51 protein-coding genes and 1 other annotated feature (2 of these 52 only partly in view) are annotated in these 57,671 nt (G+C 52.3%); of the genes, 3 read left to right on the plus strand and 48 right to left on the minus strand.

The window, feature by feature from the left end:
• The 7 genes from K0T92_RS02505 to K0T92_RS02535 all read right to left on the minus strand — a co-directional run.
• Positions 1–573, minus strand: partial view of an ABC transporter permease gene (locus K0T92_RS02505; RefSeq protein ID WP_219870827.1) — the 5' portion only. It extends 2,292 nt beyond the left edge of the window; only the first 573 of its 2,865 coding nucleotides appear in the window; it begins with the start codon at positions 571–573; its stop codon lies beyond the left edge, outside the window.
• A 3-nt stretch (positions 574–576) separates the two neighbouring features.
• Positions 577–1,647, minus strand: coding sequence for an efflux RND transporter periplasmic adaptor subunit (locus tag K0T92_RS02510; RefSeq protein WP_219870828.1), 1,071 nt, complete (start codon positions 1,645–1,647; stop codon positions 577–579).
• Positions 1,613–2,401 carry an ABC transporter ATP-binding protein gene (locus K0T92_RS02515; protein ID WP_219870829.1) on the minus strand — a complete coding sequence of 263 codons (789 nt, stop codon included), beginning with the start codon at positions 2,399–2,401 and terminating at the stop codon, positions 1,613–1,615. The genes K0T92_RS02510 and K0T92_RS02515 overlap by 35 nt, the downstream gene beginning before the upstream one ends.
• A 181-nt stretch (positions 2,402–2,582) precedes the next feature.
• Complete coding sequence (locus K0T92_RS02520) at positions 2,583–4,325, minus strand: methyl-accepting chemotaxis protein (protein WP_219870830.1); 1,743 nt, start codon at positions 4,323–4,325, stop codon at positions 2,583–2,585.
• A gap of 822 nt (positions 4,326–5,147) precedes the next feature.
• Entirely contained in the window at positions 5,148–6,266 is a 1,119-nt protein-coding gene (locus K0T92_RS02525; protein ID WP_219870831.1) for an ABC transporter permease, read from the minus strand.
• Positions 6,266–7,210, minus strand: coding sequence for an ABC transporter ATP-binding protein (locus K0T92_RS02530; RefSeq protein WP_219870832.1), 945 nt, complete (start codon positions 7,208–7,210; stop codon positions 6,266–6,268). The genes K0T92_RS02525 and K0T92_RS02530 overlap by 1 nt, the downstream gene beginning before the upstream one ends.
• A 128-nt stretch (positions 7,211–7,338) precedes the next feature.
• Positions 7,339–7,581, minus strand: a complete 243-nt coding sequence (locus K0T92_RS02535) for a hypothetical protein (RefSeq protein WP_219870833.1) — start codon at positions 7,579–7,581, stop codon at positions 7,339–7,341.
• Positions 7,582–7,970: 389 nt separating this feature from the next.
• Between K0T92_RS02535 and K0T92_RS02540 the strand changes: the two genes are divergently transcribed.
• Positions 7,971–8,798: an NAD(P)-dependent oxidoreductase gene (locus K0T92_RS02540; RefSeq protein ID WP_219870834.1), complete on the plus strand. Its 828-nt coding sequence runs from the start codon at positions 7,971–7,973 to the stop codon at positions 8,796–8,798.
• A gap of 88 nt (positions 8,799–8,886) precedes the next feature.
• On the opposite strand, the gene pyrE is transcribed toward K0T92_RS02540, so the two are convergent.
• The 10 genes from pyrE to lspA form a co-directional block, all read right to left on the minus strand.
• Positions 8,887–9,534 (minus strand): orotate phosphoribosyltransferase, encoded by a 648-nt coding sequence (pyrE, locus tag K0T92_RS02545; protein WP_281423090.1) that lies wholly within the window; start codon positions 9,532–9,534, stop codon positions 8,887–8,889.
• Position 9,535: 1 nt separating this feature from the next.
• Entirely contained in the window at positions 9,536–10,270 is a 735-nt protein-coding gene (pyrF, locus tag K0T92_RS02550; RefSeq protein WP_219870835.1) for an orotidine-5'-phosphate decarboxylase, read from the minus strand.
• A gap of 122 nt (positions 10,271–10,392) precedes the next feature.
• Positions 10,393–13,611: a carbamoyl-phosphate synthase large subunit gene (carB, locus tag K0T92_RS02555; protein ID WP_219870836.1), complete on the minus strand. Its 3,219-nt coding sequence runs from the start codon at positions 13,609–13,611 to the stop codon at positions 10,393–10,395.
• Positions 13,598–14,743 (minus strand): carbamoyl phosphate synthase small subunit, encoded by a 1,146-nt coding sequence (locus K0T92_RS02560; RefSeq protein WP_219870837.1) that lies wholly within the window; start codon positions 14,741–14,743, stop codon positions 13,598–13,600. The genes carB and K0T92_RS02560 overlap by 14 nt, the downstream gene beginning before the upstream one ends.
• A gap of 99 nt (positions 14,744–14,842) precedes the next feature.
• The gene (locus K0T92_RS02565) at positions 14,843–16,132 is read right to left on the minus strand and encodes a dihydroorotase (RefSeq protein ID WP_219870838.1); all 1,290 of its coding nucleotides are present in this window, start codon (positions 16,130–16,132) and stop codon (positions 14,843–14,845) included.
• A gap of 43 nt (positions 16,133–16,175) precedes the next feature.
• Positions 16,176–17,075: an aspartate carbamoyltransferase catalytic subunit gene (locus tag K0T92_RS02570; RefSeq protein ID WP_219870839.1), complete on the minus strand. Its 900-nt coding sequence runs from the start codon at positions 17,073–17,075 to the stop codon at positions 16,176–16,178.
• Positions 17,072–17,650, minus strand: a complete 579-nt coding sequence (gene pyrR / locus K0T92_RS02575) for a bifunctional pyr operon transcriptional regulator/uracil phosphoribosyltransferase PyrR (RefSeq protein WP_219870840.1) — start codon at positions 17,648–17,650, stop codon at positions 17,072–17,074. The genes K0T92_RS02570 and pyrR overlap by 4 nt, the downstream gene beginning before the upstream one ends.
• Before the next feature lie 311 nt (positions 17,651–17,961).
• Complete coding sequence (locus K0T92_RS02580; protein WP_219870841.1) at positions 17,962–19,197, minus strand: LL-diaminopimelate aminotransferase; 1,236 nt, start codon at positions 19,195–19,197, stop codon at positions 17,962–17,964.
• A gap of 434 nt (positions 19,198–19,631) precedes the next feature.
• Entirely contained in the window at positions 19,632–20,612 is a 981-nt protein-coding gene (locus K0T92_RS02585; RefSeq protein WP_219870842.1) for an RluA family pseudouridine synthase, read from the minus strand.
• Complete coding sequence (gene lspA, locus K0T92_RS02590; RefSeq protein WP_343223614.1) at positions 20,554–21,084, minus strand: signal peptidase II; 531 nt, start codon at positions 21,082–21,084, stop codon at positions 20,554–20,556. Before lspA ends, K0T92_RS02585 begins: the two co-directional genes overlap by 59 nt.
• A 170-nt stretch (positions 21,085–21,254) precedes the next feature.
• Between lspA and K0T92_RS02595 the strand changes: the two genes are divergently transcribed.
• Positions 21,255–21,968, plus strand: coding sequence for a TraR/DksA C4-type zinc finger protein (locus K0T92_RS02595; protein ID WP_219870844.1), 714 nt, complete (start codon positions 21,255–21,257; stop codon positions 21,966–21,968).
• A 24-nt stretch (positions 21,969–21,992) separates the two neighbouring features.
• On the opposite strand, the gene K0T92_RS02600 is transcribed toward K0T92_RS02595, so the two are convergent.
• The 28 genes from K0T92_RS02600 to mraZ all read right to left on the minus strand — a co-directional run bounded on the left by K0T92_RS02600 (position 21,993) and on the right by mraZ (position 53,130).
• Positions 21,993–22,289: a DUF5665 domain-containing protein gene (locus K0T92_RS02600; protein WP_246627863.1), complete on the minus strand. Its 297-nt coding sequence runs from the start codon at positions 22,287–22,289 to the stop codon at positions 21,993–21,995.
• 175 nt (positions 22,290–22,464) lie between these two features.
• Complete coding sequence (gene ileS, locus K0T92_RS02605; RefSeq protein ID WP_219870846.1) at positions 22,465–25,560, minus strand: isoleucine--tRNA ligase; 3,096 nt, start codon at positions 25,558–25,560, stop codon at positions 22,465–22,467.
• A 59-nt stretch (positions 25,561–25,619) separates the two neighbouring features.
• Positions 25,620–25,939, minus strand: a binding site (T-box leader).
• A gap of 72 nt (positions 25,940–26,011) precedes the next feature.
• Positions 26,012–26,512, minus strand: coding sequence for a DivIVA domain-containing protein (locus tag K0T92_RS02610; RefSeq protein WP_219870847.1), 501 nt, complete (start codon positions 26,510–26,512; stop codon positions 26,012–26,014).
• 153 nt (positions 26,513–26,665) lie between these two features.
• Entirely contained in the window at positions 26,666–27,448 is a 783-nt protein-coding gene (locus K0T92_RS02615) for a YlmH family RNA-binding protein (RefSeq protein WP_219870848.1), read from the minus strand.
• Positions 27,448–27,714: a YggT family protein gene (locus tag K0T92_RS02620; protein WP_219870849.1), complete on the minus strand. Its 267-nt coding sequence runs from the start codon at positions 27,712–27,714 to the stop codon at positions 27,448–27,450. The genes K0T92_RS02615 and K0T92_RS02620 overlap by 1 nt, the downstream gene beginning before the upstream one ends.
• Positions 27,715–27,721: 7 nt before the next feature.
• A complete protein-coding gene (locus tag K0T92_RS02625; RefSeq protein ID WP_219870850.1) occupies positions 27,722–28,174 on the minus strand; it encodes a cell division protein SepF in 453 nt (150 codons plus the stop codon).
• Positions 28,171–28,899 carry a YggS family pyridoxal phosphate-dependent enzyme gene (locus tag K0T92_RS02630; protein WP_219870851.1) on the minus strand — a complete coding sequence of 243 codons (729 nt, stop codon included), beginning with the start codon at positions 28,897–28,899 and terminating at the stop codon, positions 28,171–28,173. The genes K0T92_RS02625 and K0T92_RS02630 overlap by 4 nt, the downstream gene beginning before the upstream one ends.
• Entirely contained in the window at positions 28,896–29,771 is an 876-nt protein-coding gene (pgeF, locus tag K0T92_RS02635; RefSeq protein ID WP_219870852.1) for a peptidoglycan editing factor PgeF, read from the minus strand. Before pgeF ends, K0T92_RS02630 begins: the two co-directional genes overlap by 4 nt.
• 97 nt (positions 29,772–29,868) lie before the next feature.
• Positions 29,869–30,147 (minus strand): PRC-barrel domain-containing protein, encoded by a 279-nt coding sequence (locus K0T92_RS02640; protein WP_219870853.1) that lies wholly within the window; start codon positions 30,145–30,147, stop codon positions 29,869–29,871.
• 204 nt (positions 30,148–30,351) lie between these two features.
• Positions 30,352–31,134 carry an RNA polymerase sporulation sigma factor SigG gene (gene sigG / locus K0T92_RS02645; RefSeq protein WP_219870854.1) on the minus strand — a complete coding sequence of 261 codons (783 nt, stop codon included), beginning with the start codon at positions 31,132–31,134 and terminating at the stop codon, positions 30,352–30,354.
• A 181-nt stretch (positions 31,135–31,315) separates the two neighbouring features.
• Positions 31,316–32,038, minus strand: a complete 723-nt coding sequence (gene sigE, locus K0T92_RS02650) for an RNA polymerase sporulation sigma factor SigE (RefSeq protein WP_219870855.1) — start codon at positions 32,036–32,038, stop codon at positions 31,316–31,318.
• Positions 32,017–33,015 carry a sigma-E processing peptidase SpoIIGA gene (gene spoIIGA / locus K0T92_RS02655; protein ID WP_281423098.1) on the minus strand — a complete coding sequence of 333 codons (999 nt, stop codon included), beginning with the start codon at positions 33,013–33,015 and terminating at the stop codon, positions 32,017–32,019. Before spoIIGA ends, sigE begins: the two co-directional genes overlap by 22 nt.
• Positions 33,016–33,243: 228 nt before the next feature.
• Positions 33,244–34,377 carry a cell division protein FtsZ gene (ftsZ, locus tag K0T92_RS02660; RefSeq protein ID WP_219870856.1) on the minus strand — a complete coding sequence of 378 codons (1,134 nt, stop codon included), beginning with the start codon at positions 34,375–34,377 and terminating at the stop codon, positions 33,244–33,246.
• 17 nt (positions 34,378–34,394) lie between these two features.
• Positions 34,395–35,636: a cell division protein FtsA gene (ftsA, locus tag K0T92_RS02665; RefSeq protein ID WP_219870857.1), complete on the minus strand. Its 1,242-nt coding sequence runs from the start codon at positions 35,634–35,636 to the stop codon at positions 34,395–34,397.
• Positions 35,637–35,874: 238 nt separating this feature from the next.
• Positions 35,875–36,645, minus strand: a complete 771-nt coding sequence (locus tag K0T92_RS02670) for a cell division protein FtsQ/DivIB (protein WP_219870858.1) — start codon at positions 36,643–36,645, stop codon at positions 35,875–35,877.
• 90 nt (positions 36,646–36,735) lie between these two features.
• Positions 36,736–38,016, minus strand: coding sequence for a UDP-N-acetylglucosamine 1-carboxyvinyltransferase (gene murA, locus K0T92_RS02675; protein ID WP_219870859.1), 1,281 nt, complete (start codon positions 38,014–38,016; stop codon positions 36,736–36,738).
• A 15-nt stretch (positions 38,017–38,031) separates the two neighbouring features.
• Positions 38,032–38,937, minus strand: a complete 906-nt coding sequence (murB, locus tag K0T92_RS02680; RefSeq protein WP_219870860.1) for a UDP-N-acetylmuramate dehydrogenase — start codon at positions 38,935–38,937, stop codon at positions 38,032–38,034.
• Between the two features lie 180 nt (positions 38,938–39,117).
• Positions 39,118–40,227: an undecaprenyldiphospho-muramoylpentapeptide beta-N-acetylglucosaminyltransferase gene (gene murG / locus K0T92_RS02685; protein ID WP_219870861.1), complete on the minus strand. Its 1,110-nt coding sequence runs from the start codon at positions 40,225–40,227 to the stop codon at positions 39,118–39,120.
• A gap of 6 nt (positions 40,228–40,233) precedes the next feature.
• Complete coding sequence (gene spoVE / locus K0T92_RS02690) at positions 40,234–41,331, minus strand: stage V sporulation protein E (protein ID WP_219870862.1); 1,098 nt, start codon at positions 41,329–41,331, stop codon at positions 40,234–40,236.
• 45 nt (positions 41,332–41,376) lie between these two features.
• Complete coding sequence (murD, locus tag K0T92_RS02695; RefSeq protein ID WP_219870863.1) at positions 41,377–42,813, minus strand: UDP-N-acetylmuramoyl-L-alanine--D-glutamate ligase; 1,437 nt, start codon at positions 42,811–42,813, stop codon at positions 41,377–41,379.
• A 175-nt stretch (positions 42,814–42,988) separates the two neighbouring features.
• Positions 42,989–43,945: a phospho-N-acetylmuramoyl-pentapeptide-transferase gene (mraY, locus tag K0T92_RS02700; RefSeq protein WP_219870864.1), complete on the minus strand. Its 957-nt coding sequence runs from the start codon at positions 43,943–43,945 to the stop codon at positions 42,989–42,991.
• A 14-nt stretch (positions 43,946–43,959) separates the two neighbouring features.
• Positions 43,960–45,402 carry a UDP-N-acetylmuramoyl-tripeptide--D-alanyl-D-alanine ligase gene (locus tag K0T92_RS02705; RefSeq protein ID WP_219870865.1) on the minus strand — a complete coding sequence of 481 codons (1,443 nt, stop codon included), beginning with the start codon at positions 45,400–45,402 and terminating at the stop codon, positions 43,960–43,962.
• On the minus strand, positions 45,399–46,886 hold the full coding sequence (locus K0T92_RS02710) for a UDP-N-acetylmuramoyl-L-alanyl-D-glutamate--2,6-diaminopimelate ligase (RefSeq protein WP_219870866.1): 1,488 nt from the start codon (positions 46,884–46,886) through the stop codon (positions 45,399–45,401). The genes K0T92_RS02705 and K0T92_RS02710 overlap by 4 nt, the downstream gene beginning before the upstream one ends.
• Before the next feature lie 96 nt (positions 46,887–46,982).
• The gene (locus K0T92_RS02715; RefSeq protein ID WP_219870867.1) at positions 46,983–48,923 is read right to left on the minus strand and encodes a stage V sporulation protein D; all 1,941 of its coding nucleotides are present in this window, start codon (positions 48,921–48,923) and stop codon (positions 46,983–46,985) included.
• Positions 48,924–49,042: 119 nt separating this feature from the next.
• Positions 49,043–51,238, minus strand: coding sequence for a penicillin-binding transpeptidase domain-containing protein (locus K0T92_RS02720; protein ID WP_219870868.1), 2,196 nt, complete (start codon positions 51,236–51,238; stop codon positions 49,043–49,045).
• Positions 51,239–51,249: 11 nt separating this feature from the next.
• Positions 51,250–51,651 carry a cell division protein FtsL gene (ftsL, locus tag K0T92_RS02725; protein ID WP_219870869.1) on the minus strand — a complete coding sequence of 134 codons (402 nt, stop codon included), beginning with the start codon at positions 51,649–51,651 and terminating at the stop codon, positions 51,250–51,252.
• Between the two features lie 60 nt (positions 51,652–51,711).
• Positions 51,712–52,644: a 16S rRNA (cytosine(1402)-N(4))-methyltransferase RsmH gene (rsmH, locus tag K0T92_RS02730; RefSeq protein WP_219870870.1), complete on the minus strand. Its 933-nt coding sequence runs from the start codon at positions 52,642–52,644 to the stop codon at positions 51,712–51,714.
• A 48-nt stretch (positions 52,645–52,692) separates the two neighbouring features.
• Positions 52,693–53,130: a division/cell wall cluster transcriptional repressor MraZ gene (mraZ, locus tag K0T92_RS02735; RefSeq protein ID WP_219870871.1), complete on the minus strand. Its 438-nt coding sequence runs from the start codon at positions 53,128–53,130 to the stop codon at positions 52,693–52,695.
• Positions 53,131–53,418: 288 nt separating this feature from the next.
• Between mraZ and K0T92_RS02740 the strand changes: the two genes are divergently transcribed.
• Positions 53,419–53,664: a hypothetical protein gene (locus K0T92_RS02740; protein ID WP_219870872.1), complete on the plus strand. Its 246-nt coding sequence runs from the start codon at positions 53,419–53,421 to the stop codon at positions 53,662–53,664.
• A 130-nt stretch (positions 53,665–53,794) separates the two neighbouring features.
• Here the strand turns inward: K0T92_RS02740 and K0T92_RS02745 are convergent, their stop codons facing one another.
• From K0T92_RS02745 to bshC, 3 genes are all read right to left on the minus strand, one after another.
• The gene (locus K0T92_RS02745; RefSeq protein ID WP_246627799.1) at positions 53,795–54,931 is read right to left on the minus strand and encodes a DUF4349 domain-containing protein; all 1,137 of its coding nucleotides are present in this window, start codon (positions 54,929–54,931) and stop codon (positions 53,795–53,797) included.
• Between the two features lie 153 nt (positions 54,932–55,084).
• Complete coding sequence (locus tag K0T92_RS02750; RefSeq protein ID WP_219870873.1) at positions 55,085–56,353, minus strand: adenosylhomocysteinase; 1,269 nt, start codon at positions 56,351–56,353, stop codon at positions 55,085–55,087.
• A 15-nt stretch (positions 56,354–56,368) separates the two neighbouring features.
• Positions 56,369–57,671, minus strand: the 3' portion of a protein-coding gene (gene bshC / locus K0T92_RS02755) for a bacillithiol biosynthesis cysteine-adding enzyme BshC (RefSeq protein WP_219870874.1). It continues 359 nt past the right edge of the window; only the last 1,303 of its 1,662 coding nucleotides appear in the window; its start codon lies off the right edge, out of view; its stop codon occupies positions 56,369–56,371.

The following is a 57,671-nucleotide window of genomic DNA, read 5'->3' on the forward strand; positions in this document are numbered from 1 at the left end:
CGTTATGTCCAAGCCTCCATAGATCGGATATTCGAACACATCGCCGATGTGAACATCACTGCGGTACATCGCCTCTTCCATCAATACAACCTCGACGAGACCATCGGCGCCAACCTCATCACTGAACCAGCGGCCCTGTGTCAGCTCGACCTTCTTATCAAGTCCTGACAGCGTGTTGATCGACATCTGACGAACGCGGCTGGCATCTACCTTGGTGGGATCCTCAGGAGTGATCTCGGTACTGCGAATTCCCATATTCCGCACAAACGTACTGAAGGGAAACCCGATATCTTGAGGCACATCTTCCTTGATATAGCGGGAAACCTCTGCCAAAGCCGCAAAGTCCGTCTTGTTGCTCGTCGATTGGTAACGCATAAGCAGTGATCCGGCCGGCAATCCGCTGCTCTCATCCTTGAGCGTCTCTGCAACGACCCGTTTGAGCGCGCCGTCCGCATACATCGGGATGCTTGTCGCGAACGCTACGGCAATGATCAAGCCTGCAAGCGAACTGAGCGTCATCCATCGCGTGTTCCACATTTTGCGGAACAGAAAGCGAAATAGCGGCATCCCCATCGATTATCGACCTACAACTTTCTGTCCTGGCGTCAATCCTTTGAGGATTTCAATTTCAGTGGACGTCTGCTCTCCTACCTCTACGTCAACCTCGCGTTTGCCATCCTTATCGGTAACCTGCACATAAGTACGTGATCCGATTGTGCGCAGCGCAGATGGCGGGATTACGATCGCATTTTCTTTGCGCTTCAGAATGATATTAATGGATAGCGGCGTTCCTCTAGTAATGCCTTTAGGCATCTTCTCCAGCTCCACAATCAGAAAATCTTCCGGTCGTTCCGGACGCTGATTGCCGCCGCCGGGATTGCCGCCGTTATTTCCTTCATCCTCTTGCGGAATAGGGAGCTGCTTTATAGTGCCGTTAACTTTGCCAATATTGTTAATATCGACGACTACAGGCATACCGACCGATATCCCTTTCAGTTCGTCCTTCGTCATCTTGGCAGCAGGTGTCAGCCTGCTCGTATCCGCAATGATGCAGATCGGATCATAGGCATTGATCTGATCGCCCTTCACCACGCTGACGGACACAATCGTTCCAGAGAAAGGCGCTTTGATTGTCGCTTTATCAATCTCCTCCTGCTGGTCAACCAGCGCTTGCCGTCCTTCTTCGAATGTAATCATCGCTTCTTCAAAATCAAGAGGCGTCATTTCATCGCGCTTGCGGAGCGTTTCCTTCATCTCCGCTTCCTTGCGCTTGAAGGAAATTCGCGCAGAACGCAAATCCTTAATCTCCTTATCCATATCCAGAACAGCCAATACCTGGCCGGCCGTCACCTTCTGGCCTACCTTCACGTCCAGTTCCTTCAATCGTTTGCCCGCCAGTGTGAAGAAAAGCGTCTCTTCCTCAAGCGATATCGTCTTGCCAATAGCCGTTTTTTTCGTTTCCAGCGTCGTCGTTGTTACCTCATACTCCGGCTTTTGCGATATTTGAGGAGGTGCGATGCTCGGCAGCACCTCCTCATTCTCTTCATCCGGCAGCAGGGAGCAGCCGCTAGTAAAAATTAACGAAGCGCCCAGAACTGCAGCCGCTGTCCGTTTAAATGAATTTCCCGTCAACCATTTCGTAAACATGATCGGCAACCTCCAAAATCGTAGGATCGTGCGTTGTCATACAAATCGTAACGTGTTCAGTGCTAATAATATTTTGAAAGACCGACATAATTTGCGCCGACATCTGCGAATCCAGCTCTGCAGTCGGTTCATCCGCCAGCAGCAGACGCGGCCTGTGGGCAATCGCCTTGGCGATTGCAACCCGCTGCTGCTCTCCGCCTGACAGCTCGAACGGGCGGTGATGCATACGCTTGCCCAGTCCTACCAAATCCATGCAATGAATGATGCGCTCCTTCCACTCGCCCCCCGGAATTCCGGCCATACGAAGCGACAGCTCAACATTCTCATAGGCAGACAGCAATGGCATAAGTGCAAACGCCTGAAAAATAAACCCCATCTGCTTGCGGCGGACCATCGTCCGTTGATCATCGCTCATCTTGTGGAAAGGCATATCCTGAAAAAAAATCTGGCCTTTGGATGGCTGATCCAGCCCTCCAATCAGGTTAAGCAGCGTTGTCTTGCCGGATCCTGAGCGTCCGCGCAGCATAACAAGCTGGCCGGTCCTCAGCTCCATATTAATACTCTTGAGAACATGCAGTGGCTGGCCGCCAACCTGAAAAGTCCGTTCGACCGATTCCACAGTCAGAAGCGTCTTCCCGATATCTGAAGGCGCCTCTCTCTGCACAGTCTTAAGAGCGGTTGCATTCCCGGCTTCCTCCACTGATTCGACCTGAACCGCCTGCGTTTCTCCTTGTTTTCGTCTCCACAGTGCCATAGATAGTAGACCATACCCCCCATCCCTACGTAAATCAATTATCTCAGTATACCGTATAGACGGCACAGAGGGACAAAAAGTTACGAATTTTATGGATAGAAAACTTAAATATTTGTTAAAAAAGCTCTTGCCTGCGCTTTTGTGATATTTCCCACAGCGCATCCAAGAGCTTCCAAATGAATTATCGAATTTTAAAGGTTGCAACCGAACGCTCAAGCTCGTCCACAATGCCTCTCAAGTGGTCGGAGGAATGAGCAATTTCTTCCATAACCGCCAACTGCTCCTGCGTTGCCGAAGCAACATTCTGCGTATTGCTCATATTCGTCCGGGCAGCGCTGGCAGATTGCTCCATCGTTGCGCTAACCTGCTGCGAGCTGGCAGACATCTGTTCCGTAATCGCTGAGTTATCGTGAATCTGTGAGGCAATGCTCTGTATTTCCTCACGAATATGCGTAAAGCTGTCGTTCACCTGCATCATTAATTGGCTGCCGACGGCAACCTCGCTCAGCGTCGAGGACATTACATTCGAAGCGTTCGCCATCTCTCCCTGGGTTGCCGTTACGAGCTGATTAATAACATCTGCGGAATGAAGGGATTGTGCCGCCAGCTTGCGGATCTCACCAGCTACGACGGAGAAGCCCCGGCCATGCTCGCCAGCCCGTGCGGCTTCAATAGATGCGTTAAGCGACAAAATATTCGTCTGGTTGGAGAATGTCGTAATATTCTCTGCAATAAGGCCGATTTCATTGGATCGTTCATTCAGCTTGGCAATGATGCCGGATAGCTGCTCAATGACGGTTTTGATACCCTTCATCTGATTATCGAGCTGCTCAAGCTGCGTTTGGCCGCGCTCTGCATCATCAGAAGTTTTCAAGGAAGCTTCGGATATAAGGGATGTATTCTCAGCGATCTTGCCGATCCCGACAGCCATTTCATCAATCGCGCGTGAAGTCTCCTCCGCTCCCCTTGCTTGAACCTCCATCCCTTCGTTCACTTCTTGAATCTCCTCCGCAACATGTGCGGCTGCAGTCGCCGACTGTTTGGCAGAAGCATTCATTTGCTCAGAGGCGGAGCTTACTTGCATCGCATTGTCAGATATCGTTACAACGAGGCCTCGCACTTTGCTGATCATGCCTTCAAGCGCATAAGCGATAGCGCCAATCTCATCTCCGCTATGCTTGATGGAGGGTTGATCTCTCAGATCTCCTTCTGATACCGCACTGGTCAATTTATTAACATATCTGATCATTCTTGCAATATTGCGGATTATAGCAAATCCCACTGCGAAAATGAGGAGCAGACAGATGACAAGACTGATCCCGCTCACATTCTTCATTTGCGCAGTCTCTTCGTTTATCTTCTTTATTTGATTTGTTGCATTTTCGTCCAAAATTTCACCGATGATATTGATGCCTTCCCTTGTCTCATCGAATATGACCATCAGCTCCGGATTGAATACCTTGCTTCGTCCATCCATTGCTGCGTTCTCGGCATCCTTGTACCATTTTGGATAATTGGCATGGAAAGCGTCCGCTATCATCCGAATCGATAAATCGCCATCCTGTTTCTTCAAATCAAGCATTCCATTCGATTCAAGAATGCCGAATGCCTCATCTATTCTCTCTTGCGCCTGCTCCGCATTGGCAACGAAATCCTCCTGCATTTGCTTGGCTTTCGTCGGATCGGACAGATTGGACTCTAACACTTGAAGCGCCGCAAGAGATTGATAAAAGTCACGGTCTGCATTCAGCACCAGCGTATTTACCTTATTCGTAGTCTCAAAAAGAGATTGCGTCAGATCATTCATATCCGTCTCATAACGCTCCATCCAATAAACGGTACTCACAATATAGAGCACAATTGGAAAAGCAGCCAGTAATACAAGTTTCACTCGCAAAGACAAGGAAAATCGGCCTTGTTTCATTCAATTATTCATCCCCTTTGATGTATAAGCTCGAATTATAAAATTATATATATTGCACTATATCGACATTTTGTTTAGCGGATATAAGAAAAGATTTAACTATGTATTTTATTAAACAAATCAATGCCGCAACCTGTTAAATCCCTTAACAAAAGGGCGTTGGGATGGTATTGTGGACGCTCCGTCTGGTCGGTTCCAGCTGCGCAGAAAGCCTGCGAATAGGCTGGCTTTTTATCCTTTCTGTTTGATAAAGACCGAATACCTGCCAAAGCGCAGGCTTTTCGCCATGTTTGCCCTCTGGTACCCCGATCGGCCATATATCCCTGCGCAATCGCAGGCATTCTGCCTATTATGGCTACTTTTAGATGAAATTCCTGCACTTTGGCAGGCTTCCCTCTCATCACCAACCGAATGTGTTGCAGTCACTCACTCTCATACGCTTAGAAGCTTAGCAAACGGAAGCGCTCCAACAAACTTTCTTAACAGCCTGGGTAAATGCAGGAATTTCGTTTAGAAGTACCCCTGAGAGGTGAAATGCCTGCGTTAGTGCAGCAATAGGAGGCAGAATAGTCCGACTGGAGGCAAACTACGGAGATTTCATACGCGCTGGCAGGCATATCATCATAAGCAGGCGGAAATGTGAGAAAGCCTGCGTTTGCGCAGGCATGTTCGCTGTCTATAGAATTGCGCCCACAGAAAAGAAGCCTCCAGCTCTGAAGTGCGCCTCCAATTGTCGGACTTTTACCAACAATTGGGTGGCACTTCACACCACTTTGCTCGTGGTTTTGAAGGCTTCTTCGAAAAGGTCTTTTCAATCCTGCACTATCTAGCTTCTTTCCACTTGTAGAATTTGGCGCCAATGAGCACCGTAGTGACTCCCCACAGGAGCAGCATGCCGACATTGAGCCAGAATGCATCATTCATGATGCCGAGCCCATAGACCATTCCGTCCCGGATGCCGTCGGCAAAATAAGTAAGCGGGAGAAAATGAGCAAGCGGTTTGATGTATTCAGGCAATGCATTCACATCGAAGAAGATTCCGCTTATGAACATCATAATGAAGCTGAACAAGTTCGCCATGCCAAAATAGCTTTCCATCGACTTGCTGAATGCCGCTATCATAAAGCCGATTCCAGCGAAGGATAAGGTTCCTACAAGGAAAATAATCAGAAATGCGCCGATATTAATATTCAGATGCGCGCCAAAGGCCAACACACCGATCAGCGACAGGAGCACAATCTGAATGCCGCTAAGAATAAACCGAACGACAATACCGCCCAGACCGAACAATCCCATGCTCGCCGGGGTCATAATGAGCCGTTTCAGCAGCCCGTTGCGCCGCATCTCCACCAGATCAATCATGCCGAACATGCCCGCCTGCGCAATGGACAGGGCAATAAGGCCCGTCAGCAGAAAATCCGTATATTCCAGCTTCTCGCTGCCAGCCGAAATATAGTCCGTTTGCAGCGAGAGGCCAGGTTCTGCCTTCACGCCCGCCATATTGCCCTGCAGCACGAGATTATTGAGAATACTTGCGATCGCCTGAGAGGTAGAGGAGTTCTGCTTCTCCTTATTCAGCAGCAGCTTTATGTAACCGTCCCCCTCCGACTCCGGAAGGATGACAATCGCATCCACCTCGAGATCCTTCAGCGATTGCTCTGCATCCTCGCGCTTCACCGGGTTCTCTGATTGAAATTCAAACACATCAATTTCCTGCAAGCTATGAAGAAGCTGCTGGGACACCGCATTTTTGTCCGGTTCCACGAGCGCGAGCTTCGCTGAGAAGCTGTCTGAAGAGCTGCCAAAAATCATAATAAAGACAGAAAGCAGCAGCACGGGGTAGAAAATAGACCAGAACCATACTGATTTATCCCGAAACATCATTTTGAGATGAGCGCCGAAGAGCTTCTTGAACTGATTCCATTGGTTCACTCGCATCATCAGTCCCTCCACTCTTTCCCGGTATACGCAATAAATACGTCTTCCAGGCTCATTTCACGAATGGAGACTTGTTCCACTTGGATGCTGCGTTCAGTAGTGAAGCCAAACAGACCGTACAAGGTCTCTTCCGGCTTAATGGACCAGACAATGAGATGGTCACCCTCCCGCTTCACCCGGGTTACAGCGGGATTGCCAAGGGCGATAGACTCCGCCTCGGCAGCAGGGATGTCGCCTTCTGTGAACGTCAAATGAATCTCGCGTTCACGCGTCAATTGGCCGATCAGCGCCTTGGGCGTATCCAAAGCGACAATCCGCCCCTGATCGACAATACAGACCCGATCGCTAAGCTTATCCGCCTCTTCCATGTAATGCGTGGTTAGTATCGTCGTCTTGCCGAGTGATCTCAGCTTGAGCACGATATCCCAAATGTTGCGGCGGGCTTGCGGATCAAGTCCGGTCGTAGGCTCGTCAAGGAAAATCAAATCAGGATCATTAATCATGGCCAGGCCGATGGCCAGCCGCTGCTTCTGTCCGCCGGATAATACCTTTACTCTTTTGCCCCGGTGATCGGCCAGATTGATGTAATCCAGAATTTCTTCAACCTGGCGCTTGCGGTCATAGAATGAGGCGAACGTTTCCAGGTTCTCCTCCACCGTCAACAAATCAAACAATGCGCTTGTTTGGGGCTGGACACCGATGCGCATTTTGATCGCGTTTCGGCTTCTGTCCCATTTCATCCCCAGAATCGTAATCTCGCCCGCGTCAGGCTGCTGCAGACCTTCAATCATCTCCAGCGTCGTTGTTTTCCCGGCGCCGTTAGGCCCGATAATGGTGAAAATTTCTCCGCCCCGCACCTCGAAGCTGATCCCGTCAACCGCCGTTACAGCACCGAAAGTCTTGCGCAGCCCTTGTACAGCAAGCACGCTCTCCCGTACAACCGTCATCGCATTTCCTCCATTCTTAAAGTCATCTAACCAGCCATTCTGCTGCTATTATGACTATAACGAATGAGGAAAAGGATGATAACAGGCTGGAGGAGGTTTATGATCTACATCTTTGGGATGAGAATAAATCATGCCGTGTAGAGCAGATCCTCCATCATCGTAATAAGCCGCGTCTTCATCTGCTGGAGCTTCATAATGGCGCGTTCCCTGAGCAGGTCGCTGTCTTTTACCCAAGCAGTCCGGGCGATTAAACGATAGGTGTCATCCATAAGCGCAATTTCCTCACGGTTGATGGATTCACGGTCATAACGGCGGATACGCCGGATCAAATCGCCTGTCGTGTGCAATAGTTGGTTGAAATGCTGGTTCATCTGAATCTCCCTCTCAATCTATTATTCTTTTTGTTAAGCTGTCTAAGTTGAACAAATGAAACGAACAAAGGGACCGCCGGGCAGTGGAATGTTCTTACGATCGCTGTTGTTCTTTCTCTCATTCCACTTATTTAGTTATAGTAGAATATGCAATTAGATTGTTTTTCATTACCCAATATGCTGGTCTTGAAACCAAATAGGGGGATAAAGACCGAGCGATAGCCGGATATGAACGGTATTCATAGATGATTCTGGTAAAATAAGAAGTATCCTAACCTCCATAAGAAAGGAATTACATACCTATGCTGCAAGACAAACCACTCTGTCTCATTGATGCAACGATATCACTACCCTCTGCTGAGCTGCTCCTGTTGGAGCCGCATTGTAAGGTGAAATTCATCACCCCAACTGACAATATTAATGAATCCTTACTGAGCCAATGCCGGGTATTATTAGCGCACAGCCGTATTCCAGTCCATATCCTGTCCGCTCTCATACACTGTCAATATATCGGAATTCGCGCCCATAATCTGGACTATATAGACCGCCAAGCATTGCCCGGCACGCCATTAATCGAGGGAATACCGGCCCTTGCGGGACAAGCTGTGGCTGAGCATGTGCTGGCCATGATATTCTACTTGACGAAGCAACTGGGGCGAGCACGGAGCAGCATGCTGGAGGGCATCTGGAGGGACAAGCTGGGACCAAATATAGAGCTTTACGGAAAAAATCTCGGAATTGTCGGCAACGGTGAGATCGGCCAGTCTGTCGCAGCACTTGGGCGAGCGCTCGGGATGAATATTCTTATAAGTGACAAGCAGGGAGTTCAAACGGATACCGGCTTTCCGATTGAAGAGGTTCTGAATCAATCCGACATCGTTACACTGCATCTCCCGGCAACACCTGACAATACGGCCTTCTTTAATCGGGAACGCATCTATGCGATGAAGAGAGGCGCTCTCTTAATCAATACTTCCCGGGGGTCAATTCTGGATTACAGTATCCTTGAAGAAGCGCTGGCATCCGGCCAATTAGGGGGGCTTGGCCTTGATGTATACCCCGATGAGCCTGTCAGGGAGCCTCTTCCCTCTTACTTAACGCTGTCCAATGTCATTTGCACGCCGCATCATGCTTATTATGCGGATAACACGATCGCGAGGATGAACCATCATCTCATACATAATGCGCTCCGATTCTTGCAGCAGCAACAATCCTGAAGTGAACATCCTGTCTGGACAAAAAAAAAGAGCAGGGCATCGGGCTGGCTGCCCCTGCTCTGCTCTATTTATATTGCTATATATGCTGCTACACTCCGAACGATTGCGGGTTGTCGCGCCATGCTTGCAGCACAGCTATGTCGCTGCTTTGCACGGAGCCCTTCTCGACGGCTACTTCAATTAATGCTGAGTAATTCGATAGTGTATGAAGCGGAATATTCTCAGCGGCAAAAGCTTCTATTGCATGCGCGAACTGATAGGTGAAGATCGCAACAACACCCTGTACCTCGCAGCCGGCTTCACGAACAGCTACTGCTGCTTTGAGAGAGCTTCCGCCTGTGGAAATCAGGTCTTCAATGAGAACGACCTTTTGCCCCGCCTTAAAATGGCCTTCGATCTGATTCGTCTTGCCATGTCCCTTCGCTTTATCACGGACGTACAGCATCGGCAGGTTCAGCTTCTGGGCTACCCATGCCGCATGCGGAATACCGCCTGTCGCTATGCCTGCAACCGCCTCGCAATCCGGGTAACGGTCGCTAATAATCGCGGCGAAGCCTTCCGCAATGGAATCACGAATCGCCGGATAGGACATGGTCAGCCGATTATCGCAATAGATCGGCGATTTCATGCCAGAGGTCCAGGTGAAAGGATCATTCGGACGAAGGGCAACCGCATTAATTTCCAGCAGTCCTTTGGCAATCTCATAGGGCAGTTGTTCCAGCAATTGTTTACTCATCTCAAACCAGCTCCTCAATAATAGATTCAATGGCTGCACGGGGATCAGCAGCTCCTGTAATCGGCCTTCCGATTACCATAAAGTCCGTTCCTTGCGCCAGCGCTTCGCCAGGAGTCATAATGCGGGTTTGATCATTCAGCGCAGCTCCTGCCGGACGAATGCCCGGCGTTACAGTCTTGAATTCCGCGCCGCATTCAGCTTTGATCGTCTTCACTTCCTGCGGTGAAGCAACGACGCCGTTCAAGCCCGCCGCCTGGGCAAGCTTGGCGTAGCGAATAACGGCATCCTCAACGGAGCCCGCTATACCAATCTCATCATTCAGCACCGCTTGGCTTGTGCTTGTCAGCTGAGTGACCGCAATGACAATGGGGCGTTGCAGGCCGGAGCCTCCTGACGTTGCTGCCTCCACGCCTTCCATAGCCGCCTCCATCATCCCTTGGCCGCCCGCGCCATGCACGTTGAACATATCAACGCCAAGCCTCGTAATACTGCTGGCGCCGCCCTTAACGGTGTTGGGAATATCGTGCATCTTGAGATCGAGGAATACACGGTAGCCTCTATCCTTCAACCCCGAGATGAATCCCGGCCCTGCGGAATAGAACAGCTGCATGCCAACCTTGATATAGCATGGAATCCCTTCCAGGTTCCGCAACAGCGTCTCCGCAGCTCCCGCTTCCGGATAATCAAGCGCCACCATAATGCGTCCGGCTGCTTCTTCACGCGTCAAACCTGCCATCGTAATCCCTTCCTCTCACGCTGTCTATTATGGACAGACAAGACGGCCTTCCATCCGCACCGTGATGAGGCCGCCATGACAGCTTCATCACGGCCGATGTTGGCCGCTTCTTATCTGTAACCTTATTTCTTCTGCAGCACCGGCATTGGGCGCGAGGAGAAGTTAATCGTTTCGAGCATCGTAAGCAGCGCTTGTACCGTATCCAGCGAGGTCATGCAGACGACGCCGTTCTCAACCGCTTCACGGCGGATACGGAATCCGTCACGCTCAGGAGTTTTGCCCTTCGTTAATGTGTTCACAACAAAGTGCGCTTGTCCATCACGGATCAGATCAAGAATGTTAGGCGAGCCTTCGCTCAGCTTGTTCACATGTCTGACACGCAGCCCTGCCTCTTCCAGAGCTGTCGCTGTTCCGCCTGTTGCGATGATGTTGTAGCCCAGCTCGTAGAAGCCGCGCAGAATCTCAATCGCTTCCGGCTTGTCCTTGTCAGCAACTGTCGCAATAATCGCGCCTGTAGGCGGAATGCGCATTCCAGCGCCGATCAGACCCTTGTACAAGGCTTTGGCATACTGCTGGTCGCGTCCCATTACTTCACCCGTTGACTTCATCTCCGGCGTCAGTGTCGGATCTACCCGGCGAAGCTTCGCGAAGGAGAATACTGGAACTTTAACCGATACATAGTCATCCTCAGGCCACAAGCCTTCGGAATAGCCCAGGCTGGCAAGCTTCGTGCCGAGAATCGCTTTGGTCGCCAGATTCGCCATCGGCACATTCGTCACTTTGCTCAGGAACGGCACCGTACGCGAGGAGCGCGGGTTAACCTCGATCACATACACTTGATCCTGGAAAATAACGAACTGAATGTTTACAAGTCCGATTACTTTAAGCTCTTTGGCAATTTTGATCGTAATATCGATCATTTGCTGCTTCAGCTCATCCGACAAGGATTGCGGCGGGTAGACCGCGATGGAGTCGCCGGAGTGAACGCCTGCACGCTCAACATGCTCCATAATACCAGGGATCAGAACTGTCTCGCCGTCGCAGATCGCGTCTACTTCTGTTTCTTTGCCAAGCATATAACGGTCAATCAATACAGGATGCTCCGGATTGATCTTAACCGCTTGCTCCATGTAAGTAAGCAGTTCTTGATCGGAGTATACGATTTCCATCGCGCGCCCGCCAAGGACATAAGAAGGTCTTACAAGCACCGGATAACCGAGTCCTTGCGCCGCTTCGACCGCTTCGCCAACCGATACGACTGTCTTGCCTTCCGGTTGAGCGATATCCAGCTTGCGAAGCAAGGCTTCGAATTTTTTGCGGTCTTCCGCATTGTCGATGCTCTCCAGGCTGGAGCCCAGAATACGAACGCCCGCTTTGGTAAGTGGTGCAGCAAGATTGATTGCCGTTTGTCCGCCGAACTGAACGATAACGCCAATCGGCTTCTCCTGCTCGATAACGTTCATAACATCCTCGAAGAAAAGCGGCTCGAAGTACAGGCGGTCAGATGTGCTGAAGTCTGTAGATACAGTCTCCGGATTGTTATTAATGATAACCGCTTCATAGCCTGCATCCTGGATGGCCCAGACCGCATGAACGGTTGAGTAGTCAAACTCGATGCCTTGGCCGATGCGGATCGGGCCAGAGCCCAGAACAAGCACCTTCTCCTTGCTCGTTTCGATCACTTCATTCTCGGTTTCATAGGTTGAGTAGTAGTATGGTGTTGTCGCTTCGAACTCGGCCGCACAGGTATCAACCATTTTGTAGACCGGTCTGAAGCCTTCTTTAAGGCGCAGCTCGCGTACTTCCTGCTCCGTTGTCAGCGACTTGTGGCCGCCCTCGCTGCGGATCTCTGCGATGGAACGATCCGTAAAGCCTTTGCGCTTCGCTGTGTACAGCAGCTCGGAAGTGAGCTGGGACGCGCTGCGAAGCTCATTCTCGAAACGAACGATTCCTTCGAGCTTGTCCAGGAACCACCAGTCGATGTTCGTAATGTTCTGAACGTCCTGCAGCTCATAGCCGCGGCGGAAAGCTTCGGCAACAAGGAACATCCGCTCATCGTCCGGCTTGTTCAGACGGAGGCGAAGCGTTTCATCGCTCAGCTCCGATGCTTCCTTCAGGTGAATGCGGTGTACGCCGATCTCTAGCGACCGGACCGCTTTATGAATCGATTCCTCGAAGGTGCGGCCAATGGCCATTACTTCGCCGGTTGCTTTCATCTGCGTACCCAGCTTGCGGTTCGCCGAGATGAATTTATCGAACGGCCAGCGCGGAATTTTGGAAACGATGTAATCCAGCGTTGGCTCGAAGCATGCATAGGTTTGGCCCGTTACCGGGTTGACAATCTCGTCAAGCGTATAGCCGATTGCAATCTTGGCCGCCATCTTCGCGATCGGGTAACCCGTTGCTTTGGATGCCAGCGCAGAGGAACGGCTTACACGCGGATTTACTTCGATAACATAGTACTGATAGCTGAAAGGATCAAGCGCGAACTGGACGTTACAGCCGCCCTCAATGTTCAGCGCACGAATGATCTTGAGCGATGCCGAGCGAAGCATTTGGTACTCGCGGTCGGACAGTGTCTGGCTTGGCGCTACGACGATACTGTCTCCGGTATGAACGCCAACGGGATCAAAGTTCTCCATGTTGCACACTACGATACAGTTGTCGTTGGCGTCACGCATAACCTCATATTCGACTTCTTTCATGCCGGCGATCGATTTCTCGATCAAGCATTGGCTGATTGGGCTGTAGCGAATACCCGATGCCACAATCTCCAGCAGCTCTTCTTCGCTGGAGCAAATTCCGCCGCCTGTTCCGCCAAGCGTGTAAGCCGGGCGAACGATGATAGGATAGCCGATCTCATTAGCAAAATCTACTGCTTCCTCTACCGTCGTAACGATTACGCTCTCCGGAACCGGCTGCTCCAGCTCGCGCATCAGATCGCGGAACAAGTCGCGGTCCTCCGCCTTCTCGATAGCTGTCAGCTGCGTTCCCAGCAGCTGCACGTTCTCTCGCTCCAGCACGCCTGCGCGTGCCAGCTCTACCGCCATGTTAAGGCCTGTTTGGCCGCCAAGCGTAGGCAGCAAGCCGTCAGGACGCTCTTGACGGATAATTTGCGTGACGAATTCCAGCGTTATCGGCTCGATGTAAACTTTGTCCGCCATATTCGTGTCGGTCATAATTGTTGCAGGGTTGCTGTTTATGAGAACAACCTCGTAGCCTTCTTCCTTCAAAGCCTGGCAAGCTTGAGTTCCGGCATAATCGAATTCAGCCGCTTGACCGATAACGATTGGGCCGGAGCCGATGACAAGTATCTTTTTGAGTTCATTATTTTTGGGCATACTGCAGCTCTCCTCTCAATGATTCCGCAAGCTGGGCTTGGCGCGGTTTCTTCGGGTTAGTTCTTTTATGTTCGCGGATCATCTCCAGGAATTCATCAAACAGGTAGCTTGAATCGTATGGACCCGGGGCAGCTTCAGGGTGATATTGAACCGTGAATGCCGGATACTCGGTATGCTTCAAGCCTTCGATGGTGCGGTCGTTATTGTTGATATGGGTAACGGCAAGCTTCGTATTCTTAACGGAATCCTCAAGAACTGTATAGCCATGATTCTGCGATGTGATGTAGCAGCGATTCGTCGACAGCTCTTTTACCGGATGATTGCCGCCGCGATGTCCGAACTTCAGCTTCGCTGTGTCAGCTCCGCAGGCCAGTGCGAACAGTTGATGACCCAAGCAAATGCCGAAGATCGGGTATTCGCCAAGCAGCTCATTGATCATCTTGACCGCTTGAGGCACATCCTTAGGATCCCCAGGGCCATTGGAGAGCTGGATGCCATCGGGATTCAGGCGGCGAATTTGATCCGCTGTCGTATCGTGAGGCACGACAACAACATCGCAGCCGCGCTTGGTCAGCTCGCGCAGAATGCCGCTCTTCGCGCCGAAGTCTACCAGCACGATGCGCTCGCGGTCGCCAGGGCTTGAGAAGATGCTCTTCGTAGATGTGCGCGCAACTTGATCCGTCATTAGCGGCGTGGAGCCAAGACGCTCCTGAAGCTCTTCGACGCGCTCCGCGCCTGTCGTCAGAATGCCTTTCATTGTGCCGTGATGGCGAAGGATGCGAGTGAGCATTCTCGTATCAATATCGCTGATGCCGATGATGCCGTATTCCTTGAGCAGTCGATCCAGCGTATATTCAGCGCGCCAGTTGCTTGGCACCGGTTCATGGCGGCGTACAACAAAGCCGTGAATGAACGGCGAGACACATTCGAAGTCATCGCGCGTAATGCCGTAGTTGCCGACAAGCGGGTAAGTCATCGTTACGATTTGTCCACAGTAGGACGGATCGGAGATAACCTCTTGATATCCTGTAATTCCGGTATTAAATACAACTTCGCCGGATGATTGGCCTTCAGCGCCGAATCCCAGACCTGTGAACAATGTTCCGTCTTCCAATAACAATCTTGCTTGCATCCGTATCACTCCTTCAAAGTTTTCTGCGATCCCCCTGCAATATGCGAGCAGAAAACTCGCCTCGGAAGCATTCGCTTATTCTAAGTTGATTCGTCCTGCTTACAGCTCCGACCATACGACAGCGCCACCCACCATCGTCAGCACCGGCCAGCCATTTAATTTCCAACCGCCAAACGGCGTGTTTTTTCCTTTAGAAACGAAGGTCTGCGGGTCAACCTCGCGCTCGCCCTCCAGATCCACAATTGTTACATCCGCAGGCGCGCCGACCGTCAATGAGCCTGTCGGCAGCCCGAATACGCGGGCAGGGTCTGTCGTCATACGTTTGAGCAAGAAGCCTAGCGGCCATTTGCCGTTCTTCACGAACTTCGTATACATCAGCGGGAAGGCTGTCTCAAAGCCTGTAATTCCGAATGGAGCCAGCTGCATGCCGCGCGCTTTCTCTTCCGCGCTGTGCGGCGCATGGTCGGTAACGATGATGTCAAGCGTACCGTCCTCAAGCCCTTCGATAACCGCCTGCACATCACGCGGCGTGCGGAGCGGAGGATTCATTTTCCAATTGGCATCCAGTCCCGGAATATCCTCATCCGACAGAATCAGATGATGCGGGCATACCTCGGCAGTCACTTTCACTCCGATGCTCTTGGCCAGGCGGATCAAGCGAACCGACTGCTCTGTGCTCACATGACAAACATGGTAATGTACGCCTGTTGCTTCCGCCAGCAGCACATCGCGGCCGACATGAATCGCTTCGGATTCGTTCGGGATGCCTTTGAGCCCGTGCTTCTGTGCGAACTTGCCTTCCGTGACGGCTGCGCCTACAACAAGCGAATCATCCTCGCAGTGCGCGATGATCGGCATGCCCATCGATGCCGCCAGGCTCATTGCATCCTTCATCATCTGCGCGTTCTGAACGCCTACGCCATCATCTGTGAAGCCAATCGCGCCCGCTTCCTTCAATGCCGCAAAGTCCGTCAGCTCGCGTCCAAGCTCATTCTTGGTGATAGCCGCGTAAGGCAGCACCCGCACAACACCCTCAGCAGCCGTCTTATCCAGTATGTACTGGATCGTCTCCGGCGTATCAACCACCGGCCTGGTGTTCGGCATACATGCAATTGTTGTAAAGCCGCCTTTGGCCGCAGCACGCGTTCCGCTGGCAATATCCTCTTTATATTCGAAGCCCGGCTCCCGCAGATGGACGTGCATATCGATAAAGCCTGCGGAGAGGAGCATTCCTTTCGCGTCAACAACTTCGTGTCCCGCCGTATCCGGCTGGCCATCCGCACCGCTCACAATTGCTGCGATGACACCGTTCTCTACTCGAACATGTTTGCTCTCCAGTGTTTCTGTTGCCTCATTCCATACTTGTCCGTTCAATATCCATACTGACATCGTTTCATTCTCCTTTCGGCGCCCTGGAGCGATTCTGGTTCGTTTATACTAGCGCCCGCTCGATAACAGCCATCCGAACTGGCACGCCGTTCTCCATTTGCGGGAAGATGCGGGACTGCGGATGCTCGACTAGCTCATCGTCAATCTCGACATTCCGGTTGATCGGTGCAGGGTGCATAATGATCGCATGCGGCGCCAATCGTTGCGCCCGCTCCACGGTAAGCCCGTAATGCTCGCGATAATCTTCAGCTGACTTGATCATCCCGTTCTCATGGCGTTCAAGCTGCACGCGAAGCATCATAATGACATCTGCCTTCAATGCTTCTTCCATTGAGATATATTCCGCAGCGAGATCGGCTGCAACCATATTCGGCGGTGCGCAGAAGCGCACTTGAACTCCCAGCTTCTGCAGCGCCCACAGGTTGGAGCGCGCTACCCTGCTGTGCAGGATGTCGCCGACAATTGCAACGGTCAGCCCTTTAAGCTCTCCGAAATGCTTGCGCATCGTATAGATATCAAGCAAAGCTTGGGTCGGATGTTCATTATTGCCGTCACCGGCATTAATAAGCGGCACCTTGATTTTTGTAGCAAGATCGGCCAGCACTCCAATTGGCTTGAGGCGGATAACGCCTGCATCAATCCCCATCGATTCCAGCGTGCGCACCGTATCGTAGATGGATTCGCCCTTCTGTACGCTGGAGACTGCTGCTGAGAAGTTAAGCACTTCTGCGCCAAGCCGTTTCTCCGCAACCTCGAAGGAGAATCTCGTCCGCGTGCTGTTCTCGAAGAACATATTGGCCACAAACTTGCCCTGCAGCACCGGCTTCACTTTATCCGGCTGCGCTTCCCAGTAAGCTGCGCGATCAAGTATCGATATAATTTCTTCCTTGCTTAAATCCTTTAGTCCAAGCAAGCTGCGTTGTTTCAAAGTTGTAATGGTCATCCTGTCTGCCCCCTCTGATGGATTATAGTGACTTGATCTTCATCATCCACTTCTTGCAGCGACACGACAATTTGCTCCTGCTTGGAGGTCGGTACATTCTTGCCCACATAATCCGGACGGATGGGCAGCTCGCGATGTCCGCGGTCAACGAGTACCGCCAGTTGAATATTTTGCGGCCGGCCGCAGTCCATCAGCGCGTCCATCGCAGCTCTTATCGTTCGTCCGGTGTACAGCACATCGTCGAACAATATTACCCGCTTGTCCTGTACGTTCGTCGGCTTGACTATGGTGTCCGGTCCCGATTGGGAGGGCGCTGCGCCCTCCCCCCCAGCCTTCACAGCTTTGCGGTCGTCACGGTAAGAGGTAATGTCCAGCTCATGCACATCAACGGGACGTCCTTCAATTTCATGAATCCGCTCCGCCAGCCGTTCCGCGAGATAGATGCCCCGGGTACGGATCCCGATCAGGACGCAGTCGTCGATGCCTTTGTTCTTCTCGACAATTTCATGCGCGATTCGAGTAAGCGCCCGGCGGATCGCTGTCTCGTCCATGATGATCCGATGTTCCTCATCCATGTGCGTTGTCCGCCTCCTCCAGCCCAAACGAGCTACATTCACACAAAAAAACTCCTTGCGGGCAAGCGCAAGGAGTGCGTAATTCACATGAATCACACGCTGGAGTTCAGACAAGCACCGCTTGCGCGCAAGGCGCCAGCGGTCCGTCCAATCTATTCGCGGGATTCAATTATTCACGCTACCTTGCCAGCCTCTCTGGACTGAGTTAAAGGTACTGCTGTTTATCAAAAGAATTATCCCACGTTCGACATTTGATGTCAATACTTCGCGATTAATTACTTGCACACTTCTGCCGAAGCTGCCGCCGCCACTTACAGGCTCAGCTTTGTAATCCGTTCTACTGCCTTCTCCGTATTCTCAAGGCTTCCGAACGCTGTCAAGCGGAAGTAGCCTTGACCGCTCTGACCGAAACCAACGCCAGGTGTTCCGACAATGTTGGCTTCAGACAGCAGCTTATCGAAGAATGCCCATGAATCCAGGCCATTTGGCGTTTTGAGCCAGATGTAAGGCGCGTTAACACCGCCGAATACTTCAAGGCCAAGAGAAGCCAGACCGTCACGGATAATCCGCGCATTCGTCATATAGTAGTCAACGATGGATGCAATTTGCGCTTTGCCTTCCGGTGTGTAGATCGCTGCTGCTCCACGCTGCGTTACATAAGATACACCATTGAACTTGGTCGTATGGCGGCGGTTCCACAGATCATTGACTTTTACGGTATTGCCGCCCGCATCCTTCGCTTGCACCTCACGCGGTACAACCGTATAAGCACAGCGAACACCCGTGAAGCCAGCCGTCTTGGAGAAGCTGCGGAATTCGATCGCGACCTCGCGTGCGCCTTCGATCTCATAAATGCTGCGCGGAACGTCCTTCTCTTGAATGAACGCCTCATAAGCCGAATCGTAGAGAATGATGCAATCATTCGCTTTGGCATAATCAACCCAGCGCTTGAGCTCTTCCTTCGTGAGCGTCATGCCTGTCGGATTGTTCGGGTAACAGAGATAGATCAGGTCCACCTTGCGGTCCGGAAGGCTTGGCGTGAAGTTGTTCTCTGCGCTGCAAGGCAGATATACAATGTTCTCGTACCGGTTCGTTTCCTTGTTAAATTTGCCTGAACGGCCTGCCATAACGTTCGTATCTACATAAACCGGATATACAGGATCTTGAACAGCTACAATCGCATCCTGGCTGAAGATCTCCTGAATATTGCCGACATCGCACTTGGAGCCATCGCTGACGAACACTTCATTGCTTGCAATATCGATGCCGCGAGCCTTGTAGTCATTCTCGATGATCGCTTGTACGAGAAAATCATAGCCTTGCTCCGGTCCGTAGCCACGGAACGAGCCCGGACTTGCCAATTCGTCAACCGCAGCATGCATCGCCTTCACGACTGCTTCAGGCAGTCCGCGCGTTACGTCGCCAATGCCGAGGCTAATAATGCCGGCATTCGGATTCTCCTCCATAAACTTGGTGCGTCTTTTCGCAATTTCTGAGAACAGGTAGCTTCCTTGCAGCTCTGTATAATAATGATTGATTTGTGTCATTTGTATTTTCTCACCTTTCTATGGCTTATTTTTTGGCTCACTACGAAAATCAGTGGTTGACGGCCGTGAACCGTGCCGCTGCGGGTTCGGAGGGCTCTTCCGATCGCTGTTAAAGCCCGATTACTTAATTGCACGGTGATCATAGGTCGAAATCGGGCTTTAAAGGCGAACACTGCCGTTTCTCCAGAATCCCTCCGACCCTCCGCTCTGTTCGCACGCAAGTCATCCCCTGATTTAAAGATTGAGCCTGATTTTTTTTCATGCAACAATTGCTTTCATCATAACGCACTTCAGCAATTCAACATAATAAAGAAAATGGCCAAAAGTTTGCACTTTTGACCATTTCTCAATTTGAATCAGCTGTCGATTCATGGGCACGCCAACATCGGCTTACCGCTGCCGCTGCTGAACGCACGCTCTCCCGCCATGCCCGGCTAGCGGGATCTAAGTATCGCCAGCTCCCGCTCCATGTCCTCCGGAATCGGAGCCTCCAGCAGAATATCGGCACCTGTGCGCGGATGTACAAAACCAAGAACGGCCGCATGCAGCGCCTGTCCTTTCAGACCGATTGTTTTGTTCCGTCCATATACAGGATCTCCAGCAAGCGGGTATCCGATGTATTTCATATGGACACGAATTTGATGGGTGCGCCCGGTCTCCAGCTGCAGCTCCAGCAATGTGAAATCGCCGCCGATCCGCTCAACAACTGCAAAATGCGTCACCGCATGCTTGCTGCCGCGGTCTGTAACCGTGAACAGCTTGCGGTCATGCGGATCACGCCCGATTGGCGCATCGACCGTTCCATGCTCATGCGGCACATTGCCATGAACGAGCGCCATATACTTCCGCGTCACGGTATGTGCTTTCAACTGCTCGGCGAGCGAGGCATGCGCCAGATCATTCTTGGCCGCCATGATGAGGCCGGAGGTATCCTTGTCGATCCGGTGCACAATACCAGGACGCATCACGCCATTAATGCCGGACAAATCGTTGCAGTGATGCATAAGCGCATTAACAACGGTTCCCGAATAATGGCCCAGAGCAGGGTGCACCACCATGCCCCTTGGCTTATTGATGACGATAACGTCGCTATCCTCATACACCACATCGAGCGGAATATCCTCCGCTTCAATTACGGCTGTAACCGGCTCGGGAATAACAACCGTCAACGTATCCGCTGCCGCGATCTTGTAATTGGCCTTCACTTGCCGTCCATTCACCTGCACAGCGCCCGACTTTAGCCAGTCCTGCACCTGCGTTCTGGATACGGCTGCCCCGTCTTCAAGGTTGTCCGTTACGTATTTGTCAAGCCGCTGTCCGGCTTCATTCTCGCTTACGATAAATTCGAGCGTCTCCTCACTGGATCGGCTGCTGTCCTTCACGTTCTTCATGCTCATCTCGTTTATTTCGCTCATTCGAATCCCCGTTCTCATTTTTCATGGAGAGAAATGCATCCAATATAATTAGTCCTGCCCCGCATACGATACCCGAATCCGCCACATTGAAGATCGGGAACACGTAGCTTCCGAAAGTGAATTGCAGAAAATCAACAACTTCCCCGTACAGCGCCCGGTCAAGAAAATTCCCGAAGGCTCCGCCCAGTACAAGCCCTAAGCCGATCAACAGCATCGTTTTGCCGGAATTCCGGTTCGTATATATATACCAGACAATACCTGTGACGACAAGAAGTGTAATACAGATAAAAAATACCGTCTGCTCCTGCAAAATGCCAAAGGCAGCGCCCTTGTTGCGGTGCGAGGTTATGATGAAGAAATCGCCCAGCACTTTAATTTTCTCACCGATTTCAAGCCCGTTCTCGATCATCTTCTTCGTTATGTAGTCAACTACAAATACAATCAAGGCAATCCAATAGTAATAAAATTTCACCTCTTCGTCCCCCTTTTCCAAACACATTGTAGCACATTCACCCTTCGTCATACTAGCAATTCCAGATCGTCCATTCATGCCCTTATGTAAAATAGAACCGAGATGCAAAAGCTAAAGGCATTACGAACCCGCACTCAGAGAAATGACAGAAAGGAAGTGCAGCTTAGCTTATGTCCCATCTTAGCCATAAACAGGTCCTTCATCTGCGCAGACGTCTGGAATCCGACAAAAATGATACAGAGAAACGGCTGGCAAGCAGCGAGCATTATGGACTGGCTTCCTCACAGAGAGATGAAACGGGAGAATTATCCACGATTGACAACCATCCTGCGGATATCGCAACCGAACTGTATGAGCGCGGCAAAGATATTGCGCTGCTGGAGCAGGAGGATCTGCGCCTTAGCCGGATTGACGCCGCATTATCCGCCATGGACAATGGCGAATATGGAACTTGCCTGACCTGTGGCGAGGCTATACCATATGCCCGTCTTCAAGCACTGCCTGATACCCTGTACTGCATTAATCACGCGCCAAGGCAGGAGCCGTCGGATCGCAGACCAATCGAAGAGCAGTATCTGATGCCCCCCTTTGGCCGCTCCAGCATGGATGAGCGCGAAGGCTACAACGGCTTCGATGGCGAGGACGCCTGGCAAATTGTCGAGCAATGGGGGAATTCCGACTCGCCGGCAATGTCGGAGAACCGCAATGCTGCATCCTACGATGACATCGGCATTGAAACCGATGAAGCCGATGGTTATGTGGAGCCGTTAGAGAGCTTCCTGGCAACCGATATAACAGGCACCCACGTGTGCGTCATCCGCAACCAGGCCTATTACGATTATATGGATCATGAGGAAGGCGATCACGGGCTGGAGCAAGCATAGACTTCTGCCCCTCTCCCTATTCCATTAATATGCTTTGCCCTCCAATTGATGCTGTACAATGCGTACAATATCAGCGATGTAGTCGCCAATGATAGGCAGATTCAGGGCGCCAAGCAGTTGAAGCACATATAGAATTGTCGCGGCAAAAAACGTGAATCCAATCGCGATGCCGACACCTCTCGCTGTGCCTGCCACCAAATTGCGCCATATAAGCGAAAAAGGCCTGTTCAGCAGGTCCACATATTCCGCCATCTGTGACCGCTCCAGATCAATAGCTACCTTCTCCAGCCGATTATTAAGCGAATCTGCAATACGCCGCATCGCTGCCAGTTCTTTCTTCTCTTCAGTCATCAGCAACCTCCAGCAAGACATCAGTCCCCGGTCTTAGGGCCGGCAATAACAAACGCCCGTGCAACGCCGCAGCGGATTTGCTCCGCTTGCCGGCATTTATCGCATGGGCGTTCGTTATTTGACAGCTGTATGGTGGAGTATTCCCTTAATCGGCGATTAGAATTCCAATTTCTTTATCGCCCAATTGAACGCGCTCCATGCCTTCCCTGCTGCCGTATTCAACTCCGCTCAGCAGCACGTTCTGGAAGAGGATGTTCTCGAATGCCCGCAGCGCAGCCAGCAGCTCATCGTCTACGTCAAGCAGGAGATGAACCCGCTTCTCAATAGCAAAATCAAGCTTCTTCCGCGTATCCTGAACAGCGCGGATTACTTCGCGGACAAGGCCTTCCTGCTCCAGCTCCGGTGTAATATCCGTATTAAGCGCAACCGTCAGCTGGTTGCCGGAGGCTGAGGCGAAGCCGGACTTGGCATGCTTCTCGACGAGCAGCTCCTCCAGTACAATTGCAATGGTCTCGCCACCCTCCGCAGCATAGGCCAGCTCTCCGCGCTGAACCGTCGCCCGCGTCTCATCGGCAGTCAGCGTCTTCAAATACGCTTGAATCGGCCCTACCAGCTTGCCATACTTCTTGCCTGCGGTCTTCAAGTTCAGCTTGAAGGAGAAATCAACGAAGCCGCTGTCCCCGCTTGCAATCGTGATCGTCTTGACATTGATCTCGTCCTTAATGATGTCCTCGTAGGGAGACAATTCAAAATCGCGATCAAGCGCTACGATAAGCTCCGATAGCGGCTGACGGGTCTTGATGCCCGTTTCATTGCGGACGTTGCGGGCCAGCTCCACGATTCCGCGGGCCGTCTCCATGTCGCGCTCCAGCGTCTCGTCAATCGCCCCTTCATCCGCCACAGGATAGTCGGCCAGATGAACACTCTCGCTGCCTCCGCCCAGGTTGCTGTACACATCCTCAGCCAGCAACGGCGCGAATGGAGCAATCAGGCGAGACAGCGTGAGCAGCACCTGACGAAGCGTTCCATATGCATCCAGCTTGTCTTCGGTCAATCCGCTGCCCCAGAAGCGGTCGCGCGAGCGGCGAATGTACCAGTTGCTCATCTCGTCCACGAATGTCTCAATTACCTTGGCGGCATTCAAGAAATCATACGCGACGAGTCCCTTGTTCACTTGACGAACCAAGCTGTTCAGACGAGACACGATCCAGCGGTCCAGCTTCACGCCGGATACACGCTGGGGCTGCGTCTGCGGATCGTAGCCGTCAATGGATGCATAAAGCGCGAAGAATGCGTGTGTATTGACAATCGTATCGATCACCTTGGACTTCGCTTCGCCAACGATGCCGCGGGAGAAGCGCTTGCTGTTCCATGGCGCGCTGTCCGCCAGAAGTGCCCAGCGGAACGCATCGGTGCCGTATTCATTGATAATCTCCCATGGGTCGATAACATTTCCCTTGGACTTGGACATCTTCTGCCCATTCTCATCAAGAATATGTCCTGTGGACAATACTGCTTTATAAGGCGCCTTGCCGTTATAAAGCGTTGATACTGCCAACAGACTGAAGAACCAGCCCCGCGTCTGATCGATGCCTTCGCAGATAATGTCCGCCGGGTATTGATCCTGGAATGCCGCCTCGTTCTGGAACGGATAATGCTGCTGTGCAAAAGGCATTGAGCCGCTGTCGAACCAGACGTCGATCACTTCCGAGGTGCGTGTCATGACGCCGCCTTCACAATGCGGACAATTCAGCTTCACTTCATCGACATATGGCTTATGCAGCTCAATATCCGGCGAGATCGGCTCAACCGATCTTGCGGCAAGATCCGCTCTGCTGCCAGGCGCATGCTGCCCGCCGCAGCTCTCGCACACCCACACATTAAGCGGCGTGCCCCAGTAGCGGTTGCGGCTAATATTCCAGTCTACAAGATCCTCCAGAAATTTGCCGAAGCGCCCTTCACGCAGATGGCCGGGATACCAGTCTACTTCACTGTTATTGGCGATGAGCTGTTCTTTCACATCGGTCGTCTTGATGAACCAGCTCTCCGTCGCATAATAAAGCAGCGGTGATTTGCAGCGCCAACAGAACGGATAGCTGTGCTCATAGCGCTCCTTCGAGAAGAGCAGCGAGCGCTCGCTGAGCATTTTGACAATGTCGATGTCGCAATCCTTGACGAAGCGTCCGGCAAGCTCCGTAATCTCTTCATTGTAGCGTCCTCTGCCATCGATGACATTCAGGAAGTCGATGCCGTTCTGGCGGGCAACCTTATAGTCATCCTCACCATGTGCCGGAGCGATATGAACGATACCCGTCCCGCTCGTATCGCTGACAAAATCACCCGGAATGACCACATGAGCCTTTTCCAGCTTGGCATAGGAGAATGGCGGCTCATACTTCATACCAACCAGTTCTGCGCCCTTAACTGTAGACTGGATCTCGTATTCGCCTTTCATGACACTTTCCACCAGGCCTGCTGCCATAATGTATACTTCGCCGTCCTGCTTGACCCGCACATAGTCCAGCGCAGGATTGACAGCGAGCGCTACGTTGGCGGGCAGCGTCCATGGAGTAGTCGTCCAGGCCAGTATAGAAGCATCGGAATCGACCAGCTTGAATTTCACCGTTGCGCTCAAATCCTTGACATCCTCATAGCCCTGCGCGACCTCATGCGAGCTGAGCGTTGTCTGACAGCAAGGACAGTACGGGCTGACACGGTGGCCTCTGTAGAGGAGCCCCTTCTCATGAATGTTCGACAGAATATGCCATACACTTTCGATGTAATTGTTATCCAGCGTAATGTAGGGATCATCCATATTCGTCCAATAGCCGATCGCTTCCGTCAATTCCCGCCATTGGCGCTCATATTCGAACACACTATCCTTGCACTTCTTCACGAAAGCCTCAATGCCGTAATTCTCGATCTCCTGCTTGCCGGAGATACCGAGCTGCTTCTCCACGCCCAGCTCAACCGGCAGTCCATGCGTATCCCAGCCTGCTTTACGGACGACGCGATAGCCCGACATCGTCTTGTAGCGGCAGATGAAATCTTTAATAACCCGTCCCAGAACGTGGCCGATATGCGGCGCTCCATTCGCTGTAGGCGGACCTTCATAGAACACAAAATTCGGTTTTCCCTCGCGGTGGTCGATGGATCGCTTGAACGTATCCTCCGCCCGCCACTTTGCCAGTACTCTCAAATCACGGGCTCTTGCCCGTTCCTTCACATCCACGCGTTCCATTGCAGCCAATCCCCTTTCGCATCCCTATTCGCTGATAAAACAAAAAAAGCCCATCCCTGTAAAGGGACGAGGCTTGCTCGCGTTACCACCCTTGTTCCGATTCATGAACCGCAGCAGCCGTCATCGCATCGGATGCGAAGAGCTGCGCCATCAATCATTCGGCACCTTAGTCACGGATCTATAAATCCGCGGTCCCCGTAACGGTGGACATCCGGCAGCGCTTAGTAGGTTGCGCCAGCAGCTCGGCTGCGGCTTGCGGTTTCGGCGCGGCTTCTCAGAGAGGATATTCCGCCACGGTCTGCACACCGGCTTTCAGCACAAGGCCGGTTCTCTGGGGAGCAGTCATCATTAGCGTACTTGTTCTCGTCAACGAAATTAACTTGTTTAGCATTAATAGTTCTAGTTATACGACATTCGCAATCGATTGTCAATTCGGATCTATGAGGCCAGATTAGTCCCGCGACTGTATATGCTCGCTAGCAGCAGCGCTGCCGCCCTCAAGTGAATCCCAGCCCTCCAGGCCGAGCAGCTCAAGCTGCGCTTCGACAAGGGTCCGGAACCGTGCGCGATAGATCGAAGCTTGCTTCTTGAGCTCTTCCACTTCCAAGGCTACCTTGCGGGATTTCGCCAATGCTTCGTTAATGATGCGATCCGCATTCTTCTCCGCTTCCTTGAGAATAAGCTGCGCTTCCTTCTTGGAGTTGCTTTTCAGCTCATCTGCTGCTTCCTGGGCGACGATGATCGTTTTGCTCAGCGTTTCCTCAATGTTCGCAAAATGATTCAGCTTCTCCTGAAGCGCAAGCGATTGATTCTGCATCTCTTTATTCTCGCGAATGAGCGTCTCATAATCTTTAATCACCTGATCCAGAAACTCATTCACTTCATCTTCATCATAACCGCGCAGACGACGGCCGAATTCCTTGTTATGTATGTCCAATGGCGTAAGCGGCATTGGCGCACCTCCTAAGAGTTTTCGAAGTAAGACTTCATTCGTAAAGATAAGCTGGCTATCGCGGAATGCTGCAGCCGACCCCGCAGCACGCTGAATAAAGGCGTGATTATTCCATTTAGGATTCGACAACTCCGCACAAAATCCTGCAACCTTTTATTTAAATTTACCGATTTTGACGCGAACCCTGCCTTTTTTGCTTACACCCTCGACGTGCAGTACGCGGAATCTGCCTAATCCTTTGAACGAAATCACATCCCCGTCCTTGAGAGGAGCCGACGGATCCTCCTCCACCTTCCAGTTCACTCTGCATCTGCCGGCACGGATAGGCTCGACGATCTTGGAGCGGCTGATCCGGTATACATCGCTGGCGATTCCGTCAAGACGCAAAGAAGCCACCGACAAGTTCATTTCCTCGAGCTCCGTCTCTGCTGCCTGCAGATCGGCTAGAGGGATGATGTCCGTCAGGACATGAACCCGGTGGACTTGCCGCAAATGAATGTTCAGATAATCGGCAATCTCTTCCGCAATCAGACAATGGCAGAACTCTTCATGAACATGCAGATCGCCTATACGATCCCGTTTAATGCCAAGCCCCAGCAGCGCTCCCAAGTAATCGCCATGATCAAGCTCCAGATGCCCTTGCGATCCGCCGCTAATCTTCAGAAGCGCAATCCCTTCCGGCTCCTCATCCAGAATGCGGTAATCCGGAGCAATAATCGCACGTTGGCGCTCCGCCCCTTCATAGCCGCCCATCAGCCTGAGCTGAATATCGGGCTGGCGGTTGACCAGGCTTGCAACAATGTCTCTTTGACGCGGATCAAGGAAATCCGTTCGTTTCAGCTCATGTCCATGGGCTGCTCGCTCGATCCATTCAGACACACGATCGACGAACGGACGCTCATCCGGATGAAAATGCACATACAGCTCGTTCTTCATTACACAAAAATACCGATAATCGCGATAATCCCCATGGCCACGAACTGCAGGGCCAGCAATGCGACAATTGGTGAAATATCAAGCATGCCGCCGATCGGCGGAATAACACGTCTGAACGGCGTCAGGTAAGGCTCAACCAGCTTGCCCAGCCATTCGCCGATAAAGCTCTCTCTTGCATTAGGAAGCCACGAGAGCAGGATGTAGCCGATGATCATAATTCGGTATATACTAACTAGCGTTGTAACAAAAGATTCAACTTGATCCAACTCAAGGTCACCTCATTTTTTTGTAGTCAATCTCGTCTGCCAGCATTTCAGAAATAGCACCTTGAATTTCAACCGATTCCGGCGTGCACAGGAAAATATTAGGGCCCAGCTTCGATATGCTGCCGCTAAGCGCGTAGATCGTACCGCTCAGGAAATCCACAATCCGGACGGCCTGATCCGTGCGCACCCGCTGCAGATTCACGACAACTGACCGGCGCGAACGCAGGTGATCGGCGATTTCTTGCGCTTCATCATAGGAACGCGGCTCATTCAGAATGACACGCACGTTCTTCTGGGAATGAATGCTGACAACATTATTGCTCTTTGTTGTTTGTTTACGTGCTTCGAACGGAGAGGTTTCATGCTCTTGCTCTTCATGCTGATCTATTCTTTCACGATCAACCACTTCCTCTTCCTCCTGCAGCCCGAGAAAATTCATAAACTTGTTCATAACGCTCATATCGTATTCCTCCCAACTAGTATGGTACCAAGCCTCAGCCATGTAGCACCCTCTTCTACCGCCACCTCAAAATCGCCCGACATCCCCATCGACAATCCATTCGCCTGCTTCCTGAGTACCGCTGCGGCATTGAGCTCATCCCTAAGCTGCCGCAAGCCGCGAAATACAGGCCTAGATTCTTCCGCATCCCCATCCAATGGCGCCATCGTCATCAGCCCGATTGGTTCGATATTCGGCATATCCGCCACCACTCGCGCAAATTCCGTCAACCCCTCTGGAGCCAATCCATGCTTGCTGTCCTCGCCAGACACATTGACCTGTATGAAGCAAGGAACTACAATGCCAAGCTGCTCCGCGCGATTCTGAATCGCCCTGGCAAGCGAAGGCCTGTCCAGTGAATGTATATATGTAAATTTACCTACGACGTCCTTCACCTTGTTTGTCTGCAGCGAACCAATAAAGTGCCAGATGGCTTGTCCATCAGGAGATGACCCGCCATCTCCCTGGGCGGCAGCACCGCTGATCGCATTCCACTTGGCAGAGGCATCCTGCCACCGGTTCTCTCCTAGATGACGCAGCCCATGGCGGAGTGTCTCCTCCGTCTGCTCGATGCCGACATATTTGGTCACCGCTATAATCTCAATGTCTTCTCTGCTTCTGCCGCTGCGCAAGCATGCTTCGTAAAGCCGACGCTCTACAGTTTCAATACGCTCTGATAATGTCACGTGCGCGCTTCACCTCTTCTCATGCCAATCCAGCTTGCCATTCGCCCGGTAGCTCCTCCTTCCATACGATGGGAAAAGAAAATATCGGTCGAACAGCCGGTACACCACTCAGTCATTTCGATATTGATCGGCAAAATTCCTGCTTTTATCATAATCTGTCGGTTTATTTCTTTCAAGTTTATATGCGCTTTTCCTTCCCCCGAACCCGCCACCATGGACTCGAAAGAGGCTCCGTATCGGGATTGCTTGTCTGCAAGATCACGAACCAGCGGTTCAACACGCTCCAGAACAACGCTGTCCACCTCGTAGCAGCAGCCCCCGATCGACGGTCCGATTGCGGCGCGAATATCCTCCGCCCTGCAGCCGAATTCACGCTGCATCGCCCCGGCAGTCTCCCGGGCTATCTCGAGTACGGTGCCCTTCCATCCTGCATGTGCCAGCGCTATCACTTCTCGTACCGGATCATAATAATAGAGCGGCACACAATCGGCATAGAATGAAGCCAGCAGCACATCCTTCTCCCCTGTTATGAGCGCATCGGTATCCGCGATTGCCGTATCCCGGCTGCTGCGTCCCCTGCCACGGTCATCAATGGTTACCTTGTGAACATGGCTGCCATGCACCTGCTCCGCGCATGTCCAGGCTTCGAACGGCCATTCCAGCGCTTCGGCAACAAGCTGCCGGTTGCGCACAACGTCTTCATCGGCATCGCCAACATGCAGTCCGCAATTGAGCGATGTCCAGGGATTACTGCTGCTCCCGCCGAGACGGCTGGTGAATCCGCTCGTCAGACGGGCATCAGCATCCATCCATTTCTCTATTAAAAAAAGCGAAGGCCCCTTCGCTGCATCCATACGTCGAAAAGCTTCCATCCAGCTCTCACCTCGCCACAAGTGTACCACAGCAGCGGTCTCTCATGCGAGTGAATCCCGGATCATCACCCGCATGAGCCTAGCAACGATGAACGGGTCAGCGTGCCTGTGCCTCGTCCTCATCACCGCGGTACGCCTTCGTGTCATCGATCCGCACAAGCACAACATCAGTGCCGATCTTGACAATATTCCGCCAGGGAATGATCACATCGGTACCGCCGCCGCCGAACAGGCCGAAAAATTTTGTATAGTTCGGAACCACAATAGAATCGATCCGCCCCTGCCTAAGATCAAGCTCCAGATCACTCACTTGCCCGAGCTTGCGGCCATCCACGATATTAATAACATCCTTCGTTTGAAAATCGGATATTTTCAACTCACCGCTCACCACGTTTCCGTCAGAGTTTGCGTCCAAACACCCTTTTTTATACTATATGTTCACAATGGGCAAAATGTCCTGTCATCGCTGAAAAAGTCATCCTGAAGCTGACAAAGCACCTCCGATCCACGATTGAACGCGGGCTGGAGATGCTTCGCTTCCCGTTTAAACAAGCTAAAAAACGGCGCAGAGCGCGCCGTTTCACGATTTAACATGCTTCTGCATTTGTTGGATGGCCGATTTCTCCAGCCTGGATACCTGTGCCTGTGAGATGCCGATCTCATCGGCTACCTCCATTTGGGTTTTACCTTCGAAGAACCGCATGGACAATATCATTTTTTCCCGGTCATTGAGCTTCTGCATCGCTTCGCGCAGCGCGATCTCTTCGATCCAGGAGACATCCTTGTTCTTGTCATCGCTGATCTGGTCCATGACATAGATGGGATCGCCTCCGTCATGATAAATCGGTTCGAACAATGAGACCGGGTCTTGAATCGCATCAAGCGCGAACACTACGTCCTCCTTAGGAACGTTAAGCGCTTCGGATATTTCCAGAATCGTCGGCTCTCTTGAGTTTCTGTTCGTCAAGCTATCCCGCACCTGCAGCGCCTTGTATGCGATATCCCGCAAGCTGCGAGAGACGCGGATCGGGTTGTTGTCCCGAAGATAGCGGCGGATTTCACCGATAATCATCGGCACCGCATAAGTCGAAAATTTCACATTCTGGCCCAGATCGAAGTTATCGATCGCCTTCATCAATCCAATACAGCCCACTTGAAACAGGTCATCGACAAATTCTCCTCGGTTATTGAAGCGTTGAATGACGCTCAGCACCAATCGCAAATTACCATTGACCAATTTCTCTCTTGCCGCCCATTCATTGTTCGTTTGTAATGCGGTGAACAGCTCTCGCATTTCAGCATTAGTCAAAACAGGCAGTTTCGCGGTATCCACTCCACAAATCTCGACTTTGTTTCGGGTCAACGTGATTACCTCCCAAGGAGAAACATTAATGTACAGTATCTCCCCGTCCCCCCATTTTATTCCGAAATAAAAACGGCCCCTCCGCTGGAATAAAAGCCGGAAAAGCCGTTTCTGTCGCTGCTTGTCAGTACTGGCAGCGCTCTCTTTTGGACAATATTTTTTTATTCCGCTCCTGCTTCGGCTACACCATTTTGTTGAATTCCTTGCGGAGCCGTTTAATAATCCGTTTCTCCAATCGCGAGATGTAGGATTGCGAAATACCGAGCAGGTCCGCCACATCCTTCTGCGTCTTCTCTTCCCCGTCAGCAAGCCCGAACCTGAGCTCCATAATCGTTCGTTCCCGGTCAGTCAGCTTGTCGAGCGCCTTGTGCAGCAGCTTGCGGTCGACCTGCTCTTCAATATTGCGGTAAATCGTATCGTTCTCGGTCCCGAGCACGTCAGAGAGCAGCAGCTCGTTACCGTCCCAGTCAATGTTAAGCGGTTCATCGAACGAAACCTCTGTACGCGTCTTGTTGTTCCGGCGCAAATACATAAGAATTTCATTCTCGATACAGCGCGATGCGTAGGTAGCCAGCTTGATCTTCTTCTCCGGATCGAAGGTGTTGACTGCTTTAATTAGACCAATAGCTCCAATAGATACCAAATCCTCGATATTAATGCCCGTATTCTCGAACTTTCTGGCGATATAAACGACTAGACGCAGGTTTCTCTCAATCAGCATAGCCCGAATAGCGGTATCCCCGGAGGGCAGCTTTTCAAGCAAATATTCCTCTTCTTCCCGTGTGAGCGGCGGCGGCAGTGCTTCACTTCCACCGATATAATAAATTTCCTCGCTCTTGAGCCCGAATAAAAACAAAACGCGATAATAATATAACTGCAGGACTAATTTCCATTTGACGAGCATGCGACTCCATCCCTCCCCGAAGTAGTGTGAACTGGTTCGACCATAACGACGCGGTTGTTCAATAGTGATGGATGGATGATTGCCTGATAGGCCCCATCTGCGACTAATTTACCAGCATCCAGACCGATTAGCACTTTGCGTGATTGAAATCTTTCGCCTTCCCGCACAATTTCTACGAAATCCGGTTTAATAGCAAGCATAAATTGCGCACCGCGGTTAACGCCCCGGTAAGGCACCAGCCGCAGGCGATCCTGCAGTGGAAATGACTCATCATGATCGCTCATTTCGGCAATCAGCTTATCCACCTGCGCCTCGCGAATGCGGTTCACCCATGAAGCCGGCAGATCTTCCTGCCAGACTGTTGTCTCCATGACCATCACGGGTGTTCGCGTAAGCGGCTCATACAGCTGGTTGCCGGTATCAATGAGACCGATGCACCGGTGCTCACGATCGCCAATCGTAACCTTCACCTCCGCCAGATGGCTTGTGACCAAATCTCTTTCTTTGCGCTGCGTCATGACAGAACGATAGATGTACAAACCGACACAAACGATGCTGAATAGAAACACGATGCCCAGCTGCAGCTTCGGCTGAACCGTTCCGTTGACGAACGACATCGTATTCCACAATTCCTTGGACCCGCTCATAAGCAAATAATGAATCCCGAGCACTGCCCCCGCCGCCGCAAAATTGACCCCGTAAAAAGCGCCAATATGCCGGATAAAATGCTGCATGCTGCCGAATCCGAACGCCGTCAGCAGCATCACGATTGACAGCATGATCTTAATGATGATCGTGAACATGAACGACATCGGCGGAAAGACAAGCAGAATGGCATACATGGCTCCAATTCCTGCGGCAAGCAGCACCCGCCACCACGAGGCGCGTATATGGCGAACCCAGGCTGTCATCAGCAAGGTTGTGCCGTCAATGAGCAGATTAATCATGAAGTAGACATCGATATAGATAGCGTCCAGGACAGCTCACCTTCCTGCCATACATCCTCATTCCAGAGCTTGCTCCCGGGCACTCCGACAAGGATCAGCGGCTTGTGTCTAGTATAGTTAAAGCCTATTACAATGTCTGTCTAAACATGCCGTCACCAGCCATCTTTTTTTGTCGATGTTTCCTGCTTTGGCAGGATGCAGCTAAACAAAAAAAACCGCTTCCCGGTTGCCCGGAAAGCGGTTGTGCACAGCATATTGCTAACGATCATTATTGCGGCGATTGCGAAGGAAGGCAGGAATATCAAGCTGATCGCTCGATACCGTGCTTCCAAAGGGCTTAGGGCCCGGGCTGCTGCTTGTGCCAGCCGATGGCTGACGGGTGTCGGCTGCTGCTTCAGCAGGCTGTGCACCCGTTGAACGGCGTAGAGTCTGGCTTCCACGATGCTCGAAACCTGTCGCGATAACCGTTACTTTAATATCTTCCTTCAGGTTCTCGTCAATGCTTGCCCCGAAGATCATATTAACATCCGGATCGGATGCAGAGATCACAATCTCAGCCGCTTCATTCACTTCATACAGCGATAAATTAGCGCCGCCAGTAATATTCATGATAATACCGCGAGCTCCGTCAATGGACGTTTCCAGAAGCGGGCTTTGAATCGCTTTGCGCGCAGCTTCCGCCGCCCGATTCTCGCCTGTCGCAGCACCAATACCCATAAGTGCAGAACCGCGTTCTGTCATAATGGTCTTAACGTCAGCGAAGTCGAGGTTGATCAGGCCCGGAACGGCGATCAGATCAGAGATCCCTTGAACCGCCTGCTTCAGTACATTATCCGCTTCACGGAATGCTTCCAGCATCGGAGTTTTCTTATCCACGATCTCCAGCAATCGGTCATTCGGAATGACGATTAGTGTATCGACCTTTTCCTTAAGTGCTTCAATGCCAAGCTCAGCTTGTCCGGAACGCTTGCGTCCTTCGAAGGTGAACGGACGCGTGACTACGCCTACTGTAAGTGCTCCGCATTCGCGCGCGATCTCGGCAATAACAGGCGCTGCGCCTGTACCGGTACCGCCTCCCATTCCTGCCGTGACGAATACCATGTCCGCGCCTTTAAGCGTGTTCATGACCGTCTCGCGCGATTCCTCAGCCGCTTTCTTGCCGACCTCCGGATTCGCTCCTGCGCCTAGTCCGCGCGTCAGCTTATCGCCAATCTGCAGCTTCTGCTCGGATTTGGCCATATGGAGTGCTTGCGCATCCGTATTGACCGTTATAAACTCTACACCTTTGACACCATTCTCAATCATTCGGTTGACCGCGTTGCTTCCGCCGCCACCAACTCCGATCACCTTGATCTGGGCAAGTTGCTCCATATCGAAATCGAATTCCAACATTCTGTTATATCCCCCGTTCAAATGAATTCGCTAAACATATTTTTCAGCCGCTCGAACAGTCCGGGTTTCGGCGACGCAGTGGATCCCGTCTTCTTATTAGCGCTTTTCTTAGGTGCGCTTGCAGAACGGTTACGCATGTACTTCGAGACGTATTGAATCATCCCCACGCCGCTTGTGAATGCTGGATCTCTTACGCCGATATAATCGGGAACCGCAATGCGTACGGATGACTCCAGTTCGCTTTGGGCAAGTGCAAGCGTTCCAGGCATTGTTACGGAGCCTCCGGTCAGAACATAACCGTTAACCTTGTCTCCGTATCCAAGACGCCGCACTTCCTGACGAATGAGATGAAAGATCTCCTGCATTCGCGGCTCGATAATATTGGCCAAATCGACTTGTGAAAATTCCTTCTCCACATTGCTGCCCATTCGCATGACTTTGAACTTCTGATCCTCAGCCGCATCGTCAATTAGCGAACAGCCGAACTTCTGCTTGATCTTCTCCGCCTGCTCCGTTTGTGTACGAAGACCGTAGGAGATATCGCTTGTCACATATTCGCCGCCGATTGGCAACGTCGAGGTTGCCGTAATGCTGCCCCCTTCGAAGATTGCGATCGTACACTGCCCTGCCCCGATATCCGCAAGCACAGTTCCCATCATTTTCTCATCCTTGGTGAGCGCCATTTGGCCGGAAGCCAGCGACATCAGAATAACGCCCGATATGCGCAAATTGGCTTTCTCCACACAGCGGACAAGATTATGTATCGCCGTCTTGGCACCGGTAACGACCGTTGCCTCCACCTCAAGGCGAACACCAATCATTCCTCTTGGATCAGAGATTCCCTCCAGCCCGTCAACCAAATATTGCTTGGGTACGAGATTGATAATCTCCCGTTCAGGCGGAAGCGCGACTACCTTCGCGGCCTGCAACACCCGTTCGATATCATCCTCGCCGATCTCTCTGTCCTCGTTCGATACGGCCACAACGCCGTGATTGGTTTGCAGAGCGATATGATTGCCTTGAATACCGACGTAAACGTCGCTTATTTGAATGCCAACCATGCGTTCAGCATGATCCACCGCATTGCGGATGGATTGCACGGTCTGGTCAATATCAACGATGGCTCCCTTGCGAATGCCTTCCGAGTCGGCAGATCCAACTCCAATAATATTAATGGTCCCGTTATTCACTTCGCCAATAATAGCTCGAACCTTGGATGTACCGATGTCTAAACTAACGATGATGTCGTTGCTGCTCAAGCCGTGGCACCTCCGTTTCAACAGTTATTGGTACTTTACAGGTATAGTCATATGTTAGTCCCGCACGCTTTTTCTATTAATTCAACGTTGTTTATACTTTCCCTCTTTTTTCAACAAATTTTTCGAGGTTGAATATGTTTCCAGCACCGCCCCAAGCGGCTTGTACCCTACATGAATTTGTTAAAAAGAAAAAAGAGTTTGTAAATCCCCATAATTAAAATTCTATCACTCTTTGCAGCTATTGAGTAGCCTCTTTTTGCTTTGTTTCATCATTTTCTGTTTCATCCGGCACAAAAGATTCGTAAGTATCCGCAATCAGCAGCGTCAGCAGCCCCGGCTCCTGTGTTTCGATAACTGCATTCAACGTTGAAATTTTGTCCGGAAGAAGCGATGCAGCAGTTATAATTTCAAACCGGGTGCGCGTATAAATACGTATACGGTCCGGGAATGCCTTCGAAGGGAATGGAATGATTTCTGAGAAGTCGGACAGAAGCGCTGCCGGAATATTCGAGAGCTGCTTGCTTAATTCTGTCTTCAAGGGATCATCGGCCTTCCAGCCGGAGAGTATAGGCTTGTCTACAACAAGGTCGCTGCTGCCGGCCGCGACGCTTATGCCGCTGGCCAGAATCGCTGTTAGCTCGCCTTTGTCAGACAGCTCGTAAGCGACGGTCGGGTATTCCTGAACAACAATCCGGATACTGCCCGGGAACGATTTGATCACTTCTACTTTCTCAATCGGCTTCAAGGATTTGACCCGCTCCTCAATAGTGGCTGCAGAAGTGCCGAAATACGCGTCACCAGGAACGATCCCGGCGGCCCCTTGTACTTCGGACACGGTCAAATACCGCTGCCCTTCAACCGTCACAGTGGACACCTTGCTGATGGAAGAATTAAAGAATAGAACACATAGGATGACGATGAATAGTACGATAATGACAATAAGCAGCTTGCGGCCGCCTCGTCTTTTCTTTCGGACAGGCTCCCGCAGCACAGGCACTTTCTCTTGCATTGCTTGTCCCCTCTCCGTGCAAACGAGAACGGCATGACGTATCTTCAGAACGCCGCCGTTCACGATCTCTATCACAATCTCTTAAACGTGCTAAGGAGCAATTCCGTTGTTGGGAATGGGAGAATAACGCGATATGCGCGCTCCCAGACGACCAAGCATTGTCTCAATCCGGTCATAGCCGCGGTCGATGTGGTGCACCTGCTCGACGATCGTCTTGCCGTGCGAGGCCAATCCGGCGATAACAAGCGCTGCACCAGCGCGCAGATCAGTTGCTTCCACCGTTGCCCCGTATAATCGCGGTACTCCCCGAATAAAGGCTGCGTTCAAATCCACTCTGATGTCTGCCCCCATGCGCGACAGCTCATCAACATGTTTGAAGCGTCCCTCAAAAATATTCTCTTTCATGACGCTGACGCCATCAGCGAGCGCGAGCAGCACCATAAGCTGCGACTGCAGATCGGTTGGAAATGCCGGATAAGGCGAGGTTACAATCCGTTCTATCGCTCTCGGACGGTTGGCGCAGCCAACCTTAATTATATCACCGTCAACTGCAATTTGAACACCTGCACGCCTTAACACATGAATGAGCGATGTAAGGTGGGCAGGATTCGTATTCTGCAGCGTAACCTGGCCGCGGGTTGCGGCAGCAGCTACCATGACCGTACCGGTCACGATCCGGTCGGGAATAACCTGGTACCGGCAGGGAGCAAGCTTCTCCACGCCTTCGATTGTTATCGTATCTGTGCCCGCGCCGATAATCTTGGCGCCCATTGTGTTAAGAAACCGCTGCAGGTCTTGAATCTCCGGCTCACGGGCGGCATTGCTGATTGTCGTCAACCCTTCCGCCAGCACGGCGGCCATCATAATATTCTCCGTTGCACCCACGCTAGGGAAATCCAGGTGGATCTCCGCGCCTTTCAGCCGCTTGGCATGACAGACAATCCGGCTTCCTCTCTCTTCAATCTGAGCGCCGAGCGCCATCAGTCCCCGCAGGTGCAAATCGATCTTTCTCTCGCCGATTGCACACCCGCCTGGCTGATAAATCGTCACTTCGCCAAATCGAGCGATCAGAGGGCCCATTAAGAAGATGGATGAACGCATAGAACGCATGAGCTCTTCCGGAACATGCGAGCTTGCAGCAGATGAGGTATCAATCATGACCGTCTCATTGCTGTGCTCCGCCCGGCAGCCAAGCTCGCGCAAAATGTTCAGCATGACGTCGATATCGAGCAGCTTGGGTACGTGATCGATCGTCACTTTTCCTTCCACCAGCATACTGGCAGCCAAGATCGGCAAAGCGGCATTTTTCGCTCCTTGGATAACAATGGTTCCTGAGAGAGGTTTCCCGCCTTCAATCACCAATTTGTCCAATGTATCACCTCCGAATTACCGCTCACCCACCACCAATACTTCCGGCACGAGATCGATTCCGTACCGATCCTTGATCGTGCCCCGGATAGTTGCCATGAGGGTGAGGACGTCCTCAGCCGTCGCTTGCCCGGTGTTAACAATGAAATTGGCATGCTGTGTGGATACCTCGGCGCCTCCGCTGCGAAGACCCTTCAGCCCGGCTTCCTCAATGAGACGCGCAGCATAATCGTTCGGCGGATTGCGGAACACGCTGCCTGCGCATGCCAGCTGCAATGGCTGGGTGCGAAGCCGCCGCTCTTTGTATGAAGCCATGCAAGAGGCGATCTCCTGCCTGACTCCTTCTCTCAGCTCGAACGTTGCGCTTACAACTATGCCCTGCTGCTCATGCAGTACCGAATGGCGATACGAGAATGCCATATCCTCAAGGTTGTGGTTTACCAATTCCCCTGTCACCAGCACAATTTCAGCTGTTTTGAAAATGCGTGACACATCCGAACCGTGGGCGCCGGCATTCATATAGACGGCTCCGCCAACCGAACCAGGAATCCCCCCTGCAAATTCCAAGCCCGTCAAACCTTCTTTTCCCGCCAGAACAGACAATTTAATGAAGGAATGAGCGGCACCCGCATGGACGAACTCACCTTGGAATCGCGCATAATTGAATCCTTCGCCCAGCTGGATGACGACGCCGCGGATTCCTTTGTCGCTTACAAGAATGTTGGAGCCGCGTCCAAGATTGGACCACGGGATTCCATGCTTGTGAAGCAACCGGACGACCGACACTAGCTGCTCTTTATTTTGCGGAATGACCAGAACGTCGGCGGGCCCGCCGATCTTCCATGTCGTATAGGCAGAGAGCGGTTCTTGCAGCAGCATCTTGCCAGTGTCTTCCTGCAGCAGCTCCGTCAAAAATTGCTTCATTTGTCGTACCTCCTTCGCTTTAAGCGATTGTCAGAACTGCGGCATTCGTTGCCAAGCCGGGCAGCCCGTTCCTTTATAACGATACAAGTATCGGGTGGTGGGCCCGCCGGGTGACGGTCACGATTATAGGGTATACTATGCCCTCCTGCCCAGTAGTGTGACAATCGCCTATATGACGCGCTATCGCTTCTCTATTAGATGGTTCAGCTCATTGACAATCAATGAGGCGGATTGCGGCATGCCAAGCTTCAGCGCAGCTGTACTCATTTCATTTAACCGCTGTCCATCCGTCATAATCGCATATATGAGTTCGAAGAGCGCGGCGCCGCTAAGCTCCCGCTCTATGATCATCTTCGCTGCCCCCGCATCTGCAACGCTCCGGGCGTTCGCCTCCTGATGGTTATTCGTCACATTCGGGGATGGTATCAGGATGGATGGGATGCCGAGCGCTGTAATTTCCGCCAACGAGGATGCCCCCGAACGGCTGACAACCAGTGTTGACGCGCCCAGCACCTCAGGCATGTTGTGCAAATAAGGAAGGACATGAATATTGTTGGAGATACGGGGCATAACTGCCTTCATCCGCTCCATCGTCCCGTCATAATAGCTCTCTCCGGTTACAAATACAAAATGGACATCCGGCAGCCGCCCTAGCATCGGCACCATGTCCACCATGACATCGTTCATCGCTTTGGCCCCCCGGCTGCCCCCTACCATCAGTACAATCCTGCTTCCATTAGGCAGGCCTAACGAATTGAAGCCATTGTCTCTGCTTGCCTGAACGACATTCGTTGCGCAGGGATTGCCGGTATTGACGATCCGCTTCGTTCTGCTGAAGCGGGGAAGCGACTCCTGGAAGCTTACTGCTACACAATCCGCATAACGTGCCAAAAATTTATTGGTTAAACCAGGGTCCGCGTTCTGTTCATGAATAAGCGTCGGAATACCAAGCTTCGCAGCCGCATATACGACAGGCCCGCATACATAGCCGCCAGTGCCGACAACTACGTCCGGTTTAAACGTCCGCAGCAGCTCCTTGGATCTGCGGACGCCTTTGAGAAACCGCAATATGGTTCTGACATTATCATAGGAGAGCTTTCGTCTGAAGCCCGTTATTTCGACCGGCTCGAACGGAATTCCTTGAGCCGGCACAATCCGGCTCTCCAGCCCGTTAGGAGTTCCGATATATAGAATGGACGAGCTTTCATCCTCCTCTACCACCCGCTTGCCGATGGCAAGCGCAGGGTAGATATGGCCGCCTGTTCCGCCGCCAGTCAATACGATACGCATGAAATCTCACCTCGAATAACGGGATATATTAAGCAATATGCCAAGCGCCGTCAACAATAGCGTTAGTGATGATCCGCCATAGCTGACCAGCGGCAATGTTATTCCTGTTACCGGAAGCATGCCGATAACGACACCAATATTAATAAATACTTGCACGGCTACAATGCCGACGATTCCAACCGCGAGCAGACTTCCGAAAGTATCCGGCGCCGCGATGGCCGTTCGCATTCCCCGCCATACCAGTACTGCGAACAAAAGGATGATGGCTGCACCGCCAATGAAACCAAGCTCTTCAGCGACGATAGAAAATATAAAATCCGTCTGCGGCTCAGGCAAATAACTAAACTTCTGCCGGCTCATGCCAAGACCAAGGCCAACTAATCCCCCTGGACCAATGGCATATAGCGACTGGATAATCTGGTATCCCGCACCGAGCGGATCAGCCCACGGGTCCATAAAGGCCGTAATGCGCTGCATCCGGTAAGGGGCTGCAAGAATTAGTCCCACAAGACCCAGCACGCCGATCAGAGCAAGCGAGCCGAGATGGGAGAGACGCGCACCAGCCGTGTAGATGACAATGAGCGAGGCTCCCACCATAACTGCGCCGGAACCAAGATCCGGCTGCATCATAATGAGTCCGAACGCAAGTCCGAGTATGCCAAGCGGCGGCAGCAAGCCTTTGGTGAACAGCGTTACGGCTTGCTGCTTCTCCGACAGCATTTTGGCAAGAAATATAACCATGGCAAGCTTCATAAATTCAGAAGGCTGAATGCCGAAGGAGCTAATCCCGAGCCAGCTGCGCGCACCGCCCCTTACAACGCCAATCCCCGGTATAAGCACGATGACCAGCAATCCGAAGCAAATAAGCAGTCCGAGCTTCGACCATTTCTTCCATGTCCAATAATGCGCATTCATCGTTACGATCATCGCGCCGACACCAAGCGCTGCGAAGAGCGACTGCCGCTTTACATAGTAATAAGGATCGCCGAATTCATGAAAGGCGAGAACAGCACTAGCGCTGTATACCATTACAAGACCAATGGCGAGTATGAGCGAAATTGCCCCAATCATCCATACGTCCGGGGCGGACTTGGCTTTTGCCATAACGCGAACACCTCTTGCATGCGTAAGTAGGGACTAGCCCTCTACTTACAAGGTATGCGCCGATTGTTTAAAAATGCGCCCCCGCTGTTCATAGGATTTAAACATATCCCAGCTTGCGCATGCCGGAGACAAAAGCACAATATCTCCCGGCTCCGCGATGGAGGCGGCTTCGCGCACCGCACGGTGCAGCGTCGCTTCGGCGTCCTCCTCAGGTTCGACGATAATTACGTTCGTTAAACCTGCGAGCTCCGCAACACGGGCGATCTTGCCTCGGGTCTCCCCGAGCGCCACAACGGCTTTCGTCTGATCGCGGAAGTGCGGGAGCAGCTCCATGTAGTCGGAGCCCCGGTCCAGGCCGCCGGCGATCAGCACAATCCGCCCGGGAAAAGAACGCAGCGCGATAATTGTCGCTGTAGGATTCGTCGCTTTAGAGTTATTGTAATACGCGACGCCCTTGTGCTCGCCAGCGAACTCCAGCCGATGCTCGACACCGCGGAATTCCCGCAGCGGCTTCAGCAGAGATTCGATCTCGGCGCCTGCTGCCAGACAGCCGGCGATCGCCGCAAGGGCATTCGCAGCATTGTGCCTTCCCGGAATGCCAAGCTCATGAACGGGCAGGATGGGATAGTCCCCGGCATCGCGATCCCGCCATACGATGATCCGTTCCGCATCATCGGCTGACACCGTCAAATCGTCGGGGAACGGAGGCTCTATGCATACGCCATAGCCAAGGCTCTGTGTGATGGAGAATGGAATAATATTGGCAACGATATTGCCCTCTTCTACTAGTTGTCGGCAGATCGGATCGTCCGCGTTAATGACGGCCGTATCCTGAGCGGTTTGATTCGCGAACAGCTTCGCTTTGGAAGCGATATAATCGTCCATCCCGCCATGGTAGTCAAGATGGGTCTCCACTACGTTCAGCAGCAAAGACACTTTGGGACGGAACGCAGACGTTCCTTTGAGCTGGAAGCTGCTGAGCTCCGCTACAATCCAATTGTCCTCATCTGCGGTCTGTGCCGCTTCACATAGCGGTGTGCCAATATTCCCGGCAACAATCGGCTTCATGCCCGCTGCTTCCAGCATCTCGCCAATCCACGTTGTTGTCGTTGTCTTGCCGTTGGAGCCTGTTATGCCTATAATCGGAGCCGGCGACAGCAGGTAAGCTACTTCTACCTCAGTAACGACCTCGATGCCGAGCTCGATCGCCTGTCGTACCGGAGGCACACTGTACGGGATGCCCGGATTTTTGACGACAAGCGCCGTCTCCTTCGTAATCAAACCATCGGGGTGACCCCCGCATATAACAGAAACACCCAAAGCGTCCAGCTCGTCCGCTTCGGGGCATAAATGTCGCTCTTTGCTGTCATTGACGGTAACTGCCGCGCCCAGCTTGTGAAAAAGCTTGGCGACGCTGACTCCACTTTTGGCGAGGCCAAGCACAACGATGCGCTTATTCCGGTATGCTGCCGGACTCTCCATATTGATTCCCTCCTTAATGTTGCGCTGCGCAACCCCCTAAATCCCCCTTTAAGGGGGACCCCAAGGGCTCCGCCCTCTGGACACCCGTACGGTGCCGATGGATCTCACACGCCGCTCCCTATATCATTCGGCCACTATACCCGCTTTCGTCCCTTCGGGACCCGCTTGACTGCACTTAACGGCCCAGCACCAGGCCTATGGCTGCGAATAGCAGGCCTACTAACCAGAATACTGTGACTACGCGCCACTCTGTCCAGCCGGATAGCTCGAAGTGGTGGTGGATCGGGCTCATTTTGAATATGCGCTTGCCCCTCAGCTTGAACGAGCTAACCTGCAGGATAACCGACAGCATCTCAAGGACGAATACGCCGCCAATTATTATAAGTAGTATTTCCATTTTTGCCAAGATTGCTACTGCTGCCATTCCGCCGCCTATACCTAATGATCCGGTATCGCCCATAAACACTTTCGCCGGATGCGCGTTGAAGACGAGAAATCCCAGCATCGCCCCAATCATCGCTGCCGAGAATACGGCGGACTCATGCGCGCTTACATGCATCGCCAGCACGGTAAATGCGCCGAAGGCGATCGCTCCGGTGCCCGCCAGCAATCCATCCACGCCATCGGTGAAGTTAACCGCATTCGTGGTGGCGAACAGCATGATGACGACCAGCAGGTAATAAAACCAGCCAAGCTCCATTACGATCGACGTGCCTGGAACGCCTACTGCTGTGCTGTGATCCATCCCGTAGAGCAAGACACATATGATGACGGAAAATAGGAATTGCCCAATCAGCTTCTGGCGCGCCGTCAAGCCTAGTGATCGTTTGAATACGATTTTGATATAATCATCCAGAAATCCGACCAGCCCAAATCCGAAGGATGCCACGAGCAGCACCCAGAACTCGGAGGTCTTATCGGAAAATTTGAGAAATGCCAGCAGCATCGCCAGCATGATGATGACCCCGCCCATTGTTGGCGTTCCTGATTTTTTCAGATGGCTCTGCGGACCGTCTGTCCGTATCTGCTGTCCGAATTTCATCCGTCTCAGAACAGGAATGAACAGGGGACCGAATAATATCGCCAGCAAGAAGGATGCGCCGATTGACAGCAATATGACCTTGATGTCCATGATGACCCCACCTCTTAATCGTGCTGCAGCGCATGAACAACCTGTTCCATACGCATGCCGCGCGATCCTTTCACAAGTACAAGATCTTCTGGCTGAAGCTGTGAGCGCAGCCATGCGATCAGAATGTCTTTATCGTCAAATGATTGTACGATAGAGCCGCTCTCCCGTTCGGCTGGCTCTACGCCTGTTCCGAACTGCTCCGCCGCCGCTGCTGCCGTATGTCTGGACAAATTGCCATACGTTAGTACGGCATCGGCTTTGGCCGGTGTAATATACGCCCCGATTTCCCGGTGCATCTCCACTTCGTCCGGCCCCAGCTCCAGCATATCGCCCAAGACGAGCCACTTGCGCCGATAACCGGCCAATTCCCCAACGAGATCAATCGCCGCGCGAACAGCCGTCGGATTCGCATTGTAGGCATCATTAAGCACCATCGCTCCGTTATACGCCCGCATCGGCTCAATGCGCATGCCTGTCAGCTGAATATCCTGCAGTCCTTGGCGAATGCGATCAGCCGGGACACCAAGCCGGGCTGCCGCCGCTATCGCCGCAAGCGCGTTCGTGACATTGTGCTGCCCAGGCAGTGGAATGGTTACATGCCCAAGGCCGTATTCATCACCTTTGCCGTTAGCCGATACATCGAAAGTCGAAGACGTTGTCGCGATTGTCAAGCTGCCCCCATGCCAATCATTGCCTGCTCCCAGGCCGAATGTCTGAATTTCGAATGAAGAGGGCAGTTGAGCCACTACGGCTCCATCTGCCAGCAGCGGCTCGTCACCGTTGATGAGCAGCAGTCCGCCATGCTGCAGCCCTGCTACGATCTCCAGCTTGGCCTTCGCTATGCCCTTGCGGGAGCCCAATTGAAGCATATGGGCATCGCCTATGTTCGTTATAATCGCTATATCCGGCTTGCCTATTGTTGTCAGCAGCTCGATTTCGCCGAAGCCGCTCATTCCCATCTCAAGCACCGCGATATCAATCGTCTCATCCAATTGCAGCACGGTCAGCGGCAGTCCAATATGATTGTTCAAATTCCCCGCTGTCTTGTGAACGCGAAAAACAGCGCCAAGCACGGACGCTACCATATCCTTTGTTGTCGTCTTGCCATTGCTTCCGGTAATTCCGATGACCCGCACTGCGAGCTCATCACGATATTTGGATGCAAGCCGCTGCAAGGCGGCCAGCGTATCTTCAACTACTACTAACGGCGACCCTGCCAGAGACTCCGGCACCGGCCGGTCAGATTGCCAGAGTGATGCGGCGGCACCGCCGCCTAATGCGCTGCCGGTAAAATCATGACCGTCAAAATGATCCCCGACTAGCGGTATATACAATTGGCCCTGCCTGACATCGCGCGAATCCTTCGTGACGCCAACAATACCGATATCGGCAAAGATTGGATTGTTCAACGTCCCTCCGCACATGGCGGCAATGGCCCCTAACGTTCTTTTTATCACAATGTAAGACTCCTTATCGCTTCTTTGGCCACTTCACGATCATCGAAATCCGTTGTCACGCTGCCGATGATTTGATACGTTTCATGACCTTTCCCCGCAATCAATACTACATCGTCAGGGCTGGCCATTTCAACCGCTTTTTGAATAGCCGTCCGCCGATCTGCCAATAGCTGGTACTTCGCTTGAGACACACCCGCCTGGACAAGACCCTCTTCAATATCGGCAAGGATGCGCAGAGGATCTTCTGTGCGGGGATTATCGGAGGTGACAATCGCGTAATCGGCATAACGAACCGCAATTTGCCCCATAATAGGCCGCTTCGTCCGATCCCGGTCGCCGCCGCAGCCGAAGACGCATATGACACGGCCTGCAGCAAATTCCTTAACAGCCCGCAGCACGTTCTCAAGCCCGTCCGGCGTATGCGCATAATCGACGATAACAGCAAACGGCTGGCCTCCGTGAACCGCCTCGACACGGCCCGGTACGCCAGGCAGTGCTTCCAGGCTCTGCTTCATGCGCTCAAGAGACAGGCCCTCGATTAGTCCTGCACTAATAGCAGCAAGCGCATTATACACGTTGAACTTGCCTGCCATCCTCAGCGTCAAATCCATATTTCCCCGAAACGTCTCCACACGGAAGAAGGTTCCTCCAGCGGTGATCCGGATATCGGTCGCCCTTACATCAGCAGCTTGATCCACACCGTACGTAATGACCTCAGCCGAAGTTGCCGCCGCAAAGGCCGCCGAAGCGGGATCATCGCCGTTGAGCACTGCATAAGAGCGCTCATTCGGTGACTCGCTGTAGGTATTGCCAAGACGGGAGAACAACAGCTCCTTCGCTGCCGCGTAACGCTCCATCGTGCCATGGTAATCCAGGTGATCCTGTGTCAAATTCGTAAATATGGCCGTCCGGTACCGGCAGCCCTTCGTCCGCCCCTGCTCCAGCGCATGCGAGGACACCTCCATCGCGCAATAATCGGTTCCCGCCGCCGCCATATCGGCAAGATACCGCTGCAGATGAAGCGCCTCAGGCGTTGTTCCGGACATCGGCACCGTTGTCGAAGCATACCGTGTTTCTATCGTTCCGATGACCCCCGGCTTGAAGCCCGCATCAGTCAGAATCCGTTCAAGCAGATAGGTGACCGTTGTTTTGCCATTCGTTCCTGTAACGCCGATAAGCTTCAGCTTGCGGCTTGGCTGCCCGAAGAAATAATCCGAGATGACCGCCATTGCCAGCCGGCTGTCCTTCACTATAAGCTGCGGCACTGCCAGCTCAAGACGGCGCTCCGTCACGAGCGCCGCCGCTCCCTGCTCTACTGCCTGAGGCGCGAAGTCGTGGCCATCGACAGTATGGCCCGGCAAGCACAGAAACAGGTCACCAGGCGCCACCTTGCGCGAGTCAATTTGTATATTGTTTATAACCGTTTCCGGGTCGCCGTCAATCCGTGATGTTAGCAGCAGCGAAGATAATTGTTCCAGTTGCATCCTGTAGTCCTCCTCCATCCAGCCTGAGCAATGACAAGAAACGCACGCTCCGGTTTATGGTCACACATGATTAGGTAGTCTTAACCTTCATTATAGTCAATGATTGTGGCTTTCATCATTCTCGTTGGCCAAATAGATCCGAATCGTCGACCCGCGCTCTACCCGCGCCCCAGCAGCCGGAGCTTGACGTATGACCGTATTCCCGCTGCCCGCCGAAGTCAGATTGAAATTCATATTCAAATCCTCGTAGATATCAGATACTGTCTTGCCAACCAGATTGGGCACGGTCACGATCTTCGTCTCACCGTACTTGTATTCCCGCTCGATCTGCTTCTTTCTCGGCTGTATTCCCAAATACGGCAGCGCATCCGCCATAATGTTATGTACGATTGGCGCAGCTACAACGCCACCGAATTGGATGCCCTGCGGGTTGTCGACAGCCACATAAACAACGATCTTCGGATCATCTGCCGGCGCAAAGCCAATAAAAGATACAATATGCTCATTCGGCGAATAACGGCCGTTAATTACTTTCTGGGCCGTTCCTGTCTTGCCGCCTACACGATAGCCGTCAATAAAAGCATTGCGCCCCGTCCCTTTGGCTACAACGGTCTCCAGCGCTTCACGCACCAGCGCGCTTGTTTGTTCCGAGATAACTCTGCGCACCGCCTCAGGCTCCACCTCGTCCACAACATCGCCAGTATCGGGATTAATCCATGCCTTCGCAACATGAGGCTTATACAGAATCCCGCCGTTCACAGCGGCCGACACTGCAGCAATTTGTTGAATCGGCGTCACAGAGACACCCTGTCCGAATGCAGTCGTAGCAAGCTCAACCGGCCCGACCCGGCTCATCTTGAACATAATGCCGTTCTCTTCTCCGCCCAGATCAATCCCTGTTTTCTTGCCAAAGCCGAAGTCCTTGATATAAGAAAACAGCTTCTCCTTGCCTAATTTGTTGCCAAGTGCAACAAAGCCGGGATTGCAGGAGTTCTGCACAACCTCCAGAAATGACTGGCTTCCGTGACCGCCCTTTTTCCAGCAGCGAAGCCGGGCGCCTCCGATCTCCACTGCCCCGGGATCGAAGAAATGATCATGCTTCAAATCGACCTTGCCTTCCTCCAGCGCAGCCGACAGCGTAATAATCTTGAATGTCGAGCCCGGCTCATAGGTCATCCAGATCGGCAGATTGCGGTTATATATTTGCGAGTCCACCTCGCGGTATTTGTCCGGTTCATAGGACGGCCTGCTGGCCATGCCGAGCACTTCGCCGTTCGTCGGATCCATCGCGATAGCGATAATGCTGTTCGCCTGGAATTTGACCATCGCCTGGTCAAGCTCCCGCTCCATGATCATCTGAACCTGCTTGTCAATGGTCAGCTCAAGGTTCAACCCATCCCTCGGCTTCAGAAAAGTATCGGAGGAGCCTGGCATTTGCCGTCCCTTTGCGTCTGCAAGAAACGAGATATTGCCATTGATCCCTTCCAGCTTATCATTATATTTGGCTTCGATTCCCGTCAATCCCTGATTGTCGATGCCTGTAAATCCAAGCACGTGGGAAGCGAAGCTTCCAAGCGGATAATACCGCTTGTTGTCCTCAGCTACAACAATGCCGGGAAGATTGAGATCTCTGACTTTCTGCGCTTTCTCGGTCGTAATCTTGCGTCCGCCCGGCTGAATGCGCACAATCAGCTGCTTCTTCTTGATCGTTGCCAGCACTTTCTCCGGAGGCATGCCGAGCACGCCTGCAAGCTGGTTCGCTGTTGACTCTGCGTCCTTGACCTGTGCCGGAATCGCCATAATTGTAGGAGAGCTTATATTATACGCAAGCTGGGCGCCGTTTCGGTCCCATATCTCCCCGCGTTTGGCCGAGAAAGGAATTTCCCGGCGCCAGGAATTTTCCGCCTTGGCAGCCAGCTCCTCCCCTGTCCATAGCTGCACATAACTAAGCCTGCCTGCCAGCATTGTAAAAGCAAGCACTGCAATGAGCAGCGCTATGAACAAACGGCGTCTAATGGTTACGTTGGAAACCTTCACCTGCAGCCCCCCTCCGAATAGCGCGAAAAGAAACGGAACGTGATCCGTCCTATTGCTTAATCCAAGCCTATTCGGAATTGCGGGGGGATAGAACAAGCTGTCGAAGCGCTGTTCTCTGACTAATCCCCGGCTTTGCCAGCGTTCTCAGCATCTGATTTCAGTTCTTCACCGGGCGGAGCAAGCTTCAGCTTGATGACCCGTTCGCCGTTCTGCTTCGCCAGCATTTGCGAGGTAACGAATCCTTGCCCTTCCGTATACACCCTAATTTGCAGCAGCGAGCATATTTCCAGCGCATCGCGAAGCGATAATCCGCTCATATTGGGAATCGCGAGCTTGCTTCGATCCTCGGTAATGAGATAGATTCGCTGTGCAGGGCTGACGAAGGAGCCAGCCTTCGGAATTTGCTGAAGAACAGTTCCCCCCTTGCCCACAACCTCCACGCCAAGCGAGCGCGCTTTCAGCTCTTCTTTGGCCTGAGCCAGCTTAAGATCTGTCAGATCAGGCACTTGTGCCGTTTGGCCTTTCTGCTGATTCTTATCGCCAGTGCTCGTCAGGCTCGATTTGATGCCCAGGTGGCGCAAGCTTTGAAGCATGATATCTTTGAATACGGGCGCTGCAGCGGAGCCGCCGCCTGCATTGGGATCATTCGGTTCATCCACAACGACGTAAACGATCACCTTGGGGTTCTCCACCGGAGCATACCCGATAAACGAGACGACATATTTATCTGTTGAGTAACCTTTGCCGTTCTTCTCAACCTTCTGGGCCGTGCCCGTCTTGCCTGCGACTCGATAGCCCTCGATGTAGGCGTTCTTTCCTGTACCGATCTTCTGGTCGGATACGACCTGCTCCAAATATTCGCCTGCAAGCTTTGCCGTCTTCTCCGAAATAACTTGACGGACAACTTTAGGCTCAATAACTTCCGTCTTCTTCGTAACCGGGTCTTCAATCTCTTTCACCAAATGCGGTACCAGCAGCTTGCCGCCATTGGCGACCGCCGCAACGGCAGCGACCTGCTGAATCGGCGTTACCTGAACCCGTCCCTGTCCGAATGCCGCGGTTGCAACCTCGATATTAATGCTGGGGTTGAAATTAATCCCGCCTTTGCTGTCTCCCAGCTCAATTCCTGTCTTCTGGCCAAACCCGAATTTCGTAATATAGTCTTTCAACTTTGCGGCCTGCAATCGTTCATAACCCAGCTTAACGAAAGCGACGTTACTTGAATGCTTCAAACCATCCAGGAATGAAATGGTTCCCCATCCCTCTCGTTTATGATCATAGATCGGCCTAGGCCAGCCTTTAACGCGAATACTGCCAGATTGATAGGGCTCATCAGGATTGAATATCCCCTCTTCAATCGCCGCAGCCAGCGTAACAATCTTGAATGTAGAACCCGGCTCATAGAGAGATTTGGTTGCATGGTTGTCAAAATCCTCCGCCTTGCCCCGCCAATATTCATTAGGATTGAAATCCGGCAAATTCGCCATGCCCAATATTTCCATGGTCTGAGGATCTGCTGCAATGGCTGTAATACTCTTAGGCTGATACTTGTCGTAAGCCTCTTTAATGGCCGACTCGACATAATGCTGAATTTCCGCGTCGATCGTCAGCTTGACATTCTTCCCGTCACGCGATGGCTTGAATTCAACCTCGCCATTCTCCAGAATGACACCGAAGCCGTCACGCTCATATTTTATTTCTCCTGCTTCCCCGCTCAGCACATCATCAAGAGCAGCCTCCAGCCCCATTTTGGCCTGGCCCTCCTTGGCCTCATAACCAATCAAGTGGGATGCCAGATTATTTTTGGGATAATAGCGTTTCTGCTCTTTAATCAAATAGATGCCGACATCCTCCACATCATACTGCCCTTTAAGCTCCTTCGTGAACTTATCAATGCGGTCAGCCAGCGTCTTGTCAATCTTCCAGCCTTCATTGCGCACCTCGCGCTGCCGCCGGAATTCGCCGTTCTCCCCTCTGGAGGTCACGATATCGCGCAGCTCGGATTCCGGCTTGTTCAGCACGTTATGCAGCTTGCTGACGATGACATCCTCCAGCCCAAGCTTGTTAATCAGCTGCGGATTGACCGCCACCGTGTAGGCAGCGGAATCCATCGCCAGCACATTGCCGTCACGGTCTGAAATCGTTCCACGCACAGGAACCAATGTCTCTGATTTGGACCAAATCTCTCTGGCTTTATCCGCCCAATAATCTGCATTGACGACCTGAACCCAATAGACTCTACCTACCAGAACAGCAAAAAAGAGGGTGATGAACCCTCCGATCAGCAGTGTGCGCAGCTTTATCCGTTTCGTCATAGACAGTCACCTTATTCCTTCATTGCAGTTTCGTTGACGTTATCCCCTGTCCTCACTTTAATCGGATCCTGATCATTATCAATCATGCCTGTCTTTCTGGCCTGCTCTGTAATGCGATCCGGACTTTTGAGCTTCTCGACCTGTATTTGCAGCTCTTTCATCTCTATGGCCATCTTCTCGTACTCTACCGTCAGCTTCCTGACATCTGCATTAATCTCATAGATTTGCGCGTAGCGGAATATAATGACACTCGCTACAAGCACGCATACAAGAATCGTGAACATATACAGCAATTTCTCCTGCACTGGCAGTGACTTCCGTTTCACTACAACCTTCTTGGTCTCGCGGAAAGTTTGCTGCGGTGATGTCTTCTTCTTAGGCTGCAAAGCCAGGTTTCCATTCACATAAGCCATCTTATCGTATTCCCTCCCCTAATTTGTCTCAAAAGCATCTATTGCAGCAAAATGTGCGAATTATAGTTTCTCAGCAACGCGCAGCTTGGCCGAGCGCGATCTCGGATTCTGCTCCAATTCCGCCTCACTGGGTACAATCGGCTTCCGGTTCACAAGCTTGAGCAGGCCGCCGCCCCCGCAGACGCACATCGGAAAATCCGGCGGACAGCTGCATTTCTCAAGAAATTTCGCGAAGAGCTGCTTGCAGATCCGGTCCTCAAGCGAATGGAACGTAATGACGGACGCCCGCCCGCCAGGGTTAAGCACCCTTACCGTCTGCTCTAATGCCGATTCCTCAGCGCCCAGCTCATCGTTAACCGCAATACGAAGCGCTTGAAACGTCCGCTTCGCCGGATGCGGTCCCGTGCGTCTTGCAGCCGCTGGAATCCCATTCTTGATGAGCTCAACCAGCTCGCCTGTCGTCTCAATACTCCCATGCTCCCGAGCGGCAACAATTTTCTTCGCAATATTACGGGCGAACCGTTCTTCGCCATAATCAGCGATGATGCGGGAAATCTCCCGTTCATCCCACGTATTGATAATATCGCCGGCAGTGAGCAGCCCCTGCTGATCCATCCGCATATCAAGCGGCGCATCATGGTTGTAGCTGAAGCCTCGCTCTGCCTCATCAAGCTGCGGACTGGATACGCCAAGATCGAACAGCACACCGTCCACGCCCGAGATGCCGAGCCCAAGCAGCACCTGCTCCAGATGGCGAAAATTTTGCCTGACAAGGGTCACCTTGTCTATGTACGGCGCCAGACGAACCCGGGCATTGTCATGAGCCCAGTCGTCCTGATCCATAGCGATCAGCCTCCCGCCATCTCCAAGCCGGGATGCAATCAATTCACTATGGCCCGCCCCTCCGAGCGTACAATCGACATAGATCCCGTCCGGCTTGATGGCCAGACCATCGACTGCTTCTTCCTTTAGTACTGTAATATGCTGAAACATGCTGCAGCCCTCCCGGCTATTAAGTCGCCGCTACCAGCCGCAAGCGATCTAAAAATTGAAATCAAAGTCAACAAGCTTCTCCGCAATGTCGTTGAATGTCTCTTCAGACTGCTTGAAGTAGCCTTCCCAAATTTGCTTGCTCCATATCTCCACCCGGTTGGATACGCCGAGTATGATACAGTCCTTGTCGAGCTTCGCGTATTCACACAATGTGTTGGGTAGGTTTACCCTTCCCTGTTTATCAAGTTCGCATTCGGTGGCGCCCGAGAAGAAGAACCGGGAGAACGCCCGCGCATCCGACTTCATAAGCGGCAATGCTTTGAGTTTCTGCTCAAGCACGCTCCATTCGCTCATAGGGTATACGAACAAGCAGTTGTCAAGGCCCCGGGTAACGATGAACTGCTCACCCAGGCTGTCGCGGAATTTGGCTGGGATAATGATGCGGCCTTTGTCGTCTATACTGTGCTGATGCTCTCCCATAAACATTAGGCCGCTCCACTCCTTCCCCCTAATCCACCACTTAGCCCCACTTTTCACCACTAGAGTTGAACTATTCGCCACAAGGATCAGAAATCCTGCTTTCCCAGCCATAATTTAAAAATAATTTATGAGATTAAACTTGTTACACTTTTGAAACTTTTTCGGTTCCCAGTTCGTGTAAGCTAGACATATCCTGCCTGATTGATCGTATTTTACCGCTCCACATCTGTGCGATCATTGGAAATTCAGTTCCTTTGGGGATAGCACGCTGTAAAGGAGATAACGATAGACGCCATGAATGCTACTGCTGACTACATAATCGAACAATTGCGCCCTTTTGAGCAGCTATGCTATCAGGTCGCACACTATTTGCTGGGTAATGACAGGGATGCGGCGGCCGCAAGCGAAGACGCCCTCGTCGATCTCTATCAGTCACCGCTGTTTGTTGGCGGCAGCGAGGAGGAGCGGAGGGCACTTGCCAAGCAAACCGCTATTCGCTTCGCCCTGCAGCGTGCTGCCAGACGCCCGCAAATTCATTGACATCCCCATCACTTCATATCAAAAAAGAGAGCAGCATCCCCTCCACTACTAGCGGCGGTGATACAGCTCTCTATTTTAATCCAGCATGATTGCAATTACATGATTTCAATTGCATGATTGCAATCCACCATTATTTCTCTTGCGGCGCATCCTCAGGCGCTGAATGATTCCCCTTCCCTTCATCTGCTCCCGTATTGCCGCCCGTTCCCGTATCTATCTTCATCCCGTAACCGCCCTTGCTCGCAGCAGCTCCGCTGCTTCTGAATCGATTCCGATTGCGGCGATAGATCAAGTACCCCGGAACAGCTATTATTGCAAGCATGATCAGTACAGGCAGCGCTGCGGCAATGACGACGACAAGACCTTGAATAAATTCATATACAAAATTCCCGCTGCCCTTCAGCGCATTGCCGACTCTTTGCAAGAAGCCTTCCTGCTCCTCTTCCTTCGTTTTCGTTGCTGCATCCGGCTTCAGTTGCTGGTAAATCCGCAATTCAACCGTGGAGTAGGCGACGTTCTGATCCAGATAACGCTTTCTTCCTTTGATCTGTTCAATCTCCAGCTGCACATTCCCAAGCTCTGTAGAGAATCTGACCAGATCGTCCGCCTTCGTCGCTTTCTCCATAAAGGCTATCAGTCTTGCCTCCACAACTTGACGGGCTTTCAGCCGTGATTCCAGATCCACATATTCCTCTGTGACATCTGTACCATTCATGCTGCTCTGATAATCCAAATGCGCGACCTTCTCCAACTGCTCCAGGAAAGGCATAAATCCGGCGGAGGGGATTTTGATCGTGTGCGTGCCTCCCCGCTCATACGCCGTCTTTTCATCTGTGAAGCCAAGCGTATAGCCGCCGGACAGGTGGATCAAATTTTTCAATGCGGTTTGCGCTTTGGCATAGTCCTCCACCTCCATGCTCACATTCGCTTTGTAAATGAGCTTGCGATCATAGCTGCTTGGAGCGCCGGCTGCCGGGTCTCCTCCGCTCTGCTGTCCTCCGCCCCCAACTGCAAGGGCTTTGTCGGAGGCAACCTGCTCAGTGGAAGCAGCTTCCGCTTCCTGAGAAGCTCCAACATTAGCCGAGCTTGTAGAGACGCTTTCACTTTGCATCATTGCATCACTGCTCTGGCCGCTTGCCTTGCTGTTCTCCATGCTGCTTGCATTGTTCTCGTTTCCGCCGCAGCCTGCCAGCACGATCAACATAGCCGTGACAGCGATGACAACAATCATCCTGATCCATTCTTTTTCTCTGCGATAGTTGCTCATTGTTAGTGCCCCCTTTATCTGTGTATGATGCTAATGATATCCACTAGACGCTTGTCGTATGGAAGATGTTGCAACAAAAAAAGCCGTTCAGGCAATGAATTCGGATGAATTCAGCCCAAACGGCCTCTTTGATCTTAACGAGTGCTGTCGCTTTTAATGCTCTGCCCAGCTCTCCAGGTAGGTTTTCTGCTCTTCAGTCAGGCTGTCAATTCCAATGCCGAGCGATTCCAGCTTGAAGCGCGCCACCTGCTCGTCAAGTTCATAAGGAACATTAACAACCGTACCGCCAAGCGCCTTATAATTGTCGTTCACATATTTGAGCGACATTGCTTGAAGCGCGAAGGTCATATCCATAATCTCAGCCGGATGTCCGTCTCCAGCAGCCAGATTGACCAGTCGTCCTTCTGCCAGCAGGTAGATGCTGCGGCCGTCCTTCAGCTTATACTCCTCGATGTTGCGGCGCACGACACGCTTGCTCGCCGTCAGCGCATCAAGCTCCGGCTTGTTCACTTCGATATCGAAGTGTCCTGCATTGGAGAGGATCGCGCCATTCTTCATCACTTCATAATGCTCACCGCGAATGACATCGCGATTGCCAGTTACCGTTACGAAGATGTCGCCTACTTTGGCAGCTTCGATCATCGGCAGCACCGTATAGCCATCCATGTAAGCTTCAACCGCTCTAATTCCGTCAATTTCCGTTACGATGACGTTCGCTCCGAGCCCTTTGGCGCGCATTGCAACGCCTTTGCCGCACCAGCCGTAGCCGACAACAACAACGGTTTTGCCCGCTGCAACCAGATTCGTCGTGCGGTTAATGCCATCCCATACGGATTGTCCTGTTCCATAACGATTGTCGAACAAGTACTTGCAGAATGCATCGTTAACAGCGACCATCGGGAATTTAAGCTCGCCATCCTTCTCCATCGCTTTCAGACGAAGAATGCCTGTCGTCGTCTCTTCAGCTCCGCCGCGCACCTGAGCCATCAGATCCTGACGCTCCGCATGCAGAATCGAGATCAGATCGCCGCCATCATCAATAATAAGATCCGGCTTCGTTTCCAGCGTCTTGATCAGAAGCTCTTTGTACTCTTTCGGCTCTGGATTATACTTCGCAAATACCGTAATGCCATCCTCAACAAGCGCAGCACACACATCATCTTGTGTCGAGAGCGGGTTGCTTCCCGTAATAGTAACTTCCGCGCCGCCAGCCTTCACGACTTTGGCGAGATAAGCGGTTTTGGCTTCCAAGTGAAGCGAGATCGCCACTTTCAACCCTTTGAACGGCTGCTCCTGCTCAAATTGCTCACGGATCCGGTTCAGAACCGGCATGTGAGCCGCAACCCATTCAATCTTCAGATGGCCTTCCGGTGCAAGCGCCAGATCGGTCACAATACTTGTTTCTTTGGCATTAACGCTCATTATTCAACAACCTTTCTACAAATAAATTAAAAGATGGCCTCCGCTAATCTCGAAGGGAGCTTCCAGCAGCCGCTGCAGCCAAGCTCTGCCATACCGGCTCAAATATACCGCTGCATTGATCGTTCTCTCTTGCGGCTTGCCCTCCGGCCAGAGCGACAGCGCAATACGGTCCAGCTGCTTGAGGCCTGCAGTGAACCGAATAGCATGGGCTTCCTTCGTATGAGCTTCGAGAAAAGAAATTTGATCGATGATTCTCCCCTTGTTACTTTCGCCAAGATTAGACAATCCTGCCTGCACAGATGATACCATTTCTAGCAGTGGTTCGTAAAGGTCGGCAAACTGCTTCTTCACCTCTGCGAAATGGCGCTCGATATGGAATTCATCCTGCTTCTTCAGCCAGTCCGCTCTGCGCGCCTGGAACCGGAAGGCCACATCCTCGAACGTCAAGCCGTACTTCATCATATGTTTGGCAATTGCACCTTCGACTAAGGTGAATGACATGCGTGGCACAACAATCGGCATCTGCATATCCAACGTGCGGAATGCCTCCGCAGTTAGCGCCCAGTATGCAATCTCTCCGGGGCCAAGCACCGTCCCGAGAACTGGCAGCACATAATCCTGCATAAGCGGCCGCGTCAGCACATTGTTGCTTAGTCTCTCTGGCGCTTCTGCTGCTATGGCAAGCATCTCATCCTTCGTCCACGAGAGAGTCCCTCTGCGGTTCTCGAAGCAGCCATCCCGCTTGAACAGCAATGTCCGCTCACCCTCGATATTGCGTTCCGGTCCATCCTGCTCTCTTCGATATATAAATAGATTCGCTCCGCCAGGCGCGACCTCGGCCTGCAGCGGATAACCTAAATCCTCAACAGCCTCCGCCCCTCGGCGGTATGCGTCCTCCAGTTCGTCATTCCGCTCAATGAGCGCCTTGAACATCGGAGCTTCCAGCCGTCTCAGCTCGGGATGATCGGCATCCATCAGCACAAGCCCTTGATCGCCGAACAGCCACCCCATCATATGCGCGAACCAATCGGATAACGATGCGGATTGACCCGCATAGAGGGTCAGCCGCTCGATCAGCTCCCGCTTATACGCCGAATCCTCCAGCGCAGCACTGAGCTGCTCTACAGCTGCAGCCATCGCCTCCTGCGTCAAACGCGTTTGGCTCACAGATCTGCGGGCGCCGCCAGGACGTTCCAGCGCGATTCGTTCGATCCCATCCTCACGGGTAAGGATCAGCGCATGACTGGCTTCCTCCCAATCATGATCTTCTCCGGCGACCCAGAACACAGGCACAACAGGCACTTCCAGCATGCGCGAC

The organism is Paenibacillus oenotherae, from assembly GCF_019443105.1.
GTDB classification, from domain to species: Bacteria; Bacillota; Bacilli; order Paenibacillales; family Paenibacillaceae; genus Paenibacillus_Z; species Paenibacillus_Z oenotherae.

What these genes read in the sequence shown, in the direction of transcription:
- murD (WP_219870863.1), bottom strand. Translation starts at nt 42,813, where the DNA reads ATGGAGAGTCCGGCAGCATACCGGAATAAGCGCATCGTTGTGCTTGGC.
- K0T92_RS02720 (WP_219870868.1), bottom strand. Translation starts at nt 51,238, where the DNA reads ATGACGAAACGGATAAAGCTGCGCACACTGCTGATCGGAGGGTTCATC.
- K0T92_RS02745 (WP_246627799.1), bottom strand. Translation starts at nt 54,931, where the DNA reads ATGAGCAACTATCGCAGAGAAAAAGAATGGATCAGGATGATTGTTGTC.
- ileS (WP_219870846.1), bottom strand. Translation starts at nt 25,560, where the DNA reads ATGGAACGCGTGGATGTGAAGGAACGGGCAAGAGCCCGTGATTTGAGA.
- K0T92_RS02750 (WP_219870873.1), bottom strand. Translation starts at nt 56,353, where the DNA reads ATGAGCGTTAATGCCAAAGAAACAAGTATTGTGACCGATCTGGCGCTT.
- K0T92_RS02610 (WP_219870847.1), bottom strand. Translation starts at nt 26,512, where the DNA reads ATGCCGCTTACGCCATTGGACATACATAACAAGGAATTCGGCCGTCGT.
- K0T92_RS02510 (WP_219870828.1), bottom strand. Translation starts at nt 1,647, where the DNA reads ATGTTTACGAAATGGTTGACGGGAAATTCATTTAAACGGACAGCGGCT.
- sigE (WP_219870855.1), bottom strand. Translation starts at nt 32,038, where the DNA reads ATGCTCGTCAAATGGAAATTAGTCCTGCAGTTATATTATTATCGCGTT.
- K0T92_RS02520 (WP_219870830.1), bottom strand. Translation starts at nt 4,325, where the DNA reads ATGAAACAAGGCCGATTTTCCTTGTCTTTGCGAGTGAAACTTGTATTA.
- K0T92_RS02530 (WP_219870832.1), bottom strand. Translation starts at nt 7,210, where the DNA reads ATGACGGTTGTACGGGAGAGCGTGCTTGCTGTACAAGGGCTGCGCAAG.
- K0T92_RS02585 (WP_219870842.1), bottom strand. Translation starts at nt 20,612, where the DNA reads ATGAGCGAAATAAACGAGATGAGCATGAAGAACGTGAAGGACAGCAGC.
- K0T92_RS02615 (WP_219870848.1), bottom strand. Translation starts at nt 27,448, where the DNA reads ATGAAGAACGAGCTGTATGTGCATTTTCATCCGGATGAGCGTCCGTTC.
- K0T92_RS02600 (WP_246627863.1), bottom strand. Translation starts at nt 22,289, where the DNA reads ATGCGGCGTATTGCAGATTCGCTTAATAATCGGCTGGAGAAGGTAGCT.
- mraY (WP_219870864.1), bottom strand. Translation starts at nt 43,945, where the DNA reads ATGGACATCAAGGTCATATTGCTGTCAATCGGCGCATCCTTCTTGCTG.
- K0T92_RS02740 (WP_219870872.1), top strand. Translation starts at nt 53,419, where the DNA reads ATGAATGCTACTGCTGACTACATAATCGAACAATTGCGCCCTTTTGAG.
- carB (WP_219870836.1), bottom strand. Translation starts at nt 13,611, where the DNA reads ATGCCCAAAAATAATGAACTCAAAAAGATACTTGTCATCGGCTCCGGC.
- K0T92_RS02515 (WP_219870829.1), bottom strand. Translation starts at nt 2,401, where the DNA reads ATGGCACTGTGGAGACGAAAACAAGGAGAAACGCAGGCGGTTCAGGTC.
- pgeF (WP_219870852.1), bottom strand. Translation starts at nt 29,771, where the DNA reads ATGGAAGCTTTTCGACGTATGGATGCAGCGAAGGGGCCTTCGCTTTTT.
- K0T92_RS02535 (WP_219870833.1), bottom strand. Translation starts at nt 7,581, where the DNA reads ATGAACCAGCATTTCAACCAACTATTGCACACGACAGGCGATTTGATC.
- murB (WP_219870860.1), bottom strand. Translation starts at nt 38,937, where the DNA reads ATGAAGCAATTTTTGACGGAGCTGCTGCAGGAAGACACTGGCAAGATG.
- K0T92_RS02525 (WP_219870831.1), bottom strand. Translation starts at nt 6,266, where the DNA reads ATGATGCGAGTGAACCAATGGAATCAGTTCAAGAAGCTCTTCGGCGCT.
- K0T92_RS02595 (WP_219870844.1), top strand. Translation starts at nt 21,255, where the DNA reads ATGTCCCATCTTAGCCATAAACAGGTCCTTCATCTGCGCAGACGTCTG.
- ftsZ (WP_219870856.1), bottom strand. Translation starts at nt 34,377, where the DNA reads ATGTTGGAATTCGATTTCGATATGGAGCAACTTGCCCAGATCAAGGTG.
- K0T92_RS02670 (WP_219870858.1), bottom strand. Translation starts at nt 36,645, where the DNA reads ATGCAAGAGAAAGTGCCTGTGCTGCGGGAGCCTGTCCGAAAGAAAAGA.
- rsmH (WP_219870870.1), bottom strand. Translation starts at nt 52,644, where the DNA reads ATGTTTCAGCATATTACAGTACTAAAGGAAGAAGCAGTCGATGGTCTG.
- K0T92_RS02625 (WP_219870850.1), bottom strand. Translation starts at nt 28,174, where the DNA reads ATGAGCGTTATGAACAAGTTTATGAATTTTCTCGGGCTGCAGGAGGAA.
- mraZ (WP_219870871.1), bottom strand. Translation starts at nt 53,130, where the DNA reads ATGTTTATGGGAGAGCATCAGCACAGTATAGACGACAAAGGCCGCATC.
- pyrR (WP_219870840.1), bottom strand. Translation starts at nt 17,650, where the DNA reads ATGGATGAGGAACATCGGATCATCATGGACGAGACAGCGATCCGCCGG.
- spoVE (WP_219870862.1), bottom strand. Translation starts at nt 41,331, where the DNA reads ATGGCAAAAGCCAAGTCCGCCCCGGACGTATGGATGATTGGGGCAATT.
- K0T92_RS02565 (WP_219870838.1), bottom strand. Translation starts at nt 16,132, where the DNA reads ATGTCAGTATGGATATTGAACGGACAAGTATGGAATGAGGCAACAGAA.
- K0T92_RS02570 (WP_219870839.1), bottom strand. Translation starts at nt 17,075, where the DNA reads ATGACCATTACAACTTTGAAACAACGCAGCTTGCTTGGACTAAAGGAT.
- K0T92_RS02560 (WP_219870837.1), bottom strand. Translation starts at nt 14,743, where the DNA reads ATGCAAGCAAGATTGTTATTGGAAGACGGAACATTGTTCACAGGTCTG.
- murG (WP_219870861.1), bottom strand. Translation starts at nt 40,227, where the DNA reads ATGCGTATCGTATTGACTGGCGGCGGAACAGGCGGCCATATCTACCCT.
- ftsL (WP_219870869.1), bottom strand. Translation starts at nt 51,651, where the DNA reads ATGGCTTATGTGAATGGAAACCTGGCTTTGCAGCCTAAGAAGAAGACA.
- pyrF (WP_219870835.1), bottom strand. Translation starts at nt 10,270, where the DNA reads ATGGCAGGTTTGACGCGTGAAGAAGCAGCCGGACGCATTATGGTGGCG.
- K0T92_RS02710 (WP_219870866.1), bottom strand. Translation starts at nt 46,886, where the DNA reads ATGCAACTGGAACAATTATCTTCGCTGCTGCTAACATCACGGATTGAC.
- K0T92_RS02580 (WP_219870841.1), bottom strand. Translation starts at nt 19,197, where the DNA reads ATGACACAAATCAATCATTATTATACAGAGCTGCAAGGAAGCTACCTG.
- pyrE (WP_281423090.1), bottom strand. Translation starts at nt 9,534, where the DNA reads ATGAGTAAACAATTGCTGGAACAACTGCCCTATGAGATTGCCAAAGGA.